Annotated in this window: 55 protein-coding genes and 3 tRNA genes (1 of these 58 running past the window's edge); 20 read left to right on the top strand and 38 right to left on the bottom strand. The window is 72.6% G+C overall.

All coding sequences use genetic code 11. From position 1 onward, the window contains the following. The 9 genes from murD to mltG form a co-directional block, all read right to left on the bottom strand. A protein-coding gene (gene murD / locus HCU62_RS09845) for a UDP-N-acetylmuramoyl-L-alanine--D-glutamate ligase (protein ID WP_163299472.1) crosses the window boundary here: on the bottom strand, positions 1-398 show its 5' portion. Its footprint begins 1033 nt before the window's first position; the window shows 398 of its 1431 coding nt (coding positions 1-398); it begins with the start codon at positions 396-398; its stop codon lies beyond the left edge, outside the window. A gap of 73 nt (positions 399-471) precedes the next feature. After that, positions 472-1551: a phospho-N-acetylmuramoyl-pentapeptide-transferase gene (gene mraY / locus HCU62_RS09840; protein ID WP_163299474.1), complete on the bottom strand. Its 1080-nt coding sequence runs from the start codon at positions 1549-1551 to the stop codon at positions 472-474. Next, entirely contained in the window at positions 1552-3021 is a 1470-nt protein-coding gene (locus tag HCU62_RS09835; protein WP_169755597.1) for a UDP-N-acetylmuramoyl-tripeptide--D-alanyl-D-alanine ligase, read from the bottom strand. 3 nt (positions 3022-3024) lie between these two features. After that, entirely contained in the window at positions 3025-4524 is a 1500-nt protein-coding gene (locus tag HCU62_RS09830; protein WP_163298479.1) for a UDP-N-acetylmuramoyl-L-alanyl-D-glutamate--2,6-diaminopimelate ligase, read from the bottom strand. Beyond that, positions 4521-6188 (bottom strand): penicillin-binding transpeptidase domain-containing protein, encoded by a 1668-nt coding sequence (locus HCU62_RS09825; RefSeq protein ID WP_169755596.1) that lies wholly within the window; start codon positions 6186-6188, stop codon positions 4521-4523. Before HCU62_RS09825 ends, HCU62_RS09830 begins: the two co-directional genes overlap by 4 nt. Positions 6189-6203: 15 nt before the next feature. After that, complete coding sequence (locus HCU62_RS09820; RefSeq protein WP_163298481.1) at positions 6204-6563, bottom strand: hypothetical protein; 360 nt, start codon at positions 6561-6563, stop codon at positions 6204-6206. Further along, on the bottom strand, positions 6560-7504 hold the full coding sequence (rsmH, locus tag HCU62_RS09815) for a 16S rRNA (cytosine(1402)-N(4))-methyltransferase RsmH (protein ID WP_309474787.1): 945 nt from the start codon (positions 7502-7504) through the stop codon (positions 6560-6562). The genes HCU62_RS09820 and rsmH overlap by 4 nt, the downstream gene beginning before the upstream one ends. Positions 7505-7517: 13 nt before the next feature. Then, the gene (gene mraZ / locus HCU62_RS09810) at positions 7518-7970 is read right to left on the bottom strand and encodes a division/cell wall cluster transcriptional repressor MraZ (RefSeq protein ID WP_181448011.1); all 453 of its coding nucleotides are present in this window, start codon (positions 7968-7970) and stop codon (positions 7518-7520) included. A 321-nt stretch (positions 7971-8291) separates the two neighbouring features. Next, entirely contained in the window at positions 8292-9356 is a 1065-nt protein-coding gene (gene mltG, locus HCU62_RS09805; protein ID WP_163298482.1) for an endolytic transglycosylase MltG, read from the bottom strand. Between the two features lie 98 nt (positions 9357-9454). On the opposite strand from mltG, the gene HCU62_RS09800 reads away from it, so the two are divergent. Beyond that, complete coding sequence (locus HCU62_RS09800) at positions 9455-10174, top strand: PP-loop family protein (RefSeq protein WP_163298483.1); 720 nt, start codon at positions 9455-9457, stop codon at positions 10172-10174. Positions 10175-10202: 28 nt separating this feature from the next. Here HCU62_RS09800 and purN read toward each other — a convergent pair whose 3' ends face one another. Both purN and HCU62_RS09790 read right to left on the bottom strand, forming a co-directional pair. Then, positions 10203-11024 (bottom strand): phosphoribosylglycinamide formyltransferase, encoded by an 822-nt coding sequence (gene purN, locus HCU62_RS09795; protein ID WP_163298484.1) that lies wholly within the window; start codon positions 11022-11024, stop codon positions 10203-10205. 18 nt (positions 11025-11042) lie between these two features. Continuing rightward, positions 11043-12020 (bottom strand): carbohydrate kinase family protein, encoded by a 978-nt coding sequence (locus tag HCU62_RS09790; protein WP_163298485.1) that lies wholly within the window; start codon positions 12018-12020, stop codon positions 11043-11045. 326 nt (positions 12021-12346) lie between these two features. Here HCU62_RS09790 and HCU62_RS09785 point away from each other — a divergent pair, with 326 nt between their 5' ends. Genes HCU62_RS09785 through HCU62_RS09770 form a run of 4 tightly spaced genes read left to right on the top strand, consistent with a single transcriptional unit; the run spans position 12347 to position 16140 of the window. After that, positions 12347-13117, top strand: a complete 771-nt coding sequence (locus tag HCU62_RS09785) for a uracil-DNA glycosylase (protein ID WP_169755595.1) — start codon at positions 12347-12349, stop codon at positions 13115-13117. Beyond that, positions 13098-14465 (top strand): NfeD family protein, encoded by a 1368-nt coding sequence (locus tag HCU62_RS09780; RefSeq protein ID WP_163298487.1) that lies wholly within the window; start codon positions 13098-13100, stop codon positions 14463-14465. The genes HCU62_RS09785 and HCU62_RS09780 overlap by 20 nt, the downstream gene beginning before the upstream one ends. A 17-nt stretch (positions 14466-14482) precedes the next feature. Continuing rightward, positions 14483-15256 (top strand): slipin family protein, encoded by a 774-nt coding sequence (locus HCU62_RS09775; RefSeq protein WP_163298493.1) that lies wholly within the window; start codon positions 14483-14485, stop codon positions 15254-15256. Between the two features lie 35 nt (positions 15257-15291). After that, positions 15292-16140, top strand: coding sequence for an HDOD domain-containing protein (locus HCU62_RS09770; RefSeq protein WP_163298488.1), 849 nt, complete (start codon positions 15292-15294; stop codon positions 16138-16140). A 20-nt stretch (positions 16141-16160) separates the two neighbouring features. Here HCU62_RS09770 and HCU62_RS09765 read toward each other — a convergent pair whose 3' ends face one another. The 21 genes from HCU62_RS09765 to HCU62_RS09665 all read right to left on the bottom strand — a co-directional run bounded on the left by HCU62_RS09765 (position 16161) and on the right by HCU62_RS09665 (position 34845). After that, a complete protein-coding gene (locus tag HCU62_RS09765) occupies positions 16161-16712 on the bottom strand; it encodes a CDP-alcohol phosphatidyltransferase family protein (protein WP_163298489.1) in 552 nt (183 codons plus the stop codon). Next, positions 16709-17650, bottom strand: coding sequence for a tRNA (adenosine(37)-N6)-dimethylallyltransferase MiaA (gene miaA, locus HCU62_RS09760; RefSeq protein WP_343066732.1), 942 nt, complete (start codon positions 17648-17650; stop codon positions 16709-16711). The genes HCU62_RS09765 and miaA overlap by 4 nt, the downstream gene beginning before the upstream one ends. 19 nt (positions 17651-17669) lie before the next feature. Beyond that, positions 17670-19514 carry a DNA mismatch repair endonuclease MutL gene (gene mutL / locus HCU62_RS09755; RefSeq protein ID WP_163299893.1) on the bottom strand — a complete coding sequence of 615 codons (1845 nt, stop codon included), beginning with the start codon at positions 19512-19514 and terminating at the stop codon, positions 17670-17672. Next, on the bottom strand, positions 19515-21347 hold the full coding sequence (uvrC, locus tag HCU62_RS09750; RefSeq protein ID WP_169755594.1) for an excinuclease ABC subunit UvrC: 1833 nt from the start codon (positions 21345-21347) through the stop codon (positions 19515-19517). A 36-nt stretch (positions 21348-21383) separates the two neighbouring features. Further along, entirely contained in the window at positions 21384-22223 is an 840-nt protein-coding gene (gene trpA / locus HCU62_RS09745; protein WP_163298659.1) for a tryptophan synthase subunit alpha, read from the bottom strand. Beyond that, a complete protein-coding gene (gene trpB / locus HCU62_RS09740) occupies positions 22220-23509 on the bottom strand; it encodes a tryptophan synthase subunit beta (protein WP_163298658.1) in 1290 nt (429 codons plus the stop codon). Before trpB ends, trpA begins: the two co-directional genes overlap by 4 nt. A 247-nt stretch (positions 23510-23756) precedes the next feature. After that, positions 23757-24389 (bottom strand): phosphoribosylanthranilate isomerase, encoded by a 633-nt coding sequence (locus tag HCU62_RS09735; protein WP_163298657.1) that lies wholly within the window; start codon positions 24387-24389, stop codon positions 23757-23759. After that, a complete protein-coding gene (gene trpC, locus HCU62_RS09730) occupies positions 24386-25165 on the bottom strand; it encodes an indole-3-glycerol phosphate synthase TrpC (protein ID WP_163298656.1) in 780 nt (259 codons plus the stop codon). The genes HCU62_RS09735 and trpC overlap by 4 nt, the downstream gene beginning before the upstream one ends. Continuing rightward, positions 25162-26184 (bottom strand): anthranilate phosphoribosyltransferase, encoded by a 1023-nt coding sequence (gene trpD / locus HCU62_RS09725; protein WP_163298655.1) that lies wholly within the window; start codon positions 26182-26184, stop codon positions 25162-25164. Before trpD ends, trpC begins: the two co-directional genes overlap by 4 nt. A 2-nt stretch (positions 26185-26186) precedes the next feature. After that, positions 26187-26747 carry an anthranilate synthase component II gene (locus tag HCU62_RS09720; RefSeq protein WP_163298661.1) on the bottom strand — a complete coding sequence of 187 codons (561 nt, stop codon included), beginning with the start codon at positions 26745-26747 and terminating at the stop codon, positions 26187-26189. A 22-nt stretch (positions 26748-26769) separates the two neighbouring features. Continuing rightward, positions 26770-28245 carry an anthranilate synthase component I gene (gene trpE / locus HCU62_RS09715; RefSeq protein WP_163298654.1) on the bottom strand — a complete coding sequence of 492 codons (1476 nt, stop codon included), beginning with the start codon at positions 28243-28245 and terminating at the stop codon, positions 26770-26772. Positions 28246-28537: 292 nt separating this feature from the next. Then, positions 28538-29263 (bottom strand): type 1 glutamine amidotransferase, encoded by a 726-nt coding sequence (locus HCU62_RS09710; RefSeq protein ID WP_163298653.1) that lies wholly within the window; start codon positions 29261-29263, stop codon positions 28538-28540. Then, a complete protein-coding gene (locus HCU62_RS09705) occupies positions 29260-30405 on the bottom strand; it encodes a 3-deoxy-7-phosphoheptulonate synthase (RefSeq protein ID WP_163298652.1) in 1146 nt (381 codons plus the stop codon). The genes HCU62_RS09710 and HCU62_RS09705 overlap by 4 nt, the downstream gene beginning before the upstream one ends. 265 nt (positions 30406-30670) lie before the next feature. Then, positions 30671-31723 (bottom strand): tRNA preQ1(34) S-adenosylmethionine ribosyltransferase-isomerase QueA, encoded by a 1053-nt coding sequence (gene queA, locus HCU62_RS09700; protein WP_163298651.1) that lies wholly within the window; start codon positions 31721-31723, stop codon positions 30671-30673. Positions 31724-31796: 73 nt separating this feature from the next. Continuing rightward, positions 31797-31997, bottom strand: a complete 201-nt coding sequence (locus tag HCU62_RS09695) for a DUF2065 domain-containing protein (protein WP_163298650.1) — start codon at positions 31995-31997, stop codon at positions 31797-31799. Positions 31998-32213: 216 nt separating this feature from the next. Then, positions 32214-32290, bottom strand: a tRNA-Met gene (locus HCU62_RS09690). A 38-nt stretch (positions 32291-32328) separates the two neighbouring features. Further along, positions 32329-32814 (bottom strand): FKBP-type peptidyl-prolyl cis-trans isomerase, encoded by a 486-nt coding sequence (locus HCU62_RS09685; protein ID WP_163298649.1) that lies wholly within the window; start codon positions 32812-32814, stop codon positions 32329-32331. A gap of 2 nt (positions 32815-32816) precedes the next feature. Continuing rightward, positions 32817-33233, bottom strand: coding sequence for a DUF1178 family protein (locus HCU62_RS09680; RefSeq protein ID WP_163298648.1), 417 nt, complete (start codon positions 33231-33233; stop codon positions 32817-32819). Between the two features lie 53 nt (positions 33234-33286). Next, the gene (locus tag HCU62_RS09675; RefSeq protein WP_163298647.1) at positions 33287-33472 is read right to left on the bottom strand and encodes a hypothetical protein; all 186 of its coding nucleotides are present in this window, start codon (positions 33470-33472) and stop codon (positions 33287-33289) included. 204 nt (positions 33473-33676) lie between these two features. Next, positions 33677-33752 (bottom strand) — tRNA-Ala (locus HCU62_RS09670). Positions 33753-33837: 85 nt separating this feature from the next. Continuing rightward, positions 33838-34845, bottom strand: coding sequence for a diacylglycerol/lipid kinase family protein (locus tag HCU62_RS09665; protein WP_169755593.1), 1008 nt, complete (start codon positions 34843-34845; stop codon positions 33838-33840). 162 nt (positions 34846-35007) lie between these two features. Between HCU62_RS09665 and HCU62_RS09660 the strand changes: the two genes are divergently transcribed. The 3 genes from HCU62_RS09660 (at position 35008) to HCU62_RS09650 (ending at position 38251) form a co-directional block, all read left to right on the top strand. Continuing rightward, entirely contained in the window at positions 35008-36402 is a 1395-nt protein-coding gene (locus HCU62_RS09660; protein ID WP_163298644.1) for a sigma-54-dependent transcriptional regulator, read from the top strand. A 411-nt stretch (positions 36403-36813) separates the two neighbouring features. Continuing rightward, positions 36814-37326, top strand: coding sequence for a MamS/MamX family magnetosome protein (locus HCU62_RS09655; RefSeq protein ID WP_163298643.1), 513 nt, complete (start codon positions 36814-36816; stop codon positions 37324-37326). 337 nt (positions 37327-37663) lie between these two features. After that, positions 37664-38251, top strand: a complete 588-nt coding sequence (locus HCU62_RS09650; RefSeq protein ID WP_163298642.1) for a 5-formyltetrahydrofolate cyclo-ligase — start codon at positions 37664-37666, stop codon at positions 38249-38251. A gap of 62 nt (positions 38252-38313) precedes the next feature. Here the strand turns inward: HCU62_RS09650 and HCU62_RS09645 are convergent, their stop codons facing one another. From HCU62_RS09645 to HCU62_RS09635, 3 genes are all read right to left on the bottom strand, one after another. After that, positions 38314-38547: a YgaP family membrane protein gene (locus HCU62_RS09645; protein ID WP_163298641.1), complete on the bottom strand. Its 234-nt coding sequence runs from the start codon at positions 38545-38547 to the stop codon at positions 38314-38316. A gap of 78 nt (positions 38548-38625) precedes the next feature. After that, the gene (locus HCU62_RS09640; protein WP_163298640.1) at positions 38626-39657 is read right to left on the bottom strand and encodes a potassium channel family protein; all 1032 of its coding nucleotides are present in this window, start codon (positions 39655-39657) and stop codon (positions 38626-38628) included. A gap of 3 nt (positions 39658-39660) precedes the next feature. Then, positions 39661-41343 (bottom strand): phosphoheptose isomerase, encoded by a 1683-nt coding sequence (locus HCU62_RS09635; RefSeq protein WP_163298639.1) that lies wholly within the window; start codon positions 41341-41343, stop codon positions 39661-39663. 353 nt (positions 41344-41696) lie between these two features. Between HCU62_RS09635 and HCU62_RS09630 the strand changes: the two genes are divergently transcribed. The 3 genes from HCU62_RS09630 (at position 41697) to HCU62_RS09620 (ending at position 43559) form a co-directional block, all read left to right on the top strand. Then, positions 41697-42245, top strand: a complete 549-nt coding sequence (locus tag HCU62_RS09630; RefSeq protein WP_246325440.1) for a YbhB/YbcL family Raf kinase inhibitor-like protein — start codon at positions 41697-41699, stop codon at positions 42243-42245. A 47-nt stretch (positions 42246-42292) separates the two neighbouring features. Beyond that, positions 42293-42589: a hypothetical protein gene (locus tag HCU62_RS09625; RefSeq protein WP_246325439.1), complete on the top strand. Its 297-nt coding sequence runs from the start codon at positions 42293-42295 to the stop codon at positions 42587-42589. A gap of 160 nt (positions 42590-42749) precedes the next feature. After that, positions 42750-43559 (top strand): ATP-grasp domain-containing protein, encoded by an 810-nt coding sequence (locus HCU62_RS09620; RefSeq protein WP_246325438.1) that lies wholly within the window; start codon positions 42750-42752, stop codon positions 43557-43559. Positions 43560-43643: 84 nt separating this feature from the next. Here the strand turns inward: HCU62_RS09620 and HCU62_RS09615 are convergent, their stop codons facing one another. The 3 genes from HCU62_RS09615 to fusA all read right to left on the bottom strand — a co-directional run bounded on the left by HCU62_RS09615 (position 43644) and on the right by fusA (position 47962). Further along, positions 43644-43964, bottom strand: coding sequence for a TusE/DsrC/DsvC family sulfur relay protein (locus HCU62_RS09615; protein WP_163298636.1), 321 nt, complete (start codon positions 43962-43964; stop codon positions 43644-43646). Positions 43965-44179: 215 nt separating this feature from the next. Further along, positions 44180-45904 (bottom strand): YcaO-like family protein, encoded by a 1725-nt coding sequence (locus tag HCU62_RS09610; RefSeq protein WP_163298635.1) that lies wholly within the window; start codon positions 45902-45904, stop codon positions 44180-44182. Positions 45905-45925: 21 nt separating this feature from the next. Then, complete coding sequence (gene fusA, locus HCU62_RS09605) at positions 45926-47962, bottom strand: elongation factor G (RefSeq protein ID WP_163298634.1); 2037 nt, start codon at positions 47960-47962, stop codon at positions 45926-45928. A gap of 115 nt (positions 47963-48077) precedes the next feature. Here fusA and pyrR point away from each other — a divergent pair, with 115 nt between their 5' ends. The 9 genes from pyrR (at position 48078) to HCU62_RS09560 (ending at position 54433) form a co-directional block, all read left to right on the top strand. Beyond that, positions 48078-48623 carry a bifunctional pyr operon transcriptional regulator/uracil phosphoribosyltransferase PyrR gene (gene pyrR / locus HCU62_RS09600; RefSeq protein ID WP_309474796.1) on the top strand — a complete coding sequence of 182 codons (546 nt, stop codon included), beginning with the start codon at positions 48078-48080 and terminating at the stop codon, positions 48621-48623. After that, entirely contained in the window at positions 48583-49416 is an 834-nt protein-coding gene (locus HCU62_RS09595) for a biotin--[acetyl-CoA-carboxylase] ligase (RefSeq protein WP_169755592.1), read from the top strand. The genes pyrR and HCU62_RS09595 overlap by 41 nt, the downstream gene beginning before the upstream one ends. Next, positions 49413-50435 (top strand): 4-hydroxythreonine-4-phosphate dehydrogenase PdxA, encoded by a 1023-nt coding sequence (gene pdxA / locus HCU62_RS09590; RefSeq protein ID WP_309474835.1) that lies wholly within the window; start codon positions 49413-49415, stop codon positions 50433-50435. Before HCU62_RS09595 ends, pdxA begins: the two co-directional genes overlap by 4 nt. Next, on the top strand, positions 50432-51385 hold the full coding sequence (locus tag HCU62_RS09585; protein ID WP_309474834.1) for an ABC transporter ATP-binding protein: 954 nt from the start codon (positions 50432-50434) through the stop codon (positions 51383-51385). Before pdxA ends, HCU62_RS09585 begins: the two co-directional genes overlap by 4 nt. Further along, the gene (locus HCU62_RS09580; RefSeq protein WP_163299401.1) at positions 51382-52137 is read left to right on the top strand and encodes an ABC transporter permease; all 756 of its coding nucleotides are present in this window, start codon (positions 51382-51384) and stop codon (positions 52135-52137) included. Before HCU62_RS09585 ends, HCU62_RS09580 begins: the two co-directional genes overlap by 4 nt. Next, entirely contained in the window at positions 52134-52643 is a 510-nt protein-coding gene (tsaE, locus tag HCU62_RS09575) for a tRNA (adenosine(37)-N6)-threonylcarbamoyltransferase complex ATPase subunit type 1 TsaE (RefSeq protein WP_163299400.1), read from the top strand. Before HCU62_RS09580 ends, tsaE begins: the two co-directional genes overlap by 4 nt. A 37-nt stretch (positions 52644-52680) precedes the next feature. Then, positions 52681-53748 carry a glucose-1-phosphate thymidylyltransferase gene (locus HCU62_RS09570; RefSeq protein WP_163299399.1) on the top strand — a complete coding sequence of 356 codons (1068 nt, stop codon included), beginning with the start codon at positions 52681-52683 and terminating at the stop codon, positions 53746-53748. Between the two features lie 52 nt (positions 53749-53800). Then, positions 53801-54280, top strand: coding sequence for a dTDP-4-dehydrorhamnose 3,5-epimerase family protein (locus HCU62_RS09565; RefSeq protein WP_163299398.1), 480 nt, complete (start codon positions 53801-53803; stop codon positions 54278-54280). Positions 54281-54357: 77 nt separating this feature from the next. Beyond that, a tRNA-Glu gene (locus HCU62_RS09560) sits at positions 54358-54433 on the top strand. Positions 54434-54848: the final 415 nt, after the last annotated feature.

Here is a 54848-nt window from a genome sequence, read left to right as displayed (position 1 = left end):
GCCACGACCCCGGCCACGCCGCCCGCCCGGAGCATGGCGCCCGCGATCTCCGTGGTGGTGGTCTTCCCGTTGGTCCCCGTCACGGCGAGGATGGGCCCCTCCCAGGCATCGGCGGCCAGGGCCAGTTCGCCCACCACCGGGACCCCGGCCCGCTTGGCGGCCTGGAGCGCCGGGAGCCGGGGCGGCACCCCGGGGGAGACCACCACCAGGTCCGCCGCCGCGAAGCGGTCGGCCTCGTGCCCGCCGCCCCGGACCTCCACCCCGGCGGCCCGGCACCAGGCCACGAACTCCCGCGGCCACTCCTCCACGGGCCTGGCGTCGGTGCAGTGGACCCGTGCCCCGCCCCGGGCCAGCCACCGGGCCGCCGCCCGGCCTGAGAGGCCGAGACCGAGGACCACGGCACGGCAGCCATGGAATCTACCGGGCTCCGGCGCGACGGCCTGTGACGTTCCCATGCCCATCATGGACACCTCAGCGCAGCTTCAGCGTGCTGATGGCCAGGAGGCCCAACAGCACGGAGACGATCCAGAACCGGACGATGACCTTGGACTCGGGCCATCCCTTCAGTTCGAAATGGTGGTGGAGCGGCGCCATCCGGAAGATGCGCCGCCCGCCGGTCATCTTGAAGAACCCCACCTGGAGCATGACGGAGCAGGCCTCCGCCACGAAGACCCCGCCCACGATGGCGAGCAGGATCTCCTGCTTGGAGAGCACCGCCACGGCCCCCAGGGCGCCCCCCATGGCCAGGGACCCCACGTCGCCCATGAAGATCTCGGCCGGGTGGGCATTGTACCAGAGGAAGCCGAGGCCGGCCCCCACCAGCGCCCCGCAGAAGACCGCCAGTTCCCCGGCCCCGGGGACGGAGGGAATCTGGAGGTAGGCGGCGAGGCTGGCGTGGCCGGCCAGATAGGCGAACAGGGTGTAGACCGCCGAGGTCACCACCACCGGGCCCGTGGCGAGCCCGTCCAGCCCGTCGGTGAGGTTGACCGCGTTGGCCGCGCCGACCACCACGAAGAAGGCGAGCACCCCGTACCAGGCGCCCAGGTCCGGCCTGAAGCCCTTGAAGAAGGGCACGCTGAGACGGGTGTCGTAGGCGCCCTCCCGGACCAGGATGACCACGGCGACCAGGAAGACCAGGGCCTGGAGGACGAGCTTCCACCTGGCCGGCAGCCCCTCGGCGTTCCGGTACCGGACCTTTCGGAGATCGTCCACCAGGCCCACCCCCGCGTTGCCGCAGAGGATGAGGAGGACGATCCAGACGTAGAGGTCGCCGAGGTTGGCCCAGAGCAGGGTCGAGGCCACCACGGCGCCCACGATGAGCAGCCCCCCCAGGCTCGGCGTCCCGGCCTTGGCATGGTGGGTGGCGGGACCGTCCTCCCGGACCACCTGGCCGAGCTGGAGGCGACGGACCCGCTCGATGAACCACGGGCCCAGGAAGAAGACCAGGAACAGGGCCGTGAGCGCCGCGTAGATGGTCCGGAAGGTGATGTACCGGAAGACGTTGAAGACCGGCCAGGTCTCGTGCAGCGGGTAGAGGAGGTGGTAGAACATCTAGCGCCCTCCCGCCCCGGCCAGGTCCCGCCGCCCCGACAAGGCCTCGGCGAGCCCTGCCGCCGCCCGCTCGAGCCCCATGCCCCGGGACCCCTTGACGAGGACGAAGCCGCCCTCCGGGCAGAGGCCCGCCGCGTGCGCCGGCAACCACTCGAGGAGGGCCTCGGTGCTCTCGAGGGCGGTGCAGGGCATCCCCCCGGCACCCCGCGCCACCCGGTCGGCGAACTCCCCCACCGCCACGAGGTGCGAGAGGCCGGCGGCGGCCGCCGCGGCCCCGAGGGCCTCGTGGTAGGCGGCCGCCTCCGCCCCCAGCTCGAACATGGTGCCGAGGATGGCCACCCGCGGCCGGTCCCCGGCCCACCGGGCCAGGGTCTCGAGGGCCGCCCGCATGGAGGCGGGGTTGGCGTTGTAGGTGTCGTCCAGGAGCCGGCGGCCGCCGGGCAGCGGCGCCAGCCGCAGCCGCCCCGGGGCCGGGGCCGCCGCCTCGAGGGCCGCCCGGATCTCGGCCGCGGGCACGCCGACCGCCAGCCCCGCTGCGGCCGCCGCCAGGGCGTTGGCCACGTTGACGACCCCCACGAGACGCAGGCGGCATTCCAGCACCGTCCCCGCCAGGTCGAAGACCGCCAGGGTCCCGTCCTTCCGGGGCTCCCAGCGGCGGCACCGCGCCTCCGCCCCGGCCGCCCCCGCCAGCGACCAGGTGACGCGCCGGCAGGCCAATCCCTCTGCCGCCGCCCGCACCCGGGGGTCGTCGAGGTTGACCACGGCCACGCCGGAGGCCGGGAGAGCGGCGAAGAGGGCCGCCTTCTCCGCCGCGACGCCTTCGATGTCCCCGAGGCCCTCGAGGTGGACGGGTTGCACCGTGGTGACGAGCCCGGCCTCGGGCCCGGCGATCTCGCACAGTCGCCGGATCTCCCCCGGCTGGTTCATCCCCATCTCGAGGACGGCCCAGCGGTCTTCGGGCCGGGCCCCGAGCAGGGTCAGCGGAAGACCGATCAGATTGTTGAAGTTGCCCCGGGTGGCCACGGTCGGCCACCGCCGGCCGAGCACCGCCGCCACGAGGTCCTTCGTGGTGGTCTTGCCGCAGCTGCCGGTCACGCCGAAGACCCGGAGGCCGATCCGGCGCCGGTGCCAGGCCGCAAAATCGCCCAGGGCCCGGAGGGTATCCGCCACGCGGATGATGACGTTCCGGCTGGCGCCCCCGGGGAGCGGCCCGGGATGGGCGCCGCAGGCGTCCTGCTGGACCACGGCGCCGGCGGCCCCCCGGCGGAGGGCCTCGCCGACGAACTCGTGCCCGTCGAACCTCGGGCCCTTGAGCGCCCAGAAGAGTTCCCCGGGAGCGATCCGGCGCGAATCGGTGGAGACGCCCGCCACCCAGGCATCCGGCCCGCCGCCGCAGAGGCGCCCCCCGGTGGCCGCGGCCACGTCCCCGGCGCTCCAGCCCATATGGCCCCGCTCCCCGCGCTCTGCCATGGTTTACACCGCCCGCCGGAGGCCGCCCGCCCGGAGGGCCTCCGCCAGCTCGAGCCGGTCATCGAAGAACCGGCGTTCCGTGCCCACGATCTGGCAGGTCTCGTGCCCCTTCCCCGCCACCAGGAGGCAGTCGCCCGCCTCCAGCCGGGCCGCGGCCCAGCGAATGGCCTCCCGCCGGTCGGGAATCACCCGGACGTTCGGTGCGCCCCCCTCCAGGCCGTCGGTCATCTGCCGGAGGATCTCCGCGGGGTCCTCGGTGCGGGGATTGTCGGAGGTGAACACGGCCAGATCCGCCAAACGGGCCGCCGTGCGCGCCATGACCGGCCGCTTGGAGGGATCCCGATCACCGCCGCAGCCCACCACGCAGACGAGCCGCCGGGGCCCCAGCTCCCGGAGGGCGGCGAGGACGCTCTCGAGGGCGTCCGGCGTGTGGGCGTAGTCCACCAGGGCCAGCCGCCCGGGCCCCGCGTCCACCCGCTCGAGGCGGCCCGGCACCCCGCCCATGGCGCCGATCCCCTCCGCCACCGCCGCCACCGGCACCCCGAGGGCCACGGCGGCGGCCGCGGCGGCGAGGAGGTTCGAGAGGTTGAACCGGCCCACCAGGGGACTGGCGATCTCCACGCGGCCCGCCGGGGTCGCGATCTCCGCCGAGATCCCACCGGCGTCGCACCGCCAGGCCAGGGGCCGGACCATGGCTTCCTCGCAGAGTCCGAAGCTGATTCCCCGGCGGGAAAGATCCGCCCAGAGTCCGGCGCCGAAGGGGTCGTCCACGTTCACCACGGCGGTGCCCGGGCGGTGCGCATGGAAGAGCCGCGCCTTGGCCGCCCCGTAGGCCGCCATGTCGCCATGGTAGTCCAGGTGGTCGTGGCTCAGGTTGGTGAACACCGCCGCATCGAAGGCACAGCCGGCCACCCGGTCCTGGTCGAGGGCGTGGGACGAAACCTCCATGGCCACGGCCCGCGCCCCCTTGGCCGCCATCTCCGCCAGCGTCTGGTGCAGCCGGACCACGTCCGGGGTGGTCATGTCCGAGGGCTCGGAGACGGCACCGAACCGGCGGGTCACGGTACCGATGACGCCGCAGGGGATGCCCGCGGCATCGAGGATCGCGGCCACCAGGTGGGTGACGGTGGTCTTCCCGTTGGTGCCGGTGACCCCCACCAGCCGGAGCCGGCGGCCGGGACCGCCGTAGAAGGCGTCCGCGACCCGCCCGGCAAATCGCCGCGCATCAAGGACCCGCACCACCGGCACCGGCGCGGCGGCCTCGAACCCCTCGGGGAAGGCGTCGCCGTCGCCGGCCACCGCGGCGGCGCCGCGACGGAGTGCCTCAGGGACGAAGCACCCCCCGTGGCTCCGCGTGCCGGGCAAAGCCACGAAGAGGTCCCCGGGGCCCACGCGCCGGGAGTCGATGGCCACCCCCCGGATCGGGACGTCCGGGTCACCGCTGACGCGGACCTCCTCCGGCGGTGCCAGCCGGTCCAGGAGCACGCGGAGCGTGACGCTCATCGCCCCCCCTCCCCGCCGACCAGGCGGCAGACGCGGACCCCCTCCAGGGGGGCGCCCGGCCGGGGGGCCTGGTCCGCGATCCGGCCCCGGCCTTCGATCCGGATCTGGAGTCGGGTGGATTGGAGCATGCGCAGGGCCACGCGGAAGGACTTCCCCCTGAGGTCGGGCATCCGCCGCGGCGCGGCGGCGGGCGGCCCATTCGCCCCTCCGGTGGCGGAGAGGGTTTCGTCCGCCGGAAGTTCTGCGGCGTAGCGGGCTATTCTACCCAGTTCCGGCCATGGCGGCAAAAGGGCCTCCGAGGCCGGGGCGATCCCGTCCAGCACCATCACGTAGGCCACCCTGGGGGCTCCGGGGGGCCAGCATCCCAAGAGCGACAGGCGCCAGGTGTCCCGGCGCGAGGTGCCGCGGATCCCCTCCCGCACCCGGGCACCGAGGACCATGCCGCCCCGGTCCGCAAAGAGCCCCGCCAGGGGACGCACCACCTCGCCGGGGACCCGGGCGGGGGCGTCCGGGGTCTCCGCCGCGATTCTCGGCCGGTGGAGGACGCCCCCGTCCAGGAGGGCCGAGAAGGCCGCGAGCATCTGGAGGGGCGAGACCCGGACCCCGGTCTTGTCCAGGGGCAGGTCCGCCTCCGCCGCCAGGGCGGGCAGCGCCCCGGTCTCCTCGCCCGGGAGATCCACCCCCGTGGCCTGTCCCAGCCGGAAGCGCCACAGGGTCTCCAAGGCCTTCGCCCCGATCCCCAGGCGCCGCAGGGCGGAGCCGGACCACGGCCCCCAGACCCGCACGTCGGGGCCGAGGGGCCGCCAGGCCCAGGCCGCCAGGTCGGCGGGGGCGGCCCCGCCCGAGGCCCAGGCCAGGGCGGCCAGGAGCCCGGCCGGTTCCACGTCGGCCCGGAGCGACCGGTTGCCCAACCGCTCGCGGTCGGTCGCGTAGAATCGGGCGGGGTCCCAGGCCGGCCAGTTGGCCATGGCGGAGACCGCCCCGCTCCGGACGTCCATCACCACGAAACACCCCCGCCCGGCGCCCAGGCCGGCCGAGACCCGCCGGAGCACCCGCTCCGTCTGGATCTGGAGGCCGATGTCCAGGTTGAGGGCGATCGGCCGATCCCCGCCCGCCCGGGCGGTGTCCAGGAGGTATTCCACGCCGTCGAGCCCCCGACCCTCGGGCGAGACGTAGCCGAGAACCGCGCAGGCCGCCTCCCCGTAGGGATACACCCGGCGCCAGGCCTCCACGAGGTCCACCCCGCCGCCGAGACCGCGGAGCCCCTGGAGCCGCCCCCCCCGCACCTCCTCGTCCAGGCACACGGGGCCCGTGCCGGCGAGCAACTCGCGGGAGAGCTCGGTGGGATCGAGGCCGAGCAGCGCCGCCACGCGCCCGATCCGGCCGGGATCACCGGCGAGGTCCTCCGCCCGGAGCCGGGCGCGGAACACCGGGCGGCTGGCGGCCAAGATCACGCCGCCCCGGTCGAGGATCTCGCCCCGGGCGAAGGGGGCGCCTTCACCGGCGCAGGCCGTCCACCGGGTCGCCGCGGGGACCGGCCCCGTGCCGACCTCCCGGGGGCGGGCCACCACGGCCAGGACGGAATCCAGGGCGAGGGCGGCCGCCACCAGGACGCAGGCCGCCCCTCCCCAGAAGGTCCATCCCCGAGCCGAAGGCCACTGCATCCGGCAGCCGCTCCCTCACCGGACCCGGATCCGGTAGACCTGCTCCCGGGTGGGGGGATGGAGCCCCATGGAACGCCCCAGGGCCTCGAGCCGCCCGGTCTTGAGGAGGGCGTCCCGCCGCTCGGCCAGTCGGGCCTTCTGGACCTCGAGTTCCGCTGCGGCCCGGCTCAGGGCAGCGATGTCGCGCCCCACCATGCGGATCTCGTAACTGGTCCAGGCGCCCAGCGCCACCGCCACCAGGACCACCACGGCGACCACCCCTTCCCGGAGGGTGAGCGCCCGCTCACGCCGGCCAGCGCCCGCCGCCCGCCCGGCGGCGACCACCCGGCCGCGGGGGCGTTGCGGCATCCGCAAGACGGCTGCTCTGCTCGTCATGATCGACCTCCTTGCCGTCCCCGACCGGGGATGTCCGCGGGAGCCCCGGCCGCCCTTCCCCGGCGGCCGGCCGCGTCCCTTCGTGCCGCCACCCGGAGCTTGGCGCTCCGGGCCCTCGGGTTGACCGCCACCTCCGCCGTCGAGGGCGTCACCGGCCGGCGGGTGATCACCGCCAGCCGAACGTCCTCCCGGAATGCGTGCTTCACCATGCGATCCTCCAGGGAGTGGAAGGAGATGACGCACAGCCGTCCCCCCGGCAGCAGGCAGGACGGCAAGACGTCCAGGGCCTCCTTCAATGCGTCGAGTTCCCGGTTCACGGCGATCCGCAGGGCCTGGAAGGTCCGTGTGGCCGGGTGGATCCGGCGCGTCCGGTACCGGGCCGGGATGGCCGAGGTCACCACGCCGGCCAGCTCGGCGGAGGTCCGGATGGGCGTCTTCTGCCTGGCCCGGACGATGGCCGCGGCGATCCGCCGGGCCCAGCGTTCCTCCCCGTAGACGCGGATCACCTCCGCCAGCCCTTCCGCCGGCAGCCGGTTCACCATCTCGGCGGCGGTGATCCCCTCGCTCTCGTCCATCCGCATGTCCAGGGGCTCGTCCCGGGAGAAGGCGAACCCCCGGCCGCTGTGTTCCAGCTGGTGGGACGAGATGCCGAGGTCCAGGAGGATGCCGTGGACCCCCTTGAGCCCCTGGACCGCCAGGACGTCCGGCAGCGCCGCGAAGGTGTTGTGGACGAGGGTGAGCCGGTCGGCGAAGGGGGCCAGCCGCGCCGCCGCCAGGTCCAGGGCCGAGGCGTCCCGGTCGAGCCCGATGACCCGGCCCACCCCGGCGGGATGGCGGAGGAGCGCCTCGGCATGCCCGCCGAGGCCCACGGTCCCGTCCACGTAGACCCCGCCCGTGACCGGCGCCAGCCCCTCCAGGACCTCGGAGACCAGGACCGGCACGTGGCCGACGTCCTCAGCCCTCCGGGAACCCGCCGATGTTGGCCACAACGCTGCTGTACTGGTCAAAGTTTTCCCTCGCCTTGCTGAGTTCCGCCTCCAGCCGTTCCCGGCTCCAGATCTCGAAGTAGGTGAGCATCCCGGAGAGGACGACCTCCTTCTGGAACCCGGCCTCGTCCCTCAGGGCCGGGGGGATGAGAATCCGGCCCTGGCCGTCCAGGGGGCACTCGACGGCCGCGGCCAGGAAATAACGCTGGAAGGCAAGGACTTCCGGGCGGGCGAGGCGGTAGCGGCTGAACTGCTCCTCGAGCACCCGCCATTCCTCGTAGGGATAGGCCGCCAGGCAACCGGGCAGGTTGGTGACGATGAGGCGGCCGTCGTACTTGGCCTTCAGGACGTCGCGGAAACGCGCGGGGATGCTGAGGCGCCCCTTTGCGTCCAGGCTATGGGTGGAACGCCCTCTGAACAAGACCCCTCCCTGAAGGCAAGGGGGGCAAGGGCCGGCATCCGCCGGTTCGGCTCGGATCGGGCGCGGCGGGGGATGCCCCCTTTCCCCCACTTTGCCCCACTGCGGACCACTATAGAAGAGAAAAAGGCTCCGTGTCAAGTATCGATCTTGAAATTGGTTGCATTTTTAAATGGATAAATCCCTCGACCGAGTGGGACGAACCTGGAGGCCCGGGCGGGGCGGAGAGATTGAAACCGCGGCGGGGCGGCAGGCGGCCGGCCGGGGACGCCGGCGGGGAACACGTGGTGGGCGAAAGTGGGAGAGAAGCGGGGGCCCTCGGGGTCAGCGGCGGCGACGGCGGTGGCGCTGGTAGCGGTCCACCGCCCGGTTGTGCTCGGCCAGCGTCCGGGAGAAGTGGTGGCTGCCGTCGTTCTTGGCCACGAAGTAGAGGTAGTTGGTCTTGGCGGGGTAGAGGACCGCCCGGATGGACTCCCGCCCGGGGTTGGAGATGGGACCCGCCGGCAGCCCGGAAACCACGTAGGTATTGTAGGGCGTCCCCCGGCGGAGGTCCGCCTTGCGGAGCCGGCGCTTCCGCACGGAGGACTCCACCAGGATCCCGTAGTAGACGGTGGGATCGGCCTGGAGGGGCATGCCCCTGCGGAGGCGGTTCAGGAAGACCCCCGCGATGAGCGGCCGTTCGCCGGGGAGGCTGGTCTCCTTCTCCACGATGGAGGCAAGGATCACCACGTCGTGGGTGTCCATGCCCATCTCGAGGGCCCGCTGGTCGAAGCCCTCCCGGGTCCACGTCTCCCAGAACCGGCGGACGAAGTGCCGCACCAGCTCCCGGGCGGACATCCCCCTGGAGAGGTAGTAGGTGTCGGGGTAGAGGTACCCCTCGGCCGAGGGACCGGGGATCCCGAGCCGGCGAAGCAGCAACTCGTCCTCGCAGGCCTCGACGAAGTCGGCCGGGTCCACCAGGCCCGCCCGGTGAAGGAGATCGGCCACCTGGAAGAGATTGTAACCCTCCGGGATCGTGATAACATGCTGGAGCACACGGCCCTCGACGAGGTCCGAGAGGATCCGGCGGGGTGTCTGGCTGGGGAAGAACCGGTACTCGCCGGCCTGGACCTTGTCGAGGACGCCCCACTGCCAGGCCAGCACGGTGAAGGCGTAGCGGGAGCGGATGAGCCCCCGGTTCTCGAGTTCCCGGGCCACCTCGGAGAAGGCCGCCCCGGGGGGCACCACCACCACCTGGCCCGGCCCCGAAGAGGCCACGGGCCGCATCCAGCCCTGCCACACGCGCCACCCCTGGAACCCCACCAGGAAGACGCCGTAGAGGAGGAGCAGCCAGCAGAGTCCGCGGAAGTTGGGTATGAGGCCGATTCGATCCAGCGGTCGCTTGTCCATGGGTGATGCCAGCCCTATATACCTATCGGTCGGATCCGGACCGTCTTGATACCCGGCCGGGGCGTCCCCGCGACGCCGGTCTCCACGGGGGATCTACCATGAACCGCCTCCGGAAGGAACTCAACCGCCTCGTGGGCACCGCCGTCCATCGCTACCGACTCCTCGAGCCGGGCGACCGGATCGCGGTGGCGGTCTCCGGCGGCTCCGACAGCCTGCTCGCCCTGTGGTTTCTCCGCCGCTGGCGGGAGAAGGCCCCCATCCGCTTCTCCCTCCTCCCCGTCCACCTGGACATGGGCTTCGCGGGGGCGGACACCGGGGCCCTCCGCGCCCACCTCGCGGCCGAAGGCGGCTTCCACATGGAGGAGACCGACTACGGGCCCAGGGCCCACGGCCCCGAAAACCGTGAAAAGAGCCCGTGCTTCCTCTGCGCCCGGCTCCGCCGCAAACGCCTCTTCGAGCTGGCCCACCGCCTCGGCTGCAACAAGCTCGCCCTGGGGCACAACCAGGACGACATCCTGCACACCTTCTTCTTGAACATGCTCTTCGGCGGAGAGCTGAGCACCCTGGTGCCGAGGGTGGACATGTTCGGCGGCCGCCTGGCCCTCATCCGGCCCCTGGCGCTGGCGGACAAGGCACGAATCGATCGCCTGGCCCGAGAACTCGGGCTGCCCGTGGTCCCGAACCCCTGCCCGTCGGCGGGCAAGACCCGGCGCGAGGAGGTCCGGCGCCTCCTGGACGGCCTCTTTCGGCGCGACCCCCGCATCCGGGGAAACCTCTTCCACGCCCTCTCCAACGTGCGCCCGGACTACCTCCTCTGAGCGGCCGCCACCGGGGAGATGGCGCCGTTCATCCCGCCCCGCCCGCCAGCATCTCCTCGATGGGCCCGGTGAGGTCGCGGGGGCCGTCCAGGGGCCGGCCGGCGGCGTCCACCAGGCGTCCCCCGGCCAGGGCCACCTCCCCGGCGGCGAAGGCCCGGAGCGTCTGGACGATGAGGGGGAGTTCCCTCCGGACGCCCTCCCGCCGGACGGCCGCGAAGAGGGGCTCGGCCTCCCCCTGCGAGGCCTGGATCTCCGAAAGGTCCGCGCTGCGGCGCTTGTCCCGGTAGGCCGTCCAGAGGGCATCCCAGGCCCCGCCGGTGATGGGGAAACGGCAAAAGGTCACGGGCGGCCCCTGGTCCAGTTCCGGGGTGACGAGATGCATCATCACCCCCGTCTCCGCGGCGCCGGCCTCGAGCAACTGCCAGATCACCTCCTGCCACGTCCCGGCCGGCCCCCCGGGGGCGGCGGGATGGAGGTTGATCACGGGCAGGGACCGGCAGACCTCGGCGCTCACCACCCACATGTACCCGGCCAGGACCACCAGGTCCGCCGTGAAGCCGGAAAGGCGCGCGAGAACCTCCCGGTGATAGGCCGTGCGCCAGGCCTCCCGATCCGCGGCCCGGAGCTCCGGTCGGAAGCGGGCCGCGGAGCAGGTCACCACCGGGACCCCGGCGGCCTCCGCCTCCCGGATCACGGCGTCGCTCGGGGCCGACTCCCCCGCCTCGCGGGAGCAGAAGAGGTAGCCGAAGGCCCCCGGGATCGTACCGTCCGCCATGGCCGAGCGCACCGCCCGGAAGAGGTCCAGCGCCGCCCGGTCGCGCCCCGTGGTCCACCATCCCGCCTGCCACATGGCCCTGCCTCCTTTCCTCTACGCCCCGGCCGCTCCCAGCCAGGAACGCCCGTAGCCCGCCAGGGAACGGGCGGCGAGCCGCGCCCCCTCCTCCAGCGCCGCCGCCGCGCTCCACCCGGACAGGAGGCCGTGCAGAACCCCCGCGGCGAAGGCGTCCCCGGCCCCCGTGTTGTCCACCACCTCCCGCACCGGCACCGCCGGCACCTCGAGGGCCGCCTCCCTCGAGACGAAGGCGGCCCCCGCCCGCCCCCGCTTGAGCACCACCGCCGGCAGGGGGAACCCCGGCGGGGCCTCGGCCGGGGCCAGCATCCCGAGCAGGGTCGAGGCGGCCGCCCGTCCCCCGCCGCCGGCGAGCATCGCCGCCTCCTGCTCCGTGACGAAGAGGAGGTGGGTCCGCCGAAGCCAGGGCTCCATGACCGCCGCCCCCAGCCGGGCATAGACCTCCCCCGGGTCGAATGAGACCCATCCGGCGGGCGGCCGGTCCCGGAGGAGCCGTTCCTGGAAACGCCGGCCCGCCTCCGGGACCAGGGAACTCAGGTGGAGAAGCCGCGCCGGGGGCGTTTCCGGGGAGAGATCCGGCACCGGCCAGTCGTCGCCGGGGACGAGGTAAAGGGCCCGGTCGCGGCGCCCGGCATCGAGGACCACGATGCAGAGGGGACTCCGGCCGCGGCGGCGGACCCCCGTGCAGTCCACGCCGGACATGGACTCGAGGACGGCCGCCCCCTCCGCATCCGACCCCACCCCGCCGAGGAAGGCGGTCCGCCAGCCCATCCGGGAGAGGATCCACGTGGCGTTGGCGGCGGAACCGCCGCCGCCCGAGGCGCGCAGGCGCCCTGCCCGGCGAAGGTGCGACAGGAGGCGGCGGGCCTCGTCGGGGGTCCCCACCTTCTCGCCGCCCGGGACGAGGTCGAACCCCAGGGACCGGAGGCCCTCCAGGTCCGCCACCTCGTAGAAGAGGTCGAGGTTGAGGGCGCCGCACCCGAGCACGTCGATCATGGGTGATGGCCTCGCAAAAAGTCGGATCTTGGCAATCTTACCATAGCTAACTTATTGAAAACATTATGTATCAATTTTGTAATTTTGACTTCTTGCGAGACCATCCCGAGTGGATGTCTAGGCAAAAATCGCCAGATGCAAGGCGCGAGGATGTCGAGGAATGAGGCGGAGTTGAGCGCCGCCGCAATGACGAGAACATCCGAAGCACCGCCCCAGCCCGCGACCTTTTGCGACGCCGTCATGGGCGGATCTTAGAAGAAGTCGTCCCACCGGACAAGGACGGCCGCCGCTTGACGCCCGGCCGGGCGCCATGCCATTCTTCTGGCATGGAACACCGGGTGAGAGATCCCGCCGTCCGCGAGGCCCTGGCGGACCTCGGCGGCTGGTTCAGGTACCTGAAGGGCCTCGGCCTCGACGCCCTGCCCCGGAGCGAGGCCCTCGACCGGTTCCTCGCCCCCCGGCCGGCGCAGCGCCCCGGCGTGCCGGAGGCCGAGGCCGGCCCCGCCCCTCCGGACCTCGCCGCGGCCGGGACCCTCGCCGAGGTCCGCGCCCGGCTGGGCGACTGCCGCCGCTGCCCCCTGCACCAGGGCCGCCGCCACCTCGTCTTCGGTCACGGCGCCGAGGACGCCACCTTCATGGTGGTGGGCGAGGCCCCGGGCCAGGAGGAAGACCGCCGGGGGCTGCCCTTCGTGGGCGCCGCCGGCGAACTCCTCACCAAGATGCTCCGGGCCATCGGCTTCGGCCGCGACGCGGTCTACATCGCCAACGTCCTCAAGTGCCGGCCGCCCGGAAACCGCACCCCGGAGCCCGCCGAGATCGCCCGATGCCTGCCCTTCCTCCACGCCCAGATCCGGGTCGTCCGCCCCCGGTGCATCCTGGCCCTGGGCCGGGTGGCGGCCCAGGCCCTCACCGGCAGCAACGCCCCCATCCGGGACCTCCGCGGGCGAATCCACCGCCTGGGCGACGCGGACCTCGTGGCCACCTACCACCCCTCCTACCTCCTCCGCCTGTCGGGGGAGCGACAGAAGGCCGCCAAGCGCGAGGCCTGGCACGACCTCCAACTCATCAAGGCGCGCCATGACTCCGCGGAACCGTAACGGGCGGCGGCCCGGCGCGGGCCGCCTGGCCCTCGCCCTCGTCCTCCTCCTCCTGGGCCTCGCGGCCGCGGCGGGGGCCGCGACACCGCCGCCCGCCCCCCACCCGGTCTTCCTGGTCCGACTCGAGGGCACCATCAACCCGGGGACGGCCCTCTACCTCCGGCGGGCCCTCCGCGAGGCGGCCGCCGCCCGGGCCGCCTGCCTGGTGGTGGAACTCGACACCCCGGGCGGGCTCGTGGCCTCCCTCCGTTCCATGGTGCAAGACGTCATGGCCTCCCCCGTCCCCGTGGTGGTCTACGTCGCCCCGGCCGGGGCCCGGGCGGCCTCCGCCGGGGCCCTCCTCACCCTGGCGGCCCACGTGGCGGCCATGGCCCCCGGCACCAACATCGGGGCCGCCCACCCGGTGGAGCTCGGCCGGGGCGCCAAGGACGAGACCCTGTCGGCCAAGGCCGAGAACGACCTCGCCGCCATGGCCCGCAGCGTGGCCGGGGAGCGGGGGCGGAACGTGGAATGGGCCGAGAAGGCGGTCCGGGAAAGCGTCTCGGCCACGGCCCGGGAGGCCCTCCGCCTGGGGGTGGTGGATCTCCTGGCCCGCGACCGGGCCGAGCTCCTCGAACGGCTCCACGGGCGCCGCGTCACCGCGGGCGGCTCCCCGAGGGTGATCGAGACCCGGGACGCCGAGGTCCGGGTGGTCCGGGAGGGGCTCCGGGAACGCCTCCTCCGCGCCATCGCCGACCCGAACGTGGCCTACATCCTCATGATGATCGGGATGGTGGGGCTCTACTTCGAGCTCGCCCACCCGGGGGTGATCCTGCCGGGGACCATCGGCGCCATCTCGCTGCTGCTCGGTCTCTACGCCCTCCAGGCGCTGCCGGTCAACACCATCGGGCTCCTCCTCATCCTGCTGGCCATGGGGCTCTTCGTGCTGGAGATCCTGGTGACGAGCTACGGCATCCTCGGCTTCGGGGGCGTGGTCGCCCTGATCCTCGGCTCGCTCCTCCTCTTCGACACCCCGGAGACCGGGGTCGCCGTGGCCGCCGCGGTGCTCTGGCCCACGGTGCTCCTGGCCGCGGCGGCGATCTCCACCGTGGTCTACCTGGTGGTCCGGGTCCGGATCCGCCGGCCGGAGACCGGCCTCCCCGCCCTGGTGGGGGCCCGGGGGACCGCCCGGGAGGCGGTGGACGCCCGCTCGGGCCGCGTCTTCCTCCACGGGGAATACTGGAACGCCCGGAGCCCCGTCCCCATCCCGCCGGGCCGGGAGGTCGTGGTGGAGCGGGTGGAGGGACTCACGCTCCACGTGGTCCCGGCCGATGAACACCGGGGGAAAGACGCCCCCGAAGACGCCTAAGGAGGCACGACATGCCGATGCTGCCCACCCTCATCACCGTCCTGATCCTCGTCGGCGCCGTGGGCGCCATGGTGCTGAAGGTCCTGAACGAATACGAGCGGGGTGTCATCCTCCGCCTCGGCCGCCTCCTCCGGGCCAAGGGCCCCGGGCTCATCATCCTGATCCCCGGCATCGACAAAATGGTCAAGGTGGATCTGCGGACCGTGACCCTGGACGTCCCCCCGCAGGACGTCATCACCCGGGACAACGTCTCGGTGAAGGTGAGCGCCGTGGTCTACTTCCGGGTGCTCGACCCGGTGCGGGCCGTGATCGAGGTGGAGAACTACTTCTTCGCCACCTCCCAGCTGGCCCAGACCACGCTCCGGAGCGTCTGCGGCCAGGCGGAACTCGACCAGCTCCTCTCCGAGCGGGAGGAGATCAACCTGCGCATCCAGGGCATCCTCGACCAGGACACGGAGCCCTGGGGCGTCAAGGTGAGTAAGGTGGAGGTCAAGGAGATCGACCTCCCGGTGGAGATGAAGCGGGCCATGGCCAAGCAGGCCGAGGCCGAGCGCGAACGCCGCTCCAAGATCATCAACGCCGAGGGGGAATACCAGGCCGCCGAGAAACTCGCCGAGGCCGCGGCCATCATCCACCGGGCCCCGGCGGCGCTCCAGCTCCGCTACCTCCAGACCCTCCGGGAGGTGGCGGCCGAGAACAACTCCACCACCCTCTTCCCCATTCCCATCGACCTCTTCAAGCCCTTCCTGGAAGGCGGCGCGGGCGGCCCGAAGGGCCCCGAGGCCCCCTGAGCCCCGGCCGGGAAAGACGACACGGAGACTTCGCCATGGAAAGTCCCAGAACCGGACTGCTCGAGATCGACTGGAAGAGCGAGGAGCTTCCCACCCTCCCCGCCGTGGCGCACCGGCTCATGGCCCTCGCCTCCGGGGAGGAGGCCTCGGCCGCCGAGCTCACGGAGATCCTGGGCCAGGATCCCTCCCTGACCCTGAAGATCCTGCGGGCGGCCAACAGCGCCCTCTTCGCCCTGAGCGTGGAGGTGACCTCGGTGCGCCAGGCCGTGGTCTTCCTGGGCATGGACGAGGTCCGCCGCATCGCCCTCGGCTCCGTGCTGGCCGAGCGCTTCCTCACCGTGGGGCCCGAGATGCGGCCCCATGCCGAGGCCCTCTGGCGCCACAGCCTGGCCGCCGCCGTCCTGGCCCGGGAACTTCGGGGCGAGGCCGACGACCCGGTCCTCGACCGCTACACTCTGGCCCTGCTCCACGACATGGGGTGGCTCGTGGCGCTGGCCCAGGCCCCGGAGGTCTACCGGGGTATCGCCGCCGAGGCGGGCGGGGCCGACACCGCCGGAGAGACGGCCTGGGGCGTGGATCACCGGCTCTGGGGCGCCCGGCTCGCCGAGACCTGGGGCCTGCCGGAACCCTTCCAGGTGGTGGCCTTCCACCACCATGCCCCCCTGGAGGACTTCGACCCCCCGGGCTACATCCTGGACGTGGCCCTGGCGGACCACCTCGCCTTGGACCTCGGCTTCGGCCCGGGGGTGGAGACCCCGGGCCCTTTGCCGGAGGGGTTCCTGGAGGTCCTGGGCATGCCGCCGGACGACTTCGAGGCCCTCCGGGAACGGGCCCGGGACCTGGCGCCCCGGATCGAGGAGCACTGGCGGCTCTTCCAGGCCTGAGCCCGAAGCCCCCGCGGCGGTCAGGCCTCCGGCCGGCCGCCGTTTCCGGCGCCCACCAGGGAAAGGCCCCGGGCCATGTAGTGGAGCCCGGAGGCCACCGTGACGGCGGCCGTCGCCCAGAAGACCGCCGGGAGCCACCGTTCCGCCCCGGCAAGCCACGCCCCGGCAAGCACCAGGAAGACGGTGAAGAGCTGGCAGAAGGTGGTCACCTTTCCCAGGAACGACGGCCGGATCTCCACGCCGCCCAGGATCAGGAAGAGCACCCCCACGCCGAGCAGGATGATCACGTCGCGGCTGATGACGATCACCGCCAGCCAGCCGGGCAGCCGCCCGATCACCGCCAGGGTGACGCAGGCGCTCATGAGGAGCAGCTTGTCGGCGATGGGATCGAGGACGGCGCCGAGCCGGGTCTTCTGGCGAAGCCACCGAGCCAGGAAGCCGTCCAAGGCGTCGGTGAACCCCGCCGCCGCGAAGATGGCCAGCGCCTCGGCCATCCGCCGCTCGATGAGGCAGATGACCAGGAGGGGGACGAGCAGGATGCGGAGGAGGGTGAGGAGGTTCGGGAGATTCACGGCCCCTCCCCGCCCGAGAGGTAGGCCCACGGCGACACCGCCCGGGCCGCCGCATCGGGGTGGACCCACCGCCAGACCGGCTCGCCCCGGAACCACGTCAGCTGGCGCCGCGCGTAGCGGCGGGTGTCGCGCTTCATCTCCGCCACCGCCTGCTCCCAGTTCCGCTCCCCCCGGAGGTACCGGATCATATGCCGGTACCCCAGCGACTGCAAGGGACCGAGGTCCGGGCGGTATCCCCGGGCCAGGAGCGCCCGGGTCTCATCCAGGAGTCCCTCGGCGATCATCTGGTCCACCCGCCGGTCGATCCGCGCGTCCAGCTCCTGTCGCGGCCGGATGAGCCCGAAGATGCGGTACGGGAGGGCGGCGGGCCGCCCCCGGGCCCGCGCGTGGTGGGCGGAGAGGGGCGACCGTGTGAGCGCGTACACCTCCAGGGCCCGGATCACCCGGACGAGGTCGTTGGGTGCGATGCGCGCCGCGGCCGCCGGGTCCACATCCCGGAGCCAGCCGTGGAGCGCCGCCGTCCCGAAGCGCTCCCCCGCCCGGCGCAGCTGGGCCCGAAGGGCCGGGTGCCGGCCCGGGCACGGCGCCAGCCCCCGGAGCAGGGCCCGGAGGTAGAGCCCCGTCCCCCCCACGAGGAGCACGTTCCGCCCCCGGGCCCGCACCGCCCGGATGACCCCGGCGGCCCGCCGGGCGAAATCGGCGGCATCGAAGGGCTCGTCGGGGTCCGCCACGTCGATGAGGTGATGCGGCACCTCGGCCCGCTCGGCGGCGGTGGGCTTGGCGGAGCCCACGTCCAGCCCCCGGTAGACCTGGACGGAGTCCACGCTCACGATCTCCGCGTGGAGTTCGCGGGCCAGCCGGAGGGAGAGGGCGGTCTTGCCCACGGCGGTGGGGCCCACGAGGGCCACCAGCGGAAAGGGCGCGGGGCGCGGGGGCACGTCCGGAAGCCTCCCCGGGTCAGGTCCGGCCGAACCCGCGGCGGATCTCGGCCAGGGTCACGGTCCAGGCCACGGGCCGCCCGTGCGGACAATGGCGGACCTCCGCCGCCGCCAGCTCCCGCAGGAGGCTCTCCATCTCCTCCGGGGCCAGCTCCTGGTCGGCGCGGACGGCGGCATGGCAGGCCAGGGTGGCCGCCAGGCCGTGGAGCAGCGCCTCGGCGGGCTCGGCGGCCGGCGAAAGGGCCCGGTCGAGGATCTCCACCAGTGCCCGGGGGGCGCCCCCGTGCCCGGCCAGGAACGAGGGCACCGCCCGGACGGCCACCTGGTCGTGGCCGAAGGGCTCGGCGTCGATCCCCAGCCGCTCGAGGACCGCCCGCCGCTCCGGGAGGCGGGCCACATCGGCCGGCGGGCGCTCGAAGACCTCCGGGACGAGGAGCGCCTGTGAGGCGACCCCGCCGCCCCCGGCCAGCCGCTCCAGGAACCGCCTGAAGAGCAGGCCCTCGTGGGCGGCGTGCTGGTCCACCAGGACGAGCCCCTCCGGCCCCTCGGCGAGGATGTAGGTGCGGGCGAGCTGCCCGATGAGCCGGAGCCCGCCCGGCGAAACGCCGGGGACGGGGCCCCGGGGCTCCTCCCCGGGTTGGACCGCGGCCGCTGCGGGCCCGGTCGCCGGCTGGCGGCGGACGGCCGGCGCTCCCGGGGAAGGGGCCTCCGCCGGCGGCGCCGCCTCGGCCGCCCAGGAGGGCGGCAGGAAATCGGCGACCCCCTCCGCCCGGGGCGGCGGCTCCGGCGCCCCGCCCCACGGGAGCGATGCGCCCTCTCGCAGCGGGGGAGGCTCCCCGCGGGCGCCCTCGGCGGCGCCCGTCGGCGCCGGGGCCCGCACCCCGTCGAGGGCCCGGCGCACCGCCTGGTGGACGCACCGGTAGACGGCCTCCGGCTCCCGGAACCGCACCTCCTGCTTGGCCGGGTGCACGTTCACGTCCACGAGGGCCGGGTCCATCTCGATGAAGAGACACCCCACGGGGTGGAACCGGGTCATGAGCCGGCCCCGGTAGCCCTCCCGCACCGCCTTCCAGAGGAGCCGGCCCTGGATGGGGCGCCGGTTCAGGAAGAAGTGCAGGCCCCCCGACGAGGCCCGGGCCAGCTCCGGCGGGGCCATGGCGCCCCGAATCTCGATGCCGGGGGCCCGTCCCTCCACGGGGAGGAGCGCTCCGGCCAGCTCCTCGCCGAAGAGGGCGACGAGGGGCGCCGGGTCTTCCTCCCGCCCCTCCGACCGGAAGACCCGCCGCCCCTCCGCCACCAGTTCCAGCCGGACCCCGGGATGGGCGGCGGCGGCGAGCCGCACCGCCTGGACCACGTGGGCCGCCTCCGTCCGGCGGCTTCGGAGGAAGCGGCGCCGGGCGGGGATCTCCAGGAAGAGCTCCTCCACCGTGACCGTGGTCCCGGCCGGGCATCCCACCGCCCGGAGCGTCCGCCCGCGCCCGAACCGGGTCGAGACCTCCCAGCCTTCGGCTTGGCCGGCGGGGCGGGAGGCCATGCGAAAGGCCGAGACCGCCGCGATGCTGGGCAGGGCCTCGCCCCGGAAGCCCAGGGTCCGTATGGCGGCGAGGTCCGAGGCATCCCGGATCTTGCTGGTGGCGTGGCGTTCCAGGGCGAGCTCGAGGTCCCCGCGGTCGAGCCCGCACCCGTCGTCCGTCACCCGGATGAGCCCCTTGCCCCCGTCGGCCACCTCCACCCGGATCCGCCGGGCCCCGGCGTCCAGGGCGTTGTCGAGGAGCTCCCTGACCACCGAGGCGGGCCGCTCCACCACCTCGCCGGCGGCGATCTGGTTGGCCACGTGGGTCGGCAGGATCCCGATGCGTCCCATCTAGCCCTCCCCCCCGTGGAGGTGGTCGTAGATCCGGTCCGCCAGGGCGGCGGGCAGCCCGGGCACCCCGCGGAGCGCCTCGCGGCCGGCGGCCCGGAGGCCGGCGATGCTGCCGAACCGGGCGAGCAGGCGCCGCTCCCAGCCCGGCCCCACCCCCGGGACGTCCCGGAGGCTGGAGGCCAGGCGGCCCCGGTCGCGGCGCCGCCCGTGGAAGCGGTTTCCGAAGCCGTGGGCCTCGTCCCGGACCCGCTGGAGGAAGAGGAGGGCGGGATCGGCCCGGTCCAGGCGGATGGGCTCCGGCCGCCCGGGCCGGTAGAGCCGCTCCCCCCCGCCGTCCCGGTCCTTGGCCAGGGCCACCAGTTCCACCCGGCCGGCGGCGCCCGCCGCCGCCAGGGCCGCCTCCGCCATCCCGAGCTGTCCCCGGCCGCCGTCGACGAGCAGGAGGTCGGGCCAGCCGCCCCTGCCGGGTTCCCCGGCCCGCGCCAGCCGCCGCTCCACGGCCTCGCGGATCATGGCGAAGTCGTCCATCCCGGCGACGGTCCGGATCCCGTAGATCCGGTAGCCGTCCCGGAAGGGGTGCCCGTCGCGGAAGGCCACGAGCCCCGCCACCGCGCCCTCTCCCCCGGTGGTGGCGATATCCACCCCCTCCACGAGCCGGGGGCGGCGCCGGAGGCCGAGCACCGCCACCAGCCGGTCGGCCACGGCCGTCCAGGCCGCCCGTTCCGCGCCGGCCGCCGCCAGGGCCTCCCGGGCGTTCCGCGTCGCCATCTCCGCCAGCCGCCGGCGGCGTCCCCGGAGGGCGCGGGCGAGCCGGACCTTCCGGCCGGCCATCTCCCGGAGGCCCTCGGCGAGGACGTCGGCCTCCTCCGGGAGGACGGGCACCAGGACCTCCGGCGGCACCGGGCGCCCGGCCCCGTAGTAGTCGCGGAGAAAGGCCGCCACGATCTCCCCGTCGGGGACGTCCCCCGGGCCGGCGAGTTCCAGGGTCTCCTGGCCCCGCAGCACCCCGGCGCGGACGCGGAGCACCGCCGCCGCCGCCCGCTCCCCCTCCCGGGCCAACCCCACCACGTCCCATCGGGCCCCCTGCCCCGCCACCACGGCCTGGCCCTCCACCAGCGACTCCACCGCCCGGATGCGGTCCCGGAGCTCCGCCGCCGCCTCGAAGCGAAGCGCCTCGGCCTCGGCCGCCATCCGCCGGCGGAGCTGGCGGAGCAGCGGCGCCGTCCGCCCCTCCAGGAAGAGCCGCGCCTCCCGCACCTGGGCGGCGTAGGCCTCCCGGGACACCCGGCCGACGCACGGCGCGCTGCAGCGGCCGATCTGGTACTGGAGGCAGGGCCGGCGCCGGTGCCGGAAGGCATGGTCGGAGCAGGAGCGGAGCCGGAAGGCCGGGGCCAGGAGCCGGAGCGTGGCCCGCACCGCCCCCGCCGAGGGGTAGGGGCCGAAGTAGAGGGCGCCGTCGGGCCGGCGGCGCCGCACCACGGTGAGCCTGGGGAAGGGGTGCCCCGTGGACAGGCGCAGGAAGGGGTAGGCCTTGTCGTCGCGCAGGCGGACGTTGTAACGGGGCCGGTGTTCCTTGATGAGCGCCGCCTCGAGCAAGAGGGCCTCCTTCTCGGAGCCGGTGAGCACCAGCTCCACCCGCCGAGCCCGGGCCAGCATGAGGGCCGTCTTGGGGGCCGGCTCCGCCGAGGGACGAAGATAGGCGGCGAGGCGCTGCCGGAGGGCCTTGGCCTTTCCCACGTAGAGCACGATCCCGTCCGCCGCCCGGAAGAGGTACACCCCCGGCCGGGCCGGCACCCTGGCGAGGACGTCCGGGCCCTCGAGGTCCAGGATCACCGCCTCACCCCCGTCTGGCCGGCACGCCGGGGGCCGTCACCCCCGGCGCCCGGCCGCGGTCCGCGTGGCGGCCTTGAGCTCCGCCACGAAGCCGCCCACGGCGGCCACGAGACCGGGACCGGCCGCGAGCCGGCCGTCCCGGCGGGTGCAGTGGGCCTCCACGAGGCGGACCAGGGCGCTGCCCACGATGATCCCGTCGGCCACGGCGGCCAGCGCCGCCACCTGGTCGGCCCGGCTGATGCCGAACCCCACCGCCACGGGCCTGCGGGAGAGGCCCTTGACGGCCCGGAGCGCCGCGGCGAGTTCCGGCGGCAGCTCGGACCGGGCCCCGGTGATCCCGGCCACCGAGACGTAGTAGAGGAAGCCGCGGGTGGCGGCGGCCAGGCGGCGCACCCGCTCCGGCGGCGTGGTGGGGGCGGCGAGCAGGACGTTGGCGAGCCCGTGGGCCCGCGCCGCCCGGCTCCAGGGACCCGCCTCCTCCAGCGGAAGGTCGGGGACGATGGTCCCGTCGGCCCCCGCCTCGGCGGCCGCGGCGGCGAAGGCCTCGAGGCCGAACTGGAGCACCGGGTTGTAATAGCCCATGAGGACCAGGGGGACCTCGGACCGGCGGCGGATCCGGCGGACGAGGCCGAGGATCTCCGCCGGGGTCACCCCGCCCTCCAGGGCCCGCTGGCTGGCGGCCTGGATGGTGGGCCCGTCGGCCAGGGGATCGGAGAAGGGGATGCCAAGCTCCACGATGTCCGCCCCCCGGCGGGCCATCTCGAGCACCAGGGCCTCGGTGGTGTCGAGGTCCGGGTCGCCGGCGGTGACGAAGGGGATGAGCGCGGCCTCGCCGCGGCGCCTGAGGCGCGAGAAGGCCCGGTCGATGCGGTTCATGGCGTCGGTCCTCCCTCCTTGGCGAAGAGCTCCGCCACCGTGGCCACGTCCTTGTCCCCCCGGCCCGAGAGGTTGAGCACCACCACGCCCCCCCGGGGCAGTGCCGGGGCCAGCTCCCGGAGGTAGGCCACGGCGTGGGCGCTCTCCAGGGCCGGGATGATCCCCTCGGTCTCGCAGAGGAGCCGGAAGCCGTCCAGGGCCTGCCGGTCGTCCACGGCGGCGTATTCCACCCGGCCGGCGTCCTTGAGGGCGCTGTGCTCGGGCCCCACGCCGGGATAGTCGAGCCCCGCCGCCACGGAGTGGGCGCCCTTCACCTGGCCCCACCGGTCCTGGAGGAGATAGCTCATGGCCCCGTGGAGCACGCCCGGGCGGCCCGCCGAGAGGGTGGCGGAGTGGTGATCGGTCTCGAGCCCCTCCCCGGCGGCCTCCACGCCGACGAGCCGGACGTCGCGGTCGCGGACGAAGGCGTGGAAGATCCCCATGGCGTTGCTGCCGCCCCCCACGCAGGCCACCACCGCGTCGGGCAGCCGCCCGGCGGCCCGACGCACCTGCCGCCGGGCCTCCCGGCCGATGACGCTCTGGAAGTCCCGGACCATGACCGGGTAGGGGTGGGGGCCCACCACGGAGCCGATGATGTAGTAGGTGTCGCGGACGTTGGTGACCCAGTCGCGGATGGCCTCGTTGGTGGCGTCCTTGAGCGTCCGGGTGCCGGAGTCCACCGGCACCACCCGGGCCCCGAGCAGCTCCATCCGGAAGACGTTCATGGCCTGGCGCACCGTGTCCTTGAGCCCCATGTAGACCTCGCACTCGAGGCCCATGAGGGCGGCGGCGGTGGCCGTGGCCACCCCGTGCTGGCCGGCGCCGGTCTCGGCGATGATCCGGCGCTTGCCCATCCGCCGCGCCAGGAGCACCTGGCCGATGGTGTTGTTGATCTTGTGGGCCCCGGTGTGGGTGAGGTCCTCCCGCTTCAGGAAGACGCGGATGTGGCCGCCGAGGGCCTCGGCCAGCCGGCTCGCCTCGTAGAGGGGGGTCGGGCGCCCCACGTAGTCGGCGAGGATGCGCCGGAGCTCGGCGCGGAAGGCCGGGTCCCGCCGGGCGGCCCGCCAGGCGGCGTCGAGTTCGGCCAGGGCCGGCATGAGGGTCTCGGGGACGAACCGCCCGCCGAAGGGACCGAAGTGACCCGCACGGTCCGGCCACGGGCCGGAAAGCCGTACGGGCGCGGCGCGGTCCGCCGGTGCCGTCCGGGCCCGAAGGGCGGAGGGCGTCTTCGTCTTGGTCTGTGTCATTCTCTGCTCTTCTCCTTTTCCTGGATCCGTGGCGGCCGTGCGGCACACTAGGCCGAGCTGGCCTGGGATCCCAGATCATGGGCGGACATGATCCTCTTCCGTGGCGGACTCACCCCGCCGCCCTGCGGGGCGTCCGATGACGGGCCATCTGCGACGTTGGCAAGTCGTCGATATGCTTCAAAATATTATCGATATCGCCGCCGCCTTGCATCCGGCCCGTTCTTGGACGCCCACGGATCCAGTTTTTTCAGGCGGGCTCCGGGGCCGCGGCCACGGCCCGGACGAAGGCCGCCACCCGGGCCGGGTCCTTCCGGCCCGGGGCGCGCTCCACCCCCGAGCTCACGTCCACGGCCCAGGGCCGTACCCGGGCCACGGCCCGGCCGACGTTTTCGGGGTCGAGCCCCCCCGCGAGGATCACCGGCCGAGCCAGTTCCCTGACCGCCCGGACCGCCAGGGCCCAGTCGAAGGTCCGCCCGGTTCCCCCGTGGGCGTCCGGGGCCCAGGCATCCAGGAGGAAGGCCCGGACGGCCGCCTCGTAGGGCCGCAAGGCCTCGATGTCGTCGGCGGACCGGACCCGTCGGGCCTTCACCGCCCGGGGGGCGAACCGGGCGCAGTAGGCGGGGGGTTCCTCCCCGTGGAACTGGAGGAGGTCGAGCCCGCAGGCCGCCGCCACCTCCGCCACCCTGGCGGGGTCCTCGTCCACGAAGACCCCCACGGACTGGACGAAAGGCGGCAGGGCCGCCACGATCCCCCGCGCCGTCTCCATGCTCACCCGGCGGGGGCTCTCCGCGAAGACGAGCCCCACGGCATCCGCCCCGGCGGCGGCCACGGCCACGGCCTCGGCCGCGTCGGTGAGGCCGCAGACCTTGACCCGGGTCACCGGCCCGCCCCCGCCCCGCGAAGCGCCCGGACCGCCTCGGCCGGGTCCGGGGCCGTCACCAGGCCCTCGCCCACGAGCACCGCGGTGACGCCGGCCGCCCGCAGCCGGGCCACGTCCTCCGGCGTGGAGATCCCGCTCTCGCTCACCAGGGGCACCTCCCCGGGCACGCGCTCCCGCAGCCGGAGGGTGGTCTCGATGGAGACGGTGAAGTCCCGGAGGTTGCGGTTGTTCACGCCGACGAGATCCGCCCCGGCCGCGAGGACTTCCTCCAGCTCCCTCTCGTCGTGGACCTCCACCAGGCAGTCGAGGCCGGCCTCCCGGGCGTGGGCCAGGAGTTCCCCGAGGAGCACCCGGTCCAGGATGGCCGCGATGAGGAGGACCGCGTCGGCGCCCCAGGCGAAGGCCTCGTCCACCTGGAAGTGGTCGATGAGGAAGTCCTTTCGCAAGAGGGGGAGGTCCACCACCTCGCGGACCGCGGCGAGGGTCTCGATCCGCCCCTGGAAGAAGCGCTCGTCGGTCAGGACCGAGATGGCCGCCGCCCCGCCGGCCCGGTACCGGCGGGCGAGGTCCAGGGGCCGGAAGTCCGCCGCGAGGACCCCCTTGGAGGGGGAGGCCTTCTTGAGCTCCGCGATGACGGAGACCCCCGGCTCGTCCAGGAGGGCGGCGCGAAACGGCCGGTGCGGGGCGATCTCCCGCTCGGGGGGGCGGAGCCCCGCCCGCCGCCGGGCGGCCACCTCCTCCCGCTTGTGGGCCACGATGGTCTCGAGGATGTTCATCCCCGCCACCCGGCAAGCGCCCGGAGCTTCGCCAGGGCCGCGCCGGAATCCACGGCCTCGGCCGCCGCCCGGACCCCCTCCCGCAGGCCCGGCGCCTTCCCGGCCAGGTGGATGGCGGCCCCCGCGTTCAAGAGCACCATCTCCCGCCGGGGCCCGGGCTCGCCCGAGAGCACGGCCTCCAGGATGCGGGCGTTTTCGGCGGCGTCCCCGCCGGCGAGATCCTCCGGGCGGCAGGGGGCGAGCCCCGCGTCCTCGGGGCCCACCCGGAAGGTCCGGACCCCCGACCCGGTCCACTCCGCCACCTCCGTGGGCCCGAGGAGGCTCACCTCGTCGAGGCCCCCCGCCCCGTGCACCACCCAGGCCCGGGCGGCGCCGAGGCGCCCAAGGGCCTCGGCCAGCGGGGCCGTGAGGGCCGGGTCGTAGACCCCGAGGAGCTGGACCTCGGCCCCCGCCGGGTTGGTGAGGGGGCCGAGGACGTTGAAGAGGGTCCGGATCCCGATCTCCCGCCGGGGGCCGATGGCGTGCTTCATGGCGGGATGCAGGGCCGGGGCGAAGAGGAAGCCGATACCGATCTCCTCCACGGCGCGCCCCACGGCCTCGGGCGCAAGCGACAGGTCCACCCCGAGGGCCTCCAGGACGTCGGCACTCCCGGAGCGGCTCGAGACCGACCGGTTGCCGTGCTTGGCCACCCGGACCCCCGCCCCGGCCACCACGAAGGCGGCGGTGGTGGAGACGTTGAAGGTGGCCGCGCCGTCGCCGCCCGTCCCGCAGGTGTCCACCAGGACCTCGCCGGGCGCCCGGCGGACCGGTATCCCCTCGGCCTTGGCCCGCATGACGCGGGCCGCCCCGGTGATCTCGGCCACCGTCTCGCCCTTGAGCCGCAGCGCCGTCAGGAAGGCGCCGATCTGGGCCGGGGTGGCCGCGCCCTCCATGATCTCGCCCATGACGGCCGCCATGGCCGCCTCGTCCAGGTCCTGCCCCTCCACCAGGGCGGAGATGGCCGCGCGGATCGCCTCCATGGTCACATCTCCAGGAAGTTTCGGAGGAGCGCCGGCCCCTCCGGGGTCATGATGGACTCCGGGTGGAACTGCACCCCCTCCACCGGGAGCTCTCGGTGGCGCAGCCCCATGAGCTCCCCCTCGGCGGTCCAGGCCGTCTTCACCAGGCAGTCGGGGAGGCCCTCCTCCACCAGGAGCGAGTGGTACCGCATGGCCTCGAAGGGATCGGGAAGCCCCCGGAAGACCCCCTGCCCGTCGTGGTGGACCAGGGAGGTCTTGCCGTGCATGAGACGGCCGGCCCGCACCACCCGGGCCCCGAAGGCCGCCCCGATGGACTGGTGGCCGAGGCAGACCCCGAGGATGGGCACCTTGCCGGCGAAGTGGCGGATGGCCGCCACGGAGATGCCCGCCTCGTTGGGCGTGCAGGGCCCCGGCGAGACGAGGAGCCGGTCCACGGGCCAGGCGGCGATCTCCTCCACCGTGGCCTCGTCGTTGCGGATGACCCGCATCTCGGCGCCCAGGGTCCCGAGGGCCTGGACGAGGTTGTAGGTGAAGGAATCGTAGTTGTCGATGACCAGCAGCATGTTCCGCCCCGTCACGGGTGCCTCAGAGCCCCTCCTGGGCCAGGTCGATGGCGCGCATGAGGGCCCGGCCCTTGTTGAGGGTCTCGTCCCACTCGCGGGCCGGGTCGGAATCCGCCACGATCCCGGCGCCCGCCTGAAGATACAGCCGGTCTCCCTTCTGGAAAAGGGTCCGGATGGTGATGGCGAGGTCCATGTTCCCGGAGAAGCCGAGGTAGCCCACGGCCCCCGCGTAGGGCCCCCGCCGGACGGGCTCGAGCTCCTCGATGATCTCCATGGCGCGGATCTTGGGCGCGCCGCTCACCGTCCCGGCGGGGAAGCAGGCCCGGAGCACGTCGAACATGTCCCGGCCCTCGGCGAGCCGCCCGGTCACCCCGGAGACGAGGTGCATCACGTGGGAGTAGCGCTCCACCACCATGAGGTCGTTGACCCGGACGGTGCCGATGCGGGCCACCCGCCCGACGTCGTTGCGTCCGAGGTCCACCAGCATGAGGTGCTCGGCCCGTTCCTTGGGGTCGGCGAGGAGTTCCGCCTCGAGGGCCGCGTCCTCCTCGGGCGTCCGCCCGCGGGGCCGGGTGCCGGCGATGGGGCGCACCTCCACCAGCCCGTCGGTGAGGCGCACCAGGATCTCGGGGGAGGATCCCACCAGGACCTCGTCCCCCAGCTGGAGGTAGTAGAGGTAGGGCGAGGGGTTGATCTTCCGCAGGGCCCGGTACAGGTCGAAGGGCGGCACCCCGGCCTGCCCGGAGAACCGCTGGGAGAGCACCACCTGGATGACGTCCCCGGCCCGGATGTACTCCTTGGCCCGTCGGACCATCTCCTCGAACCGCTCCCGGGGGATCTCCGGGGCGAGATGGGTGAGCACCTGTTGCCCCACGGGCGGATCCCGGTAGTCGATGCCACGGCGCAGGCGCTGGGTGATGTTCTCCACGGCCCGGACGCCCTGCTGGTAGACGCCCTCGGCCCCGGCCGGGTCGTCCACCCGGAGACAGGCGACGATCTGGAGGCTGTGGCGAAGATTGTCGTGGACCAGGAGGAGCTCCGGGAACATGAAGGTGGCGTCGGCGAAGCCCGTGGTCTCGGGGGCCAGCTCCGGCAGCCGCTCCATGAACCGGACCATGTCGTAGCCGAGGTAACCCACGGCGCCGCCGTAGAAACGGGGCAGCCCCGGGACCGGCGCCGGGCGGAACCCCCCCATGATCTCCCGGAGGACTTCCAGGGGATCGTCCGCCGCCCGGGTCTCCCGGCGGCCCCGAACCTCGGTGAAGACCTCGCGTCCCCGGCACCCGAAGACCAGGAAGGGCCGGAGGCCGATGAAGCTGTACCGGCCCCACTTCTCGCCGCCCTCGAGGGACTCGAGCAGGAAGGCGGGCCCCCCGTCCGAAAGCTTGGCGAAGAGGGAAACCGGGGTGTCGAAGTCCACCGGGACCTCGCGCCACACGGGGATCAGGTTGTAATCGGCGGCCAGGGCCTTGAACTGGGTGAGGTCCGGCGTCAGCATGGTCGGCTCGTTCACAGGGGGGCGATGGCGGAGGGCACCACGAAAAAACCGTGGGCCAGAGGTACGTGCCCACGGTGCTCCAACCCCCTGTGGTGCCCCGTCACGGTGAGATGGGCGCGCCCTCGTCGGTTCAGTCGGCGGGAGCGCGGCGCCATCGGCGCCCCGGGGTGGGACCCGGTCGGTGCGGTCTCGGGATGGGTCTTTCGGGCTGCACTGGGCCGCCTCCCCGGGCGCCCTCCTTCGAGTGGAGGGACGCGCATCGCTAGTCTTATGACCCGGCCGGGGCCGGCTGTCAACCCCCGGCGGCGCCGGCCGCCGCCCAGGCATCGAGCAGGGCGTCGAGGCGGCCCCGGAGGGCGGAGAAACGGCCCGGGTCGGCGGCCATCTCGTGCGGGGCCTGGACCCACGGACCACCGTCGAGCTCGTCGGCGCAGTGGGTGACGAGCCGCTCCACCGCCGCCGGTGTGGTCTCGAGGTGGAACTGGAGCCCGATCACCCGGGGCCCCAGGGCGAAGGCCTGGTGGCGGCAGGCCTCGGACGAGGCCAGGTGCTCGGCGCCGGCGGGGATGTCGAAGGTCTCCCCGTGCCAGTGGAAGGCCTCGAAGGTCTCCGGGAGCCCGGCGGTGAGGGGATGGCGGCGCCCCTCCGGGGTGAGGGTCACGGGGAACCAGCCGATCTCCCGGTGGGGATTCCGCCGCACCGCCGCCCCCAGGACGTGGGCGAGGATCTGGGCCCCGAGGCAGACGCCCAGGACGCCCTTCCCCGCCCGGACCGCCGCCTCCACGAGGCGCATCTCCCCCGCCATCCAGGGATGGTCCGCGGCGTCCCCCACCCCCATGGGTCCGCCGAGCACGGCCAGGAGGTCGAAGGCCGCCGTCTCCGGCGGGGGCTCGCCGGCGAAGAGGCGGGTCACCTCCAGGCGGAGGCCCCGCTCGCGGGCCCAGTGGGCCAGGGCGGCCGGCCCCTCGAAGGGGACGTGCTGGAGGGCGTGAATCCGAGGCGCGGACGCCGAGGTCACGCCGCCGCGCCCTTCGTGCTCCACTCCCCGAAGACCCGGCGCTCCGCGAGGGCCTTGCGTTGTTCGTAGGCCTCGCGGACGATGCGGACGTCCTCGAGGTAGTGCTCCATCTCGGAGAGGGTGAGGGCCTGGGGGCCGTCGCAGAGGGCCGTCTCGGGCTTCGGGTGAAACTCCACGAGCACCATGTTGGCCCCGGCCACCACGCCCTCGGCGGTGGCGTGGAAGATGTCGAGGATGCCGTCCGGGGCGCGGTCCTTGGTCCCCACGGAGTGGGTGGGATCCACGCAGACGGGCAGCCGCGTCAGCCGCTTCAGCACGGGGACGTGGCCGAAGTCGATGAGGTTCCGGTGGGGTTCCCCGAGGTGCGACTTCACCCCGCGCAGGCAGAAGACGATGTTGCGGTTGCCCTCGCTGGCGATGTACTCGCAGGCGTTCAGGGACTCCTCCAGGGTGAGCCCCATGCCGCGCTTGTAGAGGACGGGGAACTCCTGCTGGGACCCGACGGCCTTCAGGAGTTCGAAGTTCTGGGCGTTTCGGGTGCCCACCTGCAGCATGACGCCGGTGGGCCGGCCGGCCGCCTCGAGGGCCTCGAAGATCTCCTCGATGTGGACCGCCCGGAGCACCTCCATGGCGATGACCTTGATGCCGTACTTGCCGGCGATCTCGAAGACCCAGGGGAGGCAGGCCTTGCCGTGCCCCTGGAAGTCGTAGGGGCTGGTCCGGGGCTTGTAGGCCCCCATGCGGGCGGTGGTGACGCCGAGCCGCTGCATGCTTCGGCACATGGCCTCGACGTTTTCCGGGGTGTCCACGGCGCAGGGCCCCATGAAGACGTGGAAGCAGTTCTGGTCGAAGTGGATCCCGTTGTAGTCGAAGCCGAATTCCTCCAGCTGGCCGCCGTGTCGGCCGATCTGGCGGTACTTGCTGGAGATCCGGACCACCCGCTCGACCCCGGCCATGCGCTCCAGGGTCTCCATGGGCACGCTGTGGGTGGGGCCGATGAGGTAGATCTCGGAGACCACCCGGCTGGCACCCCGGACCCCGGAGAGCCGGGTCTTCACGTCGGGGAACTGCCGGAGGTACTCGAGGATCTGGGCCACCTCCGGGCCGGCGGGATCCGTGTCGGGCTTGAGGATGATGATCATGGCTGGACTCCCTTCGGGGACTCACCTCCCCATCGAACCGGGAGGAATTTTTACCTATACCACCGGCCGCGAAACCGGTCAATTCATGGCGGCGTCGCAAAAAGTCGCGGGCTGCGGTGGCGTTCGGATGTTCTCGTCATTGCGGCGCAGCTCAACTCCGCCTCATCCCCCGACATCCTCGCGCCTTGCATCCGGCGATCTTTGCCGAGCCTCCACTTCGAGGACTTTTCACGCGGCCATCCTACAAGGCCTCATCCCCGCCGGGTCAGAGGATCAGCATGGCGTCTCCGTAGCTGTAGAACCGGTAGCCGCGGTCCCGGGCATGGGCGTAGGCCCGAAGCACCGGGTCCAGCCCGGCGAAGGCCGCCACCAGCACCAGCAGCGAGGACCGGGGCAGGTGGAAGTTGGTGACGAGGGCGTCCACCACCCGGAACCGGTGCCCCGGGAGGATGTAGAGGCCGCAGGCCCCCTCCCGCGGCTCGAGCCCCCCCTCGCCCTCCGCCGCCCATTCCAGGGCCCGGACCGTGGTGGTGCCCACGGCAACCACGCGCCCGCCGGCCCGCCGGGTCTCGGCCACGGCCGCCACGGCCTCGGCCGGCACCGAGACCCATTCCTCGTGGATCCGGTGCGCCCGGACGTCGTCCACCCGGATGGGCGCGAAGGTCCCGTAGCCCACGTGGAGGGTGACCCGGGCCACCCGGACCCCCGCGGCCCGGATCTCCTCCAGCAGCCCCCGGCTGAAGTGGAGTCCGGCGGTCGGGGCCGCCACGGAACCCGTCCGCGCGGCGTAGACCGTCTGGTAGCGGCGGCGGTCGGGGGCCTCCGGCGCCCGGCGGATGTAGGGCGGCAGCGGAACTTCCCCGCGCCGGTCGAGGACCCGGGCGAGCCCTCCCCGGTAGTGCAGCCGGACCCGCGCCTCGCCGCCGCCCTCCACGGCCAGGACCTCCACCTCGAGGTCGGGGGCCACCTCCACGCGCTGCCCGGCCCGAAGCCCCTTGGAGGCGCGGCACAGGGCCCGGGCCTCGGCCGTCCCGTCCCCCGCCTCCCGGGGAAAGCCGAGGAGGAGCAGCTCCACCCGGCCGCCCGTGGGCTTCCGGCCGCGGAGACGGGCGGGGAAGACCGCCGTGTCGTTCAGGACCAGGCAGTCACCCGGCCGGAGATAGGCCCCCACCTCGGCGAAGCGGCGGTCGGCGAGCCGGCCCGTCCGCCGGTCCATCACCAAGAGGCGCGAACCCGTCCGCCTGGGCGCCGGGTACCGGGCGATGGCGGATTCCGGAAGCGGGTAGTCGTACTCGGAGAGGGAGAATCCCCGGGTCATGGGACGGCGTGGATCCGCCGGCTTCGGGGAAAGACCGGGGCGGGCCGGCCGGCGCGGCCCCGTCGCAGCGCCATCACGGGAGGAGGCCGCTTCGCCTTCCCAGGTAGCAGAGGGCCAGCCCGAAGAGGGTGCTGGCCAGGCCGATCCACCGGAGGTGGCCCGGCGGGATCTCCGAAAGCTGCCGGAGCCACCCCTGCATCTTCTCCGGGAAGGCGAAGTAGGGAAGTCCCTCCACGACCAGGACGAGACCGAGGAGACAGACGAGGAGCTTCATGGAAGGACCCGCCGGAATCGATGGCGCCGCAAAAAGTCGCGGGCTGCTGCGGTGCTTCGGATGTTCTCGTCATTTCGGCGGAGCTCAACTCCGCCTCATTCCCCGACATCCTCGCGCCTTGCATCCGGCGATTTCTGCCGAGCCATCCACATAGAGGCCTTTTTGCGTGGCCATCGGGATTGCGTCCGTCAAGGACCGAAGACCAGGGATGGAAAGTGGTGGCGGTGCAGGGACTTGAACCCCGGACGCTGCGGATATGAGCCGCATGCTCTAACCAACTGAGCTACACCGCCACGTGGGCGTCACCTATTACCGGCATTCGGCCGGAATGTCAAGAAGCCGCCGGAGCCGCCGCCGGCGCCTCCCCGGCCGGCCGGACGTCCCGGACCACCACCTCGAAGTGGAGGTCCTTGCCCGCCAGGGGATGGTTGAAGTCCACGAGGACGACCCCCTCCCAGACGGCCCGCACCAGGGCCGGCCGGCGGATGCCGAACTCGTCCGGGGCCTTGACCACCTTCCCGGCCTCCACCTCCCCGGCCATGCGCTCGCTGGCCACCAGCACCACCCGCCGGGGATCGTAGGCGCCGTAGCCGAAGGCCGGCGGGACCACGATGACCTTGCGATCGCCCACCGAGAGCCCCACGATCCCCTCCTCCACGGGACGGGGAAAGTCGCCGGCGCCGCAGACGAAGGCCGCGGCCCCCCCGGACTTCTCGGACGAGTCCACGACCCTCCCGGAGGCAAGGCGCACCTCGTACTCCACCACCACCAGGAGGCCCGGCTCCACCACCTTGCGCTCCGCCCCGGCGTCCGGCACCTTCAGTGGCTTCCCTTCTCCTCGTCAGGGAGCGGGAACTTGAAGAACGGGACCTCTTCCCGGCGCAGCATCTCTTCCTCCTCGGCGGTGGCCACTCCCCGGATGTTCCGCGGCTCGGACGCGCCGTAGTGCATCTTCAAGGCCTCCTCGGCGAACCGGTGGCCGACGTCCTCGGTGGTCTCCCGGATGGCCTTGGCCACCCGGTGGACGAGGACGGCCAGGGCATGGCGCGGGTCCGGGCCGTCCCGGGGCGGCCCCGTGCGGACGGCCACGGCGGACGGGGCCTTGCGGACGGAACAGCTGCCGCAGACGGGACAGCAGAGGCGCCCTTCCTCCTGCTGGGCCTCGTAGGCGGCGCCGTCCTTGAACCACGCCTCGAAGACGTGGTCGTTGTCGCACCGAAGGTCGAAGGCGATCATGGCTCCTTCAATGGATACCAGCTCGGCCGAAAGGCCGCAAACCGGCGGCCCGGTCAGGCCCGGTCAGGCCCCGGCGTCTCCCGGTCCAGGTCCTCCCGCAGCTCGATGAGCTTCCGGTAGACGGCGTCGAGGAACTCCGTCATGGGCCCGTGCTTGTTCTCCCCGGACTGGGCGTAGGCCTTGGCGATCTCGACCGTCTGCCGAAGGCATTCCTCGCGGACGTAGGTGGAATCTTTCATCTCGGCGGACCTCCTTCAAGTCGCATGCAGTTCCAGCCCCGGGGGCGGGCCCAGAGCTCCCCGTGCCCGGCGCGATGGGTTCCGGCCGCGCCAAATCGGAACGCCGGGAGGAAAGGCACGCGGCCGGCGGCCGCTTCGCCGTCATCCCGGCACGAACGCAAAAGGAAAGGGCCAGGCTCGAGGCCTCGCCCTTTCCCGGAAATCTGGTGGAGATGAGGGGATTCGAACCCCTGACTTCCACGTTGCGAACGTGGCGCTCTCCCAGCTGAGCTACACCCCCATGATCCGTCGGTTCCACACCGGGCTTCGCCCGGAAGAATCCTAGATAAAACGGAGAACTCGCTCCTGTCAAGCCGATCCATCCCTCATTCCCCGAAGGTGGTGGGGACCGGCGGATGGACCGGGGCGGGGGCGGTCCAGCGCACCCCGGTGAACTCCCGGACGGCGAAGTCCGCCGGGGGGACGAGGACGGGGAGCGCCCTGACGGGCTCGATGGTGAAGGCGCCGTCCGGGTAGAGGCGGCCGGCCCACTCCCCGTCGACCTGAACGGGGAAGGGACCGGTGCCCCGGATCTCCACCCCGCGGGCCCGGAAGCTGCATTCCGGCGCGCGGAAGCGGGGCAGCCGCGCGGCGAGGACGAAGCGGACGTAGGCGGCCACCGTGGAGAACAGGTAGATCTCGATGAGACCGTCGCCCCAGTGGGCGTCCCGGGCGAGCCTGGCGCCCCCCGCGTAGGAGTCGATGTTGCCGGCCAACAGCACCGCCGGTTCCGCCGTCACCCGGGAGCCCTCCCGCCGGCCGGCACCGCGGAGCTCGAGCCGCAGGGCGGAACGGGGTCCCGGGAAGGCCATCGCCTGCCGGAGCCCGTGGGCCAGGTACCGCAGGTTGTGGAGCCAGCGGGGCCCGGACCCGCGGCCCCGGCTGAAGCCCTCCACCACCCGGGCGTCCAGTCCGAAGCTGGCGTAGCACAGGAAGGGCCGGCCGGCGCCGAATTGCCATACGTCCAGGGCCGCCACCCGGCCGGCGGCCACCCCGGCCCAGAAGGCCTCCAGCCCCCCGGCCCGCCACACGCGGAGCCACCCGAGGCTGCGCGCGAGGTCGTTGCCCGTCCCGAGGGGTACCACCGCCAGGGAGGGCGGCGCGGCCAGCTCCAGGAGCCCCCGGCCCACCCGGGTGGCCGTCCCGTCCCCCCCGGCCGCCACGACGAGGTCCCGGCCCGGGGCCAGGGAGGTCACCTGGCGTTCGAGCCGGCCCGGGTCCGTGAAGACGACCTGGACGCCCACGTCCGGCGGGGAGGCCGCCTCGAGCCGGGCGGCCAGGCGCCGGCCGGCGCCGTTGCCGGAGGTGGGGTTGACGAGGAAGAGACAATCCATAAGGGGCCTGGTCCGCCGGGACGAGGCGGTCCCGCGCCCCGACTTTACCGTACTTCGGCGGCCGGGCAAACAGCCGGGCGGCGGCGGGGTGGCGCCGCCGGGTCCCTTTTCTTATAGTAGCTGTATCCGGTGCCCGGCCGACGGGTCGCCGGCCCCGACTCCATGGAACCCGGAACCTTCAGGATCCTCGTCGTCGACGACGAAAGGCCCCTGGCCACCCTCCTCTCCCGCATCCTCCAGGACGCGGGCTACCAGGTGGAGACCGCCCACAGCGGCCGCGAGGCCCTGGAACGGGTGGGGGCGTTCTCGCCCAACCTGGTGCTCACCGACCTCAAGATGCCCGACATCTCCGGGCTCGAACTCCTCCGGCAGGTGCGCTCGGAGCGGCCCGAGGTGGACTTCATCCTGCTCACCGCCTACGCCACCGTGGAGACCGCCGTCCAGGCCATGAAGGACGGGGCCCTGGACTACCTCGTCAAGCCGCTCAAGGAACCGGAGGAACTCCGGCTCGCCGTTCGCCGGGCCCTGGAGCGCCAGGCCCTCGTGGCCGCCAGCGACGTCCTCCGGGGGAAACTCGCAGAGGGGCTCCCGCCGCCGGAGATCCTCTTCGCCGGCATGCCCGAGGTGGAACGGGAGATCCGAGAGGTGGCGGGCACCGAGGCCACCGTGCTCCTCCTCGGGGAGAGCGGCACGGGAAAGAGCCTCGTGGCGCGGGCCATCCACCACCTGAGCGGCAAGGACGGGCCCTTCGTGGAGATCAACTGCGCCGCCATCCCCGAGACCCTCATCGAGTCCGAGCTCTTCGGCCACGAGCGCGGGGCCTTCACCGGGGCGGTCAAGACCCGACGGGGCAAGTTCGAGCTGGCCCAGGGGGGCACGCTCTTCCTGGACGAGATCGGGGAGCTGCCACTCCCCGCCCAGGGCAAGCTCCTCCGGGTGGTGCAGGACCGGGCCTTCGAGCGGGTGGGCGGGACGTCGACCCTGATCACCGACGCCCGCCTCGTGGCCGCCACCAACCAGGACCTCGCCCGGGCCACCACCGAAAGGCGCTTCCGGGAAGACCTCTACTACCGGCTCAACGTCTTCCCCGTCACCCTGCCGCCCCTCCGGGCCCGGCGGGACGCCCTGCCCCGGATCGCCGCCCACCTCGTGGAAACCATCGCGGCCCGGGTGGGCAAGAAGGTGCGCCCGCCGGAAGGGGCGGACTACGAGAGGCTGGCGGACTACCCCTGGCCCGGCAACATCCGGGAGCTCTACAACTACCTCGAGCGGGCCATCATCCTGAGCCGGGAGGGCCGCCTGATGCTCTCGCCCCCCGGCGGCGCACCGCCGCCGGGGTCCGCCCCTTCCGGGCCCGAGACGGGCCCGGTGAAGACCCTCCAGGAGCGGGAGCGGGAGGCCATCGAGGAGGCCCTGCGCCAGACGGGGGGGCACCGCCGCAAGGCGGCGGAACTGCTGGGCATCTCCCTCCGGACCCTCCAGTACAAGCTGAAGGCCTACGGCCTTTCGGGCCGGCGGGGACAGGACCGCCCCGCGGATGAGACACCCGCGGGATGACCCTTTCGGCGAGGGCATCATGGATGGCATGCCGCTTGCTTTTGTTCTGGGGCACGAGCAACCCAATCCCTCCCAACCCTCCTCTCCCCGAAGGCCTTCACGTCATCCGACGGAAGGCCTTCATTTTTTGATGGCGCCGCCGAAACCGCCGCTGTGCCGCAACGCTTCGGACGTGCCCGCCACCGCAGTGTACCCGAACGGGCCTCTTCCCCCGGCACCCTCGCACCCGGCCGGACAGGCCCCGACCGGGCGGAACCCCGGCCTCGGCAGGCGCCCCCCGCGTGGCAGGCACATGCAAGAACTGCACGCCGAACGCAAGATTTGCGTGCACCCCGGAGGCCCGGCGGGCGGCCGGAGCTTGCGGCCGGCCGATACGTCCGGCACAATCATTGCGTGTCGTATCCAAAAGGTATGAAGCATCGAGATATCCAGAAGCCAGCGAGACCCTTCGGACACCGGCCCTGCGGCTGGGGGGCCGCCCTGGCCGCCGCCCTGGTCTTCCTCTGCGCCGCCCAGGCCCCGGGGGCCGACGAGACGGTCTACGACGAGAACACCGAGATCGTCCTCACCGGCACGGTGGCGGCCTTCCCCCCCGCCGCCTTCCGCAGGGGCATGCACGTCTTCCTGCTCCGGGCGGGGGGCCACACCTACCGGGTCCTCACCGCGCCGCGGTGGTTCCTGCGGCGCATCGGCTTCACCCTCCAGCAGGACGAAAAGGTCACCGTGGTGGGGTCCAAGTTCTACGACGTCAACGGTGAGCTGGCCCTCCTGGCCCGCGAGGTGAGGTTCCCCGAATCCGGGCGCGTCCAGACCTTCCGCGACGCCGCCTGCCGCCCTGTTTGGCGCAACCCCGCCTGCCGCAACGCCTCCTGCATCCGCGTCTTCCACTCCGCCCCCGCTCCCGCCCCGCCCGCCGGGCCCTGATCCGGCTGCCGTCTTGCCCCCCGCCGGGGGGCGTGGTAGGAAGGTTCCAGGGAAGGGGCGCGGTCGGGCTCCCGGGCCGCAAGCGGCCCACCGGCCCTCGAAGCTTCCGCTCTTGCACCCGGCGTTTCGGCGGGGCCGTTCCACCTGCAACCCCTGATGGCCTCGTAAAAAGGCCCCTGGGGGGATGGATGAGCCAAAATCGCCAAACGCGAGGCGCGAGGATGTCGAGGAATGAGGCGTAGCTGAGCTCCGCCGCAATGACGAGAGCATCCGAAGCACCGCAGCAGCCCGTGCATTTTCGCGACGTCATCACCCGTGACGCCCGCACATCGAATCCATGAAGCCCGCGGCCGACGACACCGAGACCCTCCGGCGCCAGATGCTGGCCCGGCGGGATGACATCGCCCCGGAACTCCGGGACGACTGGAGTGCGCGGATCACCGAACGGCTGGAAGAGCTTCCGGCCTACCGGTCGGCCGCCCTCCCCATGGCCTTCGTCTCCTTTCGAAGCGAGGTGGACACCCGCCGGCACATCCGGACCCGCCTCGCCCGCGGACTGCCCCTGGCCGTCCCCAAGACCGATCCGCTCCACCGGCGCCTCGTCCCCTACCGGGTCACCGGGATGGACGACCTCGTCCCGGGCCTCTACGGCATCCCGGAACCCGACCCGGAAAGGGCCGCCCCGGTGGCCCCCTCGGACATCGACCTGGTCCTCGTCCCGGGCAGCGTCTTCGACCTCCGGGGCGGGCGCTACGGCTACGGCGGCGGCTACTACGACCGGTTCCTGGCCCATGAGGCCCCCGGCGCCCTCCGAGTGGGGCTCGGGTTCGACTTCCAGGTCCTGGACCAGATCCCCCTGGGGCCCTACGATCAGCGGCTGGACGTCCTGGTCACCGAGCGGCGCACCCTCTTCTTCTCCCGGTGACCCCCCGGACGCAACGGCGGGCTGCCAAAGAAAACGGGCGGCCTTTCGGCCGCCCGCGGTGTTCAGGCCTCCGGCCGCCCGCACATGGGCCTGGCGCCCAGCTTGTACAAGACGATGGCCGCCGGGCAGAACCCCGTGAAGGCGAAGATCAACATGTTGAGGCCGGCCAGGATGGGAAGGGCGAACCAGTAGGGATGGTGCACGATGCCGAGGATGGTGCCCCCGAGCACCACCACACCGGCGATGACGAACACGATGCGTTCGAGGTACCAGCTGTCGGTTCTGGCGCGATACATGTGTGCCTCCTTACTCGGTGGGTCGGTGGATTCCGGGCCCGCCCAGCGGCGGACCTTGACGCCCCTCATTATAAGGCATCAAGCCTCCCTTGTCCCCGCCGAGGCCAGGTCCCGGAAGGCCGCCAGCCCCCGCCCGTCCCCCATGACCACCAGGATATCGCCGCCGCGCAGGACGTAGGACGGCGGCGGCCCCAGGAACATGTGGTTCTCCAGCTGCTGCACCGCCAGGACGGTCACGCCGGTCTCCTCCCGGATGGCGGCCTCGGCGAGGCTCCGCCCCACCAGGGGGCTGTCCTCGGCCAGCTCCACCTGCTCGATCTTCAAGTCGAGTGCCGTGGAGTGGACCGCCAGGTCGAGGAACTCGGTGACGGTGGGCTGCAGGACGGCCAGGGCCATCCGCCGCGCGCCGATCTCGTAGGGGGAGATGACCCGGTCGGCCCCCGCCTGGATCATCTTCTTCTCGGCGTTGGCATCGTCGGCCCGGGCCACGATCATGAGCCCGGGGTTGATGGCCCGGGCGGTGAGGGTCACGTAGACGTTGTCGGCGTCCGAGTGGAGGACGCAGATGACCCCCCGGGCCCGCTCCACCCCGGCGGTCAACAAGACCTCGTCCTGGGTGGCGTCCCCCTCCACGTAGAGGAGCCCCGCCGCCGAAAGCTCCTCCACGACCTCCCGCTGGTTCTCGACCACCACCACCGGGATGCCCCGCTCGGAGATGGTGCGCTGGATGGTCCGGCCGATCCGGCCGTAACCGCAGATGATGAAGTGGTGGTTGAGCTTGTCGATGGCCTTTTCCATGCGTCGTCGCTCCCAGAATCCCCTGAGGTGCCCCTCGAGCACGGCCTGGCTGAGCAAGCCGAGGGCATAGAAGAAGAAGCCCACCCCCACGAGCAGCAGTCCGACGGTGAAGCTCCGGCCCTCGGGGGAGAGGGGGTGCACCTCCTCGTAGCCCACGGTGGTGAGGGAGATGGTGGTCATGTAGAGGGCGTCCCGGAAGCTCCAGCCCTCGATCCACATGTACCCCCCCACCCCCGCGGCCCAGAGCAGGAGGAGCAGGGCCGAGAGCCGGGCCCACCGGCGGGAATACCGGCCCGGGAGCATCCCCTTCATGGCTCAGAGCCGAACCGCCCGGGAGAGCACCTTGCCGAAACTCTCGAGCCCGAGGGCATAGTCCGCCGGCAGGTGGACGTGGACGACCCGGCGCCGTGCCTCGGAGAGCGCCTCGAAATCCCCGGCCGCCTGGGCGAACTGGAGATGCCAGAAGCTCATGCCGAGGCCGGGGATCTCCGGGTAGTCCGCCTCGCGGCGCCGGGTGAAGATGATGAAGGCGCCGGACATGGGGCCGCCCTTGTAGATCTGCCCCGTGGAGTGGAGGTAACGGGGGCCGAACCCCAGGGTGGTGGCGCACCCGCGCTCCTGGCGGACGAGGTGGCGCATGTCGCGGATCAACTCCTCCACCCGGGGGTCGTAGGGAAGGTACGGCAGGAAACCCAGGTAGCCCCAGGAGGGGAGCACCTCGAAGATGTCCCGGAGGGTCCTGGACAGGCTCTTCATGGAAGGGGCCAGCAGCTTGGAGGCCCGGAAGTGGATCTCGCTCTGGGGATCCACCCAGAACTTCACCGGCATCTTTCCCTCCGAGCGGTAGCGTTCCATGACCTCCCGGGTCTTGGCCTTGGCGCTGCCCACGTCCGGCTCGTCGAAGGCGTTGACACCGATGAAGTGGGAGGCCAGGGCCGTGGCCATCTCCCAGCGGAAGAACTCCCCGCCGAGGTCGTAGGGGTCCCGGAGTTCGACCTCCTCCACGGGAAACTCCGCCTCCCGGAGCTCGCGAACGAAGTCGCCGAGGCTCTCCGACTCGGGCACCCCGGCCAGCCGGAGGTAGGCGAAGATCCGCTCGCCCCCGTAGAAGCCCGGAATGCCGGTGGTCTCGCCGAAGATGGGCACGATCCCCATGGTCTCCTTGCCGGTGCTCTCGGCCAAGAGCTGCTCCAGCCAGAGCCCGAAGGGCCGGATGGGGGCGTCGGCGAGCAGGGTGAGCTTGTCGCGGCTCTGGTTGGCGTATTCCCCGAGGAACTCGCCCAGGCGGCATCCCGGGTTCTCCTCCCAGGCGACGTCGGGCCCGCACCGGCGGACCATCTCCTCGGCCCGGTCGAGCAGCCGCCCGAGGTCCATCCCCAGGAGCGCGGCCGGCACGAGCCCGAAGAGGGACAGGGCGGAGTACCGGCCGCCGATGTCCGGGGGGTTCAGGAACACCCGGAGGAAGCCGTCCCGTTCGGCCAGCTCCTCCAGGGGGGAACCTGGATCGGTGATGGCCACGAAGTGGCGGCCCGGGTCGGCCACCGCCCCGGCCACGAGCTCGCGGAAGAAGGCGTACTGGGCGTTGGGTTCCACGGTGGTGCCCGACTTGCTGGCCACGACGAAGAGGGTGGAGGACCAGTCCGCGCCGTCGGCCACGGCCTGGATCTCGCGGGGGTCGGTGGTGTCGAGGACCACCAGCTCCGGGTGTCCCTCGGCGGGGCCGAAGATGTGCGCGAGCACCAGCGGGCACAGGCTCGACCCCCCCATGCCGAGGAGCACCACCCGCCGGATGCCGCGTTCGCGGACGTCGGCGGCGAAGGCCAAGAGATCCGGGACCGCGTCCCGCATCTTCCGGTGGACGTCCAGCCAGCCCAGCCGGTTCGCCACGGCGGCCTGCCGTTCCGGCTCGGCGGCCCACAGGGACGGGTCCCGGCGCCAGAAGCGCTGGAGGATCTCGTTCTTTGCTTCGGGGGAGAGGGACGACGGGCGGATGATCAAGGGATACCTCCCGGGACGAGGATTCGAGGCGGTGACGGGCTCCGGCCGCAGGCCGCCGCCGGGGCATCGCGCCCCGGAGGGCGGCCGGCGGGGGAACGCCCGCCTGGAAGGAACCGCAGACGGTCCAAAGCGAGGCGCCCCCGCACGGCGGCGGGCGCGGGACGCGCCCGGTGGGCAGGCTTCATTTGCGCCCTGGGATCTCGACGCCGTGCCTTCCGCTGGCGGCTTCGCCGTCGCCGGCTGATTCCAAGGTCGTCAATTTACGCGACTCCCAGGGGCCATGCAAGGAGCAGGGCGGGACGGACGGCACGAAACCCGTGGATTTTCCGGGTCCCCGATCCTATAATCTTTTCATGGAACATGCCCGGTTCATCGCCGCCGTGCTGGGTCTTTGTGCCGTCCTCCTGGTCCACGCGGCGGAAGGGAGGCGAGCCATGGAGCTGTCATCCCCTGCCTTCACCGACGGCGCCACCCTGCCCATCCGCTTCGCCAGGGCCCCTGCCGGCGGCCGGAACCTCTCCCCGCCGCTCGCCTGGTCCGCCCCTCCCGAGGGCACCCGGTCCCTGGCCCTGGCCGTGGTGGACCCGCACCCGGTGGCCCGCAACTGGGTGCATTGGCTGGTGGTGGACATCCCCCCCGAGACGCGGGCACTGGCGGAGGGGGCCTCGCCGGGCGGCCTCCCGCCCGGGGCCCGGGAGCTGGTCAATTCCTTCGGCCAGCCGGGCTACGGCGGCCCGCAGCCGCCGCCGGGGACCGGCCCCCACCCCTACGTCTTCACCCTCTACGCCCTGAAGGTCCGCCATCTCGACCTGCCGGACCGGTGCCGGCTTGCGGACTTCCAGGCGGCGATCCGGGGGGCCGTCCTGGCGGAAAGCCGCCTGACGGGGTATCTTGGCCGTTGACCCGGCCGCCTGCGTGGCGGCCCGGCACACACCCCCGGGAGAGATCCATGACGTTCACCGGACGAAAGCCACGATCCCGAAAGAAAAAGACGGCGCCGCCCTCGGCGGCGGCCCTGGTCCGGATGGGGCGCCGCATCGTCTGCCCGCACTGCGGTAACGACCGCCACTTCTTCGAGGTGGCCGAGGAGGTCATGCTGACCACCCGCTACGTCCAGAACGAGGACGGCAGCTTCACGCCGCAGAGCGACGACTCGCAGATCCTCGGCGACATCCGGTTCTACTGCGCCGAATGCAACGCCGACCTCAGCCAGTACCACGGACGCTTCGTGGAGATGCTCTTTTGACGATGGCGCCGCAAAAATGCGCGGGCTGCGGCGTGGCCTCGGATGCCCTCGTCATTGCGGCTGGTTTAAGTATCCATCATTTCTCGACATCCTCGCCCTTCGCACCTGGCGATCTTTGCCGAGCCATCCCCCCAGAGGACTTCCTCCGAGGCCATCTCCCTTGAGCGACGCCCCGCCGGAGACCGGCATCCGCATCGTCCGCGACAACCGCACCTTCCGCGAGCTCTACCCCGATCTCCGGGCCGGGGACGTGGTGGTGGGGCTCCTCAACCTCAAGCCCACCGAGGAATCCCTCTTCCTCGACCTCTCCGAGCGGGGGGTGCGGCTCTTCCCGCCCGCCCTCGCCCAGCATCTGAGCCGGTCGAAGTGCCTCCAGGCCATGGTCCTCGGCCGGTGGATGGTCCCCGACACCTTCGTGGCCCGGGACCGGCACGACCTGGTCCGCCAGCTGAACCGCTACGGCGCCAGGGGCCACGGGGCGGTGGTGACCAAGCAGAACCGCTTCAACTGCGGGCTCGGAATCCACCGGTGGGAAAGCCTCGAAGCGGTCTACAACCAGGCCTGCTTCGGGAGTCTCGCCTATCCCTTCGTGGTCCAGCCCTTCCTGGAAGGAGCCCGCGACATCCGGGTCGTGATCCTGGGCGACTACGTGGAGGCCTACTGGCGAGAGAACCCCAACTCCTTTCGAAACAACCTCTTCTTCGGGGGGCGGTCAGGACACCACCGTCTCACGCCCGAGCAGGAGGCCCTCTGCCGCGACGCCATGGCGCGAGGGCGCTTCCCCTACGCCCACGTGGATCTCCTCGTGGCACCGGACGGCACCGCGTACCTGTCGGAGATCAACCTCCGGGGCGGTCTCAAGGGCGCCCGGATCGACCACCGGGCCTACCAGGAAAAGATCGAGGAGCTCAACGCCGCCTTCCTCCGGGAGGTCACCGGCGAAGCGCCCCCGGCCGAACCGCGGACGTAAAACGGCCCTCCACCTTTCGGCGAGGGCCGTCTCGTCTTCGAATATTCCGGGGGCGCCGGAGCGCCCCGGGTGCGCGAAGGAGGGTTAGACGCAACCCGTCGGCTTCGGCAACCCGGCCATCTTGCAGGCTCCCTTGCCCGGTCCGGAGGGGAAGAGCTCGTAGATCTTCTTGAGCGGGTACCCCGTGGTCTTGGAGAGGATCCGAACCATGGGAGCGATCCCGTTCTTCTTGAAGTAGTCCTGGAGCACGTTGATGATCTTCCAGTGATCATCGTTGAGCTCGGAGATACCCTCCTGCTCCTTCACGTACTCGACCCACTCCTCGCTCCACTCTTCCATTCCCTTGGTCAGGAAACCGTCCTCGTCAACCTCAAACGTCTTCCCCTTGTACTCGACAGTTGGCATCTGGCCCTCCTTACGTGGTGATATCTGGTCGAATTCTGGTCCAGCAAAAATTCCGATCCCGTTCATACTATACGCCCCGGGATTTGTCAACCCGGAGCGACCACCGAAAAGGCCCGAAGGATTTATCTAATTTTCCCCATAATTCCATGGAAATATCCCGGAACGCCGCCCCGGCTTCCATGCGCCGGAATGAACCCCCATTCAGAAAGCACCGCCTAGGCCGCCTCGGCCAGCTTGGCCAATCCCTGGCGGGCCAGATCGAGGTCGGGGTCGATCTCGAGGGCCATCTCGTACCACCGGCGGGCGGCCGCCGCCAACCCGAGCATCCGGAGATTGGTCCCGATGTTGGCGTAGTCGATGGCCGAGGCCGGGTCCAGGGCCACGGCGGCCTCGAAGGCCTCCACGGCCTCCAGGTACCGGCCCTGCTTGTAGCGGCAGAAGCCGAGGAGGTTGTGGACCTCCTTGAGACCGGGGTTCAGGTCCCGGGCCAGCTCCAACTCCGCCTCGGCCCGGGCATAGTCCCCGAGCTCCTTGTGGCACAGTCCCCGGTGACAATGGACGCTGGCGCGGTCGGACTCGGCCGGGCCGAGGGCCAGGGCCTTCTCGTACTGGCGGAGCGCGGCGGAGTAGTCCCCCGCCCGTTCCATGGCGTGCCCCCGGTAGAAGGCCGCCTCGTAGCTTTCGGGATAGAGGGCCTCGATGCGGTCCAGGACGGCCAGGGCGGCGCGGGGATCCGGCAGCGCCGCCGCCACCCGGGCGCCGTGGTAGGCCACGGAGACCCCCCGGGTGCGGTCCCGGAAGTGGGTGCCCGGCGCCACCACATAGGTCACGGGCACCCCCAGGGCCGGGTGGGTGACGTCCACCACGCGGACGGGGAGGCCGTGGCCCAGGAGGTCGGCGGCGGCCCGCTCCACCTCCTCGCGGAAGTTGCGCGAGGCGCAGGACGGCAGGGCATCGAGCCCCACCACCGCGGGGGCCTCCAGGACGTAGCCGGCCTCGTCCAGGGTGGCGAAGAGCGGCAGCCCGCTCTCCACGTATTTCCCGTCGGTGTCGAAATCCCCCGCCAACTGCGCCACCTCGGTCAGCGCCCGGATGAGTGCCCGCTCCGGGTCCGGCGAGGTTCCGGCGGTGTAGACGATCTCGCTCCGGCGGGGAAAGGTGGCGGGATCCCAGGCGATGGCCCCCACGGTGGGGATGCCGTAGCCGAGGGAGAAGTCCTTGAGGTGCACCTCGACGCCCACGCGCTCGAAGCAGCGGAGGAGCCCCCGGGCCGTCTCCCCGCGCACGGAGGCCGGGTCGATGGTGGGGGTGGTCCGCCGGTCGAAGGTCACCAGGGAGCAGACGTGGCGTTCCACCACCTCGGAGAGGGCCTGGACGGCGGCCTCGGCGAGGGAATTCCCCGCGGCGGACCCGTTGTACTCGTTGATGGGCCAGAACCAGGACCAGGGGAGCCGTCCCGCGGTCCGGGCCAGGGGATCGTAGGCCGTCACCCACTCGAGGGGGAGCAGATCGAGCAGCTCCTCGGCCCGCGCCACCGCCCCCGGTTCCTCCAGGGGATCATGGAGGGCGCGGAAGAGGTCCTCCTTGGAGACGGCCCGCCCGTCCACCTCGCTCCAGCGGGCCAGGGGGCGGCGGCCCTCCCGGAGGAAGGAGAAGAGGCTGTAGCGCTCCACGAGCTCCATGACGGCGCTGCACTCGGCCTGGGCCGGGGTGGCGCCCTTTCCCATCTGCTTGGCGGTGCCCGTGAGCCGGGTGGCCTCCGCGGCGTAGAGGCTCACGTAGACGGGGATCCCGAGCCGCCCCTTGTCGATGCGTTCCACGTCGCGGAGGACGGGAAGGCCCGCCCGGCGGAACCGCTCCCGGACCCACCGGAGGGTCTCCTCCGGGGTACAGACCTTGTCGTAGCCGGCGCCGCTTTCCTTGTAGCTGTCGTGCAGCATGTCGCCTCCTTCCGCCCCCGCCTATTCCACGGGCTCGTAGTGGCTGAAGACCATGGTGAAGGTACCCCGGCCCTGCGTGAGGGACCGGAGCTCGGTGGAGTAGCCGAAGAGCCGGGAGAGCGGCGCCGTGGCCCGGATCACCTGGACCGCGCCCCGGGGACCGATCTCCTCCACCTTGCCGTGCCGGGCGTTGATGTCGCCGATGACCTCGCCCATGAAGCTCTCCGGCACCGTGATCTCGAGCCGCATCACCGGTTCGAGGAGCACCGGCCCCGCCGCCTCCAGGGCCTCCCGGAGCGCCACGGAGGCCGCCGCCCGGAAGGCGATCTCGGTGGAAAGCCCCTCCTCGAAACGGGCGGCCTCGAGCCGGACCTCCACGTCCACCATGGGGTACCCCCGGAGGACGCCACCGTCCAGGCCCTGGGTGAGCACCTCGAGCACCAGGGGCTCGTAGCCCTCCGGGAGCGCGCCCTCGGGCAGCCGGCTCTCCACCCGGTTGCCCGCCCCCCGCTCCCGGGGCGCCACCCGAACGGTCACCGCGGCCCGCTGACGGGTGCCGCCGATCTCCTTGTCGAAGCAGCCCTCGAGACGCGCCTCCCGCTGGATGGTCTCCCGGTACACCACCTGGGGCCGCCCCACGTTCACCGGGGCGTTGAACTCCCGGACGAGCCGGTGCATCAGCACCTCGAGGTGCAGCTCCCCCATGCCCGAGACGATGGTCTGGCCGGTGTCCTCGTCGAGGCGCACGTGGAAGGTGGGGTCCTCCTCGGCCAGCTTGGAGAGGGCGAGGTCCACCTTGTCCTGGTCGCCGGTGGTCTTGGGCTCGATGGCCACGGAGATGACGGGCTTGTAGAAATCGATGGGCTCGAGGAGCACCGGATGCTCGGGGTCGCAGAGGGTGTCGCCGGTGGTGGTCTCCTTGAGGCCCATGACCCCGACGATGGACCCGGCCCCGGCCTCCTGGACCCGCTCCCGTTTGTTGGCGTGCATGAGGAGGAGGCGGGCCGCCCGCTCCCGGATCCCCTTGCCGGGATTCAAGAACTCGCCGCCGGCCTTCAGCATGCCGGAATAGACCCGCACGTAGGTGAGCTTGCGCCCCTGGTCCATCTGCACCTTGAAGGCCAGGGCCGCCAGAGGCGCCTTGTCCCGGGGCGGACGTTCGACCTCCGCCCCGGTCTTCGGATCCTCCCCCTTGACGGGCGGGATGTCCACCGGGCTCGGCAGATACCGGACCACGCCGTCCAGAACCGGCTGCACCCCCTTGTTCCGGAGGGCCGACCCGCAGAAGACCGGGACGCCCTTGAGCCCGATGCAGGCCCGGCGGACGGCGGCATGGATGTCGGCCTCCGGGATCTCCTCCTCCCCCAGGTACCGTTCCAGAATGGCGTCGTCCACCTCGGAGAGGGCCTCGAGAAGCGATTCCCGGGCCCGGGCCACCTCCTCCCGCCGGTCCTCCGGGACGGGCCGCTCCTCGAAGTGCATCCCCTGGCTGGCCTCGTCCCAGGCGATCCACGTCCCCCGGACCACGTCGAAGACCCCCTGGAAGTCCTCCTCGGCCCCGTAGGGCAGGGTGAGGACCAGGGGATGGGCCCCGAGCCGCTCCTTCATCTGGTCCACCACGTTCCAGAAGTCGGCCCCGAGCCGGTCCATCTTGTTCACGAAGGCCATCTTGGGGACCCGGTACTTGTCGGCCTGGTGCCAGACCGTCTCGGACTGGGGTTCGACCCCTCCCACGGCGCAGAAGACGCCCACCGCCCCGTCGAGGACCCGGAGGGATCGCTCCACCTCCATGGTGAAGTCCACGTGCCCAGGGGTGTCGATGATGTGGATCTCGTGCTCCCGCCAGTAGCAGGTGGTGACCGCCGAGGTGATGGTGATGCCCCGCTCCTGTTCCTCGGGCATCCAGTCCATGACGGCCTGGCCGTCGTGGACCTCGCCGATCTTGTGGGTCTTGCCGGTATAGAAGAGGACGCGCTCGGTGAGGGTGGTCTTTCCGGCATCGATGTGGGCGATGATCCCGATGTTGCGGATCTTTTGGATGTGCGTTCTCTGTGCCATTGAGACCCCTCGGCGCCGCGGCGGTCGTTGACAAAACGTAACCGATCTATTTAACAAAAAGCATCACCCGCCACAACACGCCCTGCCGCCCGCCGCGCGGGCCAGGAGGATACCCGTGACCCCATCCCCCAAGGAAATCATCGACGCCGCCGGCGTGGAGGCGGCCCTCACCCGCATGGCCCGGGAGATCGTCGACACCCACGCGGAACTCGACGGCCTCGCCCTCATCGGGATCCGCACCGGCGGTGTCCCCCTGGCCGAGCGCCTGCGCCAGCGGATCGCCGCCCTCACCGGCACGCCCGTCCCCACGGGCATCCTCGACATCACCCTCTACCGGGACGACTGGAGCCGGCTGAGTCACCACCCCATCATCCGGAAGACGGAGATCCCCTTCTCCATCGACGACAAGGACATCGTCCTCGTGGACGACGTCCTCTACACCGGGCGCACCATCCGGGCGGCCCTGGACGCCCTCTCCGACCTCGGCCGCCCCCGCACCATCAAGCTCGCGGTCCTCGTGGACCGGGGGTGGCGAGAGCTTCCCATCCAGGCCGACTACGTGGGAACGGCCGTGGAGACGCAGGTGGACGAGCACGTCGACGTCTTCCTCCAGGAGACCCATGGGCGCGACGCCGTGGTCCTCCAGCCCGAAGGCGCCTGAGGCCGGGAGCCGGGCGGAGGCCGTCCGGCGCCTGACCTGGATCCCCCGCGCCGGCTCCACCAACGAGCTCGCCCGCCGGGCGGCGGCCGCCGGGGCCGGGGCGGGCTGCGCCTTCGCGGCCGGGGCCCAGGACCGGGGTCGGGGGCGGCGCGGGCGGTCCTGGTGCTCGCCGCCGGGCCACGGGCTCTACCTCTCGGTGCTGGTGCCCCGCCCGGAGCCGGCGGCTTGGCTGCCGCTGGTGGCGGGGCTCGCCGCCGCCGAGGCCGTGGAGACCGCCGCCGGGCGGGCCGGGGCCGATCCGCCCCTCGTCCGCCTCAAGTGGCCCAACGACCTCTACTGCCGGGGGCGGAAGATCGGCGGCATCCTCTGCGAGGCCGCGGACCGGGACCTCTGGGTGGTGGGCATCGGGATCAACTGCACCACCCCGGAGGCGATCTTCCCCCCGGAGGTCCGCGGCCGGGCGGCCTCCATCGCCTCGGCCACCGGGCGGGCGGTGCCGCCCGGGCGGCTGTTCCGCCCCCTCTCCCGGGCCCTCGGCGCCTGGCTCCACCGCCTGGACCGCGAGGGCCCCGGCACCGCCAGGGCCGAGATCCGCCGCCGGGACGCCCTGGCCGGTCGGGCCGTGGAGGCCGCCGACTGGGGAGCGCCGGACCGTTCCGCCGACCGATCGGCGCCCCTTCGCGGCCGGGCGGCGGGCATCGACGAGACCGGAGCGCTGGTGCTCGTCACCGGGTCCGGGGACCGGATCCACCTCGTCAGCGGCACCCTCCACCCCCTGGAGCCCCTGCCGTGACCCCGCGCGCGTTGCCCCCGCTGGGCCTCACCATGGGCTGCCCCGCGGGCGTCGGTCCCGAGGTCGTCCTCAAGGCCTTCGCCCGCCGGCCCGGCTGGCGCGGCCGGCGGGCCCCCGTGGTCCTCGGCGACCCCGGGGTCCTCCGGCGGACCGCGGCGGCCCTCGGCCTTCCCTTCCGGCCCCATCCCTGGCGCCCGGGGGACGCCCCCCCGGCCGGGGCGATCCCCGTGGTCGAGGTGACGCGGCTCGGCCCCGGCGACTTCCGGACCGGCACCCCCAACGCCGCCACCGGGGCCGCCTCCCACGCCTACGTCCTGGAAGGACTCCGGCGAATCCGGGCGGGGGAGCTTTCCGGGATCGTCACCGCCCCCATCAGCAAGCTCGGCCTCCGCCTGGCGGGGATCCCGTTCCCGGGCCACACAGAGATCCTCGCCGACTTTACGGGCTGCCGGCGGTATGCCATGATGCTGTCCGGGCGGCGCCTCCGGGTGGTGCTCTGCACCATCCACTGCGCCCTCGCCGAGGTGCCCGGCCGGCTCGACACCGGCCGGGTCCTCGAGACCATCCGGCTGGCGGACCAAGCCCTCCGGTGCGACTTCGGCCTCGAGCGGCCGAGGGTGGCCGTGGCCGGGCTCAATCCCCACGCCGGGGAGGCGGGCATGTTCGGCGACGAGGAGGAACGGATCATCGGGCCCGCGGTGGCCGCGGCCCGGGCCGAGGGTATCGACGCCTCGGGCCCCCACCCCCCCGACACGGTCTTCTACCTCGCCAGCCGGGGGCGCTTCGACGTGGTGGTGGCCCAGTACCACGACCAGGGCCTCATCCCGCTCAAGCTCCTCCACTTCCGGGACGGGGTGAACGTCACCCTGGGGCTCCCCCTGGTCCGAACCTCCGTGGACCACGGAACCGCCTACGACATCGCCGGCACCGGCGCCGCCGACCCGTCGAGCCTGCTGGCCGCCGTGGCCACGGCGCGCACCATGGTTCGCCACCGCCGCCGCGCCGGAGGGCGGCCGTGAAGACGGAAGAAGCGGGCATGGCGGGGGCCGCGGAACCGGTGGTGGAGGTGGTGGGGCTCCGGAAGGACTTCGGCGAGCGCCAGGCGGTGCGGGGCATCGACTTCCGGATCCACGCCGGGGAGTGCGTGGGCCTCCTCGGCCCGAACGGCGCCGGCAAGACCACCACCATCCACGTCCTGCTGGGCCTCGTGCGAAAGACCGCCGGCGAGGTCCGGGTCTTCGGGATGCCCGTGCCCAGCCGCCTGCGCCACATCAAGCTCCGGACCGGGGTCACGCCCCAGGCCGACAACCTCGACCCGGACCTCACGGTCCTCGAAAACCTCCTCACCTACGCCGCCTACTTCGACGTGCCGGCCCGGACCGCCCGCGGGCGGGCGGAGGAGCTCCTGGACTTCTTCGCCCTGGACGGCTACCGCGACGAGATCATCCAGCATCTGTCCGGCGGGCAGCGGCGCCGCCTCCTCCTCGCCCGCGCCCTCATCAACGCCCCGGACCTCGTCATCCTGGACGAGCCCACCATCGGGCTCGACCCCCAGGCCCGCCACCTCATCTGGGACCGCCTGGACGCCCTGCGCGCCCGGGGGACGCCCATGCTGCTCACCAGCCACTACATGGAAGAGGTGGAACGGCTCAGCAGCCGGGTCCTCATCATGGACCACGGGCGGATCGTGGCCCGGGGCGAGCCCCGGCAGATGGTGCGGGACCTCCTGGGCCAAGAGGTGGTGGAGGTGACGGGGACGGAGGCGGAACTCGACGGCCTGCTCGCGGCCATCGCCCCCTGCGACGTCACCACCGAGCGCCTGCCCGGCCGGCTCTTCGTCTTCACCCGCGCCGCCTGCCCCGAGCTCGAGGCCCGGATCCGCCCCATGAAGCACTGGGTGCGGCGCCCGGCCGGGCTCGAGGACCTCTTCATCCACCTCACCGGCCGGACCCTCCGGGAGACCGCATGAGCCACCGGTTCCTCAAGGTATGGGCCCGAAACGCCCGGGTCTGGCGGAAACACGTCCGGGCCAGCCTCATCGGCAACCTCGGCCAGCCCTTCCTCTTCCTGGTGGCCATGGGCTACGGGCTGGGGCGCGACATCCCGGAGATCCAGGGCCTCACCTACCTCCAGTTCATCGCCCCGGGGCTCGTGGCCTCGGCGGTCATGTACAGCGCGGCCTTCGAGGCCACCTACGGCTCCTACACACGCCTTTCCACCCAGCGGACCTTCGAGGCCATCCTCATGACCCCGGTCACGGTGGAGGAGCTGGCACTCGGCGAGATCGCCTGGGGGGCCACCAAGGGCCTCCTCTCCGGCGCCATCATGCTGGCGGCGCTCCCCCTCTTCGGGGTCTGGCCCTCGGCCTGGACCGCCGCCCTCCTTCCCGTGCTCTTCGTGGAGGGCGTCTTCTTCGCGGCCCTGGGCCTCATCATGACGGCGCTGGCCGCCAACTACGAATTCTTCAACTACTTCACCTCGCTCCTCATCACCCCGCTCTTCCTGTTCTCCGGGATCTTCTTCCCGCTCTCGGCGCTCCACCCCGCGGCCCGACGGGTCATCCTGGCCATGCCCCTCACCCACGAGGTGGCCCTGGCCCGCATGTTCTGCTACGGCCGCATCGAACCGGGCTGGCCCCTGGACCTGGCCTTCTCCCTCTCCATGGCGGCCGCCGCGGCCTGGGCCGCCACTCGCCTCCTGCGCCGGAGGCTCATCCAGTGACCCGGCTCCGCCTCCCGGACGAGGCGGCCACCCTGCGGCTGGCCGCCCGGATCGCCGCCCTCCTCGGGCCGGGGGACGTGGTGCTCCTTTCCGGGGACCTCGGGGCCGGAAAGACCTTTTTCACCAAGGCCCTGGCGGCGGAGATGGGCATCGACCCCGCCGAGGTGACGAGCCCCTCCTTCGCCCTGATCCACGAACACCGGGGCCGCCTCCCCCTGGTCCACGCCGACCTCTACCGCCTGGGCCCCGGGGTGGACCCGGCCGACATCGGCCTCGACGACCACCTCGACGGGCAGGCGGTGGTGGTCGTAGAGTGGGCGGAGCACCTCCCGCGGGAGGCGGTGGACGAGGCCCTGGAGATCCGGCTCCGATGGACGGGCCCCGCCTCCCGCGAAGCGGAGCTGGCGCCGAGGGGCGAAGGGTGGCACCGGCGCCTCGAGGGACTCTTCCCCCGGCGGCCGGATGCCGAAGAGAACGGGGGAGCGGGCCCTGGACCGCCGGCCTGAGGCCCGCCCGATACCGACGACCTGGAGGAGACGCGGCATGAAGGCACTCGTTTTGAGCGGCGGAAAGGGGACCCGGCTCCGGCCGCTGACCCACACCATGGCCAAGCAGCTCGTGCCGGTGGCCAACCAGCCCATCCTCGGCTACGTCATGCGGCACTTGGCCGAGGCGGGGCTGACCGACGTGGGCGTCATCGTGGCGCCGGAGACCGAGGCGGAGGTCCGCTCCTACCTCGCGGACGGCGCCCGATGGGGCCTTTCCATCACCTTCATCCCGCAGGCGGAGCCCCTGGGGCTCGCCCACGCGGTCAAGACCGCCCGCCCCTTCCTGCAGGACGCCCCCTTCGTGATGTACCTCGGCGACAACCTCCTCGGCACCGGGCTTTCCGAGGCCCTGGCCCGGTTCCGGTCCGAGGGCGCCGACGCCCTGATCTTCCTGAAGGAGGTGGCGGACCCCCGGGCCTTCGGAGTGGCCGTCCTGGACGAGACAGGACGGATCCGGCGCCTGGTGGAAAAGCCCAAGGACCCCCCGTCCAACCTGGCCCTGGTGGGCGTCTACCTCTTCTCGCCCCGGATCCACGAGGCCATCGACCGCATCCGCCCCTCCTGGCGCAACGAGCTCGAGATCACCGACGCCATCCAGGCGCTCATCGAGGCCGGGGGAAAGGTGCAGGGCGAGGTCCTGGAGGGCTGGTGGCTGGACACCGGGAAGAAGGACGACATCCTCGCCGCCAACTCCACGGTCCTCGACGACTACGCCGAGCGCCGGATCCTCGGCGACGTGGACGCGGCCAGCCGCATCGAGGGACGCGTCACCGTGGCCGCCGGGGCCGAGATCCGCAACAGCACCATCCGAGGCCCCGCCGTGGTGGGGGAATCGGCCCGGATCACGGACGCCTTCATCGGCCCCTTCAGCAGCATCGGCCCCGGCAGCCGGGTGGTGGACTCCGTGGTGGAGCACTCGGTGCTCCTCGAGGGGGCGGCCGTGGAAGGCATCCCCCGGCTGGAGGACAGCCTGGTGGGGCGGCATGCCACGGTCCGCCGGAGCGACGGCCGCCGCCAGGCCCTTCGGCTCGCCGTGGGCGACCACTGCCTGGTGGAGATCTAAGCGGTGCCGGCCGGCTTCGCGGGCCGGACGGCGAAAGACCAAGGAGCCTCACATGAAGGACACCTTCTGCGACGGCGACATCTCCGGGGTCATCGTCCGCCGCCTGGCCCGGCACGAGGACCCGAGGGGCTGGCTGTGCGAGGTCTTCCGGCGCGATGAGATCGCCCCCGAGCACCTGCCGGCGATGGCCTACGTCTCTCTCACACATCCCGGCGTGGCCCGGGGCCCCCACGCCCACCGGGACCAGACCGACCTCTTCGGCTTCGTCGGCCCCGGCACCTTCCGGGTCCGGCTCTGGGACGCCCGGGAAGGGAGCCCCTCCCGCGGAGCCCGGATGGAGATCCTGGCCGGGGAGGAGGCCCCTACGGTGGTGATCGTGCCGCCGGGGGTGGTCCACGGCTACCGGAACGTGGGGGAGGGGCCGGGCCTCGTCTTCAACTGTCCCAACCGGCTCTACGCGGGCGAGGGCCGGCGGGAGCCCGTGGACGAGATCCGCTACGAGGATGACCCGGACTCCCCCTTCCCGCTCTAGGAAGGGGCCTTTCCGGGCCGCCGCCCGGCCTTGACAGCACCGGCCCCGGCTTATATCTTGCCCACGCCGTAACGGACGGTCCCATCGTCTAGCGGTCTAGGACGCCGGCCTCTCACGCCGGAAACAGGGGTTCGAGTCCCCTTGGGACCGCCACCTCGAAGATCCGGGCCGGGCCCCCTGGTGCCCGGCCCTTCCCTTTCCTCGACCGGCCGCTCGCGGCGGCGAGGTTCCTCCTCCCCTCGCCTTCCCCGGCCACGCCGCTCCACTTCCGTGCCGCCCCCCGGCCCAGCCGATATCCGCCAACGGGCGGGGACGACTTGCATCGGGCCCGTCCTTGAATATCCGCGAAGCCGAAACTAACCAAAATTATTGCTTTTTTGCCAATTTCGCGCCATAATCTTTGATATGAGGCATTTTGTTTTTATTGTATTCGCCAACTTGTCTTTTGCCATCGTTGCACCCCTTTTCCCATCGGCCACGTGGGCCGCGGTCCAGGGACCCTGCGCCGACTGCCACACCATGCACGACTCCCAGGACGGCGCCGTGGTGACCCCGGGGGCGCCGGTGC

It is taken from the genome of Dissulfurirhabdus thermomarina (genome assembly GCF_012979235.1).
GTDB lineage: Bacteria > Desulfobacterota > Dissulfuribacteria > Dissulfuribacterales > Dissulfurirhabdaceae > Dissulfurirhabdus > Dissulfurirhabdus thermomarina.
The sequence above is the reverse complement of the archived record's forward strand: the minus strand, read 5'-3'. Positions and strand labels throughout refer to the sequence as shown.

Bases quoted from the DNA above. Each gene is read 5' to 3' on its own strand.
- mraY (WP_163299474.1), bottom strand. From the start codon at position 1,551: ATGTTCTACCACCTCCTCTACCCGCTGCACGAGACCTGGCCGGTCTTC.
- HCU62_RS09835 (WP_169755597.1), bottom strand. From the start codon at position 3,021: ATGGCAGAGCGCGGGGAGCGGGGCCATATGGGCTGGAGCGCCGGGGAC.
- HCU62_RS09830 (WP_163298479.1), bottom strand. From the start codon at position 4,524: ATGAGCGTCACGCTCCGCGTGCTCCTGGACCGGCTGGCACCGCCGGAG.
- HCU62_RS09825 (WP_169755596.1), bottom strand. From the start codon at position 6,188: ATGCAGTGGCCTTCGGCTCGGGGATGGACCTTCTGGGGAGGGGCGGCC.
- HCU62_RS09820 (WP_163298481.1), bottom strand. From the start codon at position 6,563: ATGACGAGCAGAGCAGCCGTCTTGCGGATGCCGCAACGCCCCCGCGGC.
- mltG (WP_163298482.1), bottom strand. From the start codon at position 9,356: ATGGACAAGCGACCGCTGGATCGAATCGGCCTCATACCCAACTTCCGC.
- HCU62_RS09800 (WP_163298483.1), top strand. From the start codon at position 9,455: ATGAACCGCCTCCGGAAGGAACTCAACCGCCTCGTGGGCACCGCCGTC.
- purN (WP_163298484.1), bottom strand. From the start codon at position 11,024: ATGTGGCAGGCGGGATGGTGGACCACGGGGCGCGACCGGGCGGCGCTG.
- HCU62_RS09790 (WP_163298485.1), bottom strand. From the start codon at position 12,020: ATGATCGACGTGCTCGGGTGCGGCGCCCTCAACCTCGACCTCTTCTAC.
- HCU62_RS09785 (WP_169755595.1), top strand. From the start codon at position 12,347: ATGGAACACCGGGTGAGAGATCCCGCCGTCCGCGAGGCCCTGGCGGAC.
- HCU62_RS09780 (WP_163298487.1), top strand. From the start codon at position 13,098: ATGACTCCGCGGAACCGTAACGGGCGGCGGCCCGGCGCGGGCCGCCTG.
- HCU62_RS09775 (WP_163298493.1), top strand. From the start codon at position 14,483: ATGCTGCCCACCCTCATCACCGTCCTGATCCTCGTCGGCGCCGTGGGC.
- HCU62_RS09770 (WP_163298488.1), top strand. From the start codon at position 15,292: ATGGAAAGTCCCAGAACCGGACTGCTCGAGATCGACTGGAAGAGCGAG.
- mutL (WP_163299893.1), bottom strand. From the start codon at position 19,514: ATGGGACGCATCGGGATCCTGCCGACCCACGTGGCCAACCAGATCGCC.
- trpA (WP_163298659.1), bottom strand. From the start codon at position 22,223: ATGAACCGCATCGACCGGGCCTTCTCGCGCCTCAGGCGCCGCGGCGAG.
- trpB (WP_163298658.1), bottom strand. From the start codon at position 23,509: ATGACACAGACCAAGACGAAGACGCCCTCCGCCCTTCGGGCCCGGACG.
- trpC (WP_163298656.1), bottom strand. From the start codon at position 25,165: ATGAACATCCTCGAGACCATCGTGGCCCACAAGCGGGAGGAGGTGGCC.
- trpD (WP_163298655.1), bottom strand. From the start codon at position 26,184: ATGGAGGCGATCCGCGCGGCCATCTCCGCCCTGGTGGAGGGGCAGGAC.
- HCU62_RS09720 (WP_163298661.1), bottom strand. From the start codon at position 26,747: ATGCTGCTGGTCATCGACAACTACGATTCCTTCACCTACAACCTCGTC.
- trpE (WP_163298654.1), bottom strand. From the start codon at position 28,245: ATGCTGACGCCGGACCTCACCCAGTTCAAGGCCCTGGCCGCCGATTAC.
- HCU62_RS09705 (WP_163298652.1), bottom strand. From the start codon at position 30,405: ATGATCATCATCCTCAAGCCCGACACGGATCCCGCCGGCCCGGAGGTG.
- queA (WP_163298651.1), bottom strand. From the start codon at position 31,723: ATGACCCGGGGATTCTCCCTCTCCGAGTACGACTACCCGCTTCCGGAA.
- HCU62_RS09695 (WP_163298650.1), bottom strand. From the start codon at position 31,997: ATGAAGCTCCTCGTCTGTCTCCTCGGTCTCGTCCTGGTCGTGGAGGGA.
- HCU62_RS09680 (WP_163298648.1), bottom strand. From the start codon at position 33,233: ATGATCGCCTTCGACCTTCGGTGCGACAACGACCACGTCTTCGAGGCG.
- HCU62_RS09675 (WP_163298647.1), bottom strand. From the start codon at position 33,472: ATGAAAGATTCCACCTACGTCCGCGAGGAATGCCTTCGGCAGACGGTC.
- HCU62_RS09665 (WP_169755593.1), bottom strand. From the start codon at position 34,845: ATGGATTGTCTCTTCCTCGTCAACCCCACCTCCGGCAACGGCGCCGGC.
- HCU62_RS09660 (WP_163298644.1), top strand. From the start codon at position 35,008: ATGGAACCCGGAACCTTCAGGATCCTCGTCGTCGACGACGAAAGGCCC.
- HCU62_RS09655 (WP_163298643.1), top strand. From the start codon at position 36,814: ATGAAGCATCGAGATATCCAGAAGCCAGCGAGACCCTTCGGACACCGG.
- HCU62_RS09650 (WP_163298642.1), top strand. From the start codon at position 37,664: ATGAAGCCCGCGGCCGACGACACCGAGACCCTCCGGCGCCAGATGCTG.
- HCU62_RS09645 (WP_163298641.1), bottom strand. From the start codon at position 38,547: ATGTATCGCGCCAGAACCGACAGCTGGTACCTCGAACGCATCGTGTTC.
- HCU62_RS09640 (WP_163298640.1), bottom strand. From the start codon at position 39,657: ATGAAGGGGATGCTCCCGGGCCGGTATTCCCGCCGGTGGGCCCGGCTC.
- HCU62_RS09630 (WP_246325440.1), top strand. From the start codon at position 41,697: ATGGAACATGCCCGGTTCATCGCCGCCGTGCTGGGTCTTTGTGCCGTC.
- HCU62_RS09625 (WP_246325439.1), top strand. From the start codon at position 42,293: ATGACGTTCACCGGACGAAAGCCACGATCCCGAAAGAAAAAGACGGCG.
- HCU62_RS09615 (WP_163298636.1), bottom strand. From the start codon at position 43,964: ATGCCAACTGTCGAGTACAAGGGGAAGACGTTTGAGGTTGACGAGGAC.
- HCU62_RS09610 (WP_163298635.1), bottom strand. From the start codon at position 45,904: ATGCTGCACGACAGCTACAAGGAAAGCGGCGCCGGCTACGACAAGGTC.
- fusA (WP_163298634.1), bottom strand. From the start codon at position 47,962: ATGGCACAGAGAACGCACATCCAAAAGATCCGCAACATCGGGATCATC.
- HCU62_RS09595 (WP_169755592.1), top strand. From the start codon at position 48,583: ATGGGCGCGACGCCGTGGTCCTCCAGCCCGAAGGCGCCTGAGGCCGGG.
- HCU62_RS09580 (WP_163299401.1), top strand. From the start codon at position 51,382: ATGAGCCACCGGTTCCTCAAGGTATGGGCCCGAAACGCCCGGGTCTGG.
- HCU62_RS09570 (WP_163299399.1), top strand. From the start codon at position 52,681: ATGAAGGCACTCGTTTTGAGCGGCGGAAAGGGGACCCGGCTCCGGCCG.
- HCU62_RS09565 (WP_163299398.1), top strand. From the start codon at position 53,801: ATGAAGGACACCTTCTGCGACGGCGACATCTCCGGGGTCATCGTCCGC.